Source organism: Pedobacter sp. 22226 (assembly GCF_052045455.1).
Classification (GTDB): Bacteria; Bacteroidota; Bacteroidia; order Sphingobacteriales; family Sphingobacteriaceae; genus Pedobacter; species Pedobacter jeongneungensis.
The window spans coordinates 115,343-173,013 of sequence record NZ_JBQEPB010000004.1 but is presented as its reverse complement, the minus strand read 5'-3'; the positions used below and the strand labels follow the sequence as shown (position 1 = coordinate 173,013).

Genomic DNA, 57,671 nt, shown 5'->3' with positions numbered 1-57,671 from the left:
AAAAATTAGATTATATCCATAACAATCCCATTGAATCTGGAATTGTTTCTGAAGCTGAACATTATAATTATAGTTCCGCTATTAACTATGCTGGTGGTTTAGGATTGTTGGAAGTTGTTTATTTATGAAACCGGAATTTGAAATTGTTTTTAACTATCTGATTTTTAATTATTTACAAATAAAGCAAACCAGATTAAAAATCTGGAGAACGATAGGTCCGGATTATAAATCCGGACCAACTCTAAGGAATGACGTATCTCAGATTAATGCCCCGATTTCATGCTGGTCTGCTCTATTCCTTTCAATCTTTTTGAGCAATAAATACCGAAATACAAGATAAACAGGTAACAGATTAATGGCAGTATAAATGAATGATGAACACCGATTTTATCGGCCACGGCCCCCTGGATAAGCGGCATAATTGCCCCGCCTAAAATGGCCATTACCAATAACGAAGATCCCTGACTGGTATAAGCGCCCAGTTTAGCAATCGCCAGGGTATAAATGTTTGAAAACATAATCGAATTAAAAATCCCGATTCCTAAAACACTATACATCGCCAATTCTCCTTTATTTACCATTGCTGAAATCAACAACAGTACATTTATGGCAGAAAAAATTGCCAATGTCCTGGCCGGTGCAGATTTACCAATTAAAAATCCTAAAAAGTTTAAGGCAATAAATACCAGGAAGAAACTGATCTGTGCAAAAGTTAAATCGACAATGCCATAAATTAAGGCAAAGACCAAAATTACGGTTCCCAGCATATAAATAATCTTTTTCGACTGGCTTAAGGTATGGCTAAGTGAAATTGATCCAACAAAACGGCCAATCATTGCCCCGCCCCAATAAAGCGATAAGTAATTTTTACTCACCACTTCATCCAATCCTGTTATTTCGGGCAGTCTTAAAAAGCTGATGATAAAACTTCCGACAGCCACTTCAGCTCCAACGTAACAGAATAATGCAATAATTCCTCTGGTTAAATGTGGAAATTTTAATACGCCTAAGCCTTTAACCTGCTCTTCTTCTTCAGGCTGAAAAGAAGGCAGTTTTACGTAAAAAATAAGCAAACCTACCAACAGCAATATCGCTGCAAATATTAAATAGGGAATTCGTGTAGCAGAAGCGCTGAAACTCCCATCAGCTTCTGAAAAGAATTCGAAAATTAAATGACCGCCTAAAATAGGTGCAATGGTTGTTCCAAAAGCGTTAAAGGCCTGCGTTAAATTTAAACGGCTTGAAGCGCTATCTTCCGGGCCTAACAGTGAAACATAGGCATTAGCAGTAATCTGCAGAACCGTGAATCCTAAGCCAAGTACAAATAAAGCGCCTAAAAACAATGGATAAACAGAATAGGTTGCTGCCGGAAAAAATAAAGCACAACCAATAGCGGCCAATACAATCCCAAAAAGAATTCCTTTTTTATAGCCTACTTTGTTGATTGGATCGCCTTTGATGTAAGAAATCAAAAAATAAATTAACGAGCCTACAAAATAGGCTCCGAAGAAACAAAATTGCACCAGCATCGACTCAAAAAAGCTCAATTTAAAAAGCTGCTTCAAATATGGAATCAAAATATCATTCATGCAGGTAATAAATCCCCACATGAAAAATAAAAGGGTAATGGTAACGAGAGGAACGGCGTAATTTGGTCGGGACTGGCTTTCAGCAATTTTGTTATTCATTTATATATTGATATTATTTAACCGGGTAAAGCTAGTCCAATAATTGTACTGGCTGGCTTTAACCACAGATTAGTTACTGTTTTTTTACTTTCAGTAATTAATGTTGGAACAAAAAATCCCGGTTCTCACCGGGATTTTTATTATTTAGTATTTTGTGTCTTTAAAGTTCTGAGTTCGCGCTTCAGTTCTTCAATTTGTTGCTGTTGCTCTTTTATACTGGCAACCAACAGCGGCACCAAACTTTCGTAATCAACTTTGGTAATGGTTGCACTTTTGAATGCATTTTTACCTGCCGGATAGTCTTTAGCCTGTACTGAAACGATTTCCGGGACAGCAGTTTTGGCATCAGCACCTACGAAACCATATTGCGGCTTTGCAGATAGTTTTAATTTATTGGCCCAGGCTTTATCGTAATTAAAGCTTACAGGCTGGAGTTTGGTAACCTGACTCAGTGCATTTTCTACAGGTGTTACATTATTCTGCACAACTTCCTGTGCACTTATTTTTAAAGATGCAGCGATTAATAGCACTACAAATGAAATTGCTCGTTTCATATCTTGTTTTTTATAAATTTTAAATGGATTATTGGTTTCACATTTTGTGAAACAGCGCATTTAGATTAAGATATGCTTAATGCAGAAGGAGGCGGGGTTAAAACTTCAGGAAAGTATGCCAACTGAAAGGAATGATTGAGAATGATGACTTTTTTTGAAGTTTGAAGTGGAAAGTAAACAGACTCCTGAAATGCAATCTGATACACTACATATTCAGTTTCTATTTTCTTTTCTTCCTTTTCTGTTGCATCATCATTTATGGATGAAAACTCAATATGATCAGTAGAATAGCTTAAATACGACATCACATGGCTCACTTTTAAGCAAAAAGTTAGCGCTATGCAGGCAATGATCACGTATTTAAAAGCATAAAATTTCATTGTTGCAAATATAAGCTGTATGCTTTTAAAACAATAAAATATAGGTTAAAGTTCTGTAAGAATTTCTGCCATGATTGCAGTAACCAGCTCAACATCCTCTTCTTTTGTCCGCCAGTTTACGAAAGCAGCACGAATTCCTTTCTTGCCATTATAAAAAGTTGGCGTCATAAATACTTTTCCACTTGCATTTAATTTAGTTAAGAATGGTGAAACTAAACTTTCATCCGTTAATGAAAAACAGACCGTATTTAAGCGAACAGGAGCTAATAATTCGAAATTTGGGTTCTCATTTATAAAGCCCGCGAATTTTAAAGCGTTTTCAACATTGCTTTCTACAATTTCCTGATAGCCTGCTTTCCCATAACTGGTGAGGGTAAACCATGCCGGTAAAGCTTTTAAACGTCGGGAATTTTCGGGCAGGAAGTTTAAATAACTGAAATTCTCCATAGGGTTACTCAAATAAGCCGCATTAGAATTCTGGAAAGTTTCTACCTGCAACAACTGGTGTTTATCTTTCACAAAAAATACGGCACTTTCATAAGGCACATTTAACCATTTGTGGCAATCAACCGTAATGCTGTCGGCATTTTCCCAGCCTTTAACCAGGTGGCTGTATTTAGGGGAACAAGCTGCAAAACCACCAAAGGCGGCATCAATGTGCCACCAGAAATTGTATTTATCTTTTAATGCATTGATTGCTTCAAAATTATCGAAATCGACTGTATTTACTGTTCCGGCACTAGAAATTAAAATGAATGGTTCGCCATGTAGCGCTTGTATTTTCAGTTCCAGATCGGCAACATCCAAAGCTTCGCGATTGCCTTGCATTACCTTTACCTGAATTACATTGCCACTGCCCAAACCCAGCATCGACAATGATTTAATAGCTGAGGAATGTGGCGTAGCCGATAATATATTCACCTTACCGGAAAGCCCTTCTCTCGCAAAATCTTTACCCAGCTGTTTACCAATCCATTGCCTGCCGACGGCAAGGCAAGTAAAATTTGATAAAGTAGCTCCCGTTACAAATCCACCAAAAAAATCTTTGGGGAGATTAAACAGCGAAAGCAATAACTGAATGGTTTCCAGTTCGATTGTAGCAGAAATATCTCCGCCACCATTTGCACTTTGCGTATTTTGATCGTAGATAGTTGAGAGCCAATCGCCTGCAATAGCAGCAGGTGTTGTTCCTCCGGTCACAAAACCCCAGTATCTCGGGCCAGAGGAAGCCACCATAATGGGCTCAAAACGCTGGTTAAATTGTTTTAAGGCTTCAATGGTTCCGGTACCTTGCTCGTTTAAATCACCAATAATCTCCACATCACCCGAACTGGCTGTCGACCGTTCATGAATTTGATTTAAATAATCAATTCCTTGTTGTTTAACCCCGGCGAGTATGACATCGAGGTTTTGTTCGTCAATATTTAAATTATTCATAGTGATCTTGTTTAAGGAAAAAGAAAAACGATAACCTTACGATACAAAATAGCTTTTTTGCTCGTCGAGATTTTGTAATCTCGTCGAACTGTACTGTGGATTTTAAATCCACAAAAAGATATCTGAAGACGGGATTGCAAATCCCGACTAACAATAGCCTACTAAAAAATAGCTTTTGCGATCTTTTTGGTTTGCTCAGGGCGACCCATCGTATAAAAGTGTAATACCGGAGCGCCAAAATCGATCAGTTCTTTACATTGTTTAATCATGGCTTCTGTACCAATTTCTTTTGCTTCGTTGTTATTTTTAGCGTGAGAAAGTGCATCGGTTAATTCATCAGGTAAATCAATGTGAAAAATTTTAGGCAGCACATTTAACTGCGATAAGGTACTGATCGGTTTCAATCCAGGAATAATTGGAATATTAATGTCGTTTTCCCTACATTTTTTTACGAAATCGAAATACTTCTGGTTATCGAAAAACATCTGTGTTACGATAAACTCTGCACCGGCTTCTACCTTCTTTTTCAAATATTTGAAATCGGTACTCATATTTGGTGCTTCAAAATGTTTTTCAGGATAACCGGCAACACCTATACAGAAATCACTTTTAAAGGTTTCTACGTCTTCGTGCAAAAATTTACCTTCGTTATGGTTTTTGATGTGTTCGATTAAATCTGTTGCATAACAATGTCCGCCAGGAGTTGGCACAAAATTTCCATCTGCTTTTCGGGCATCACCACGCAATGCCAAAACATTATCGATACCTAAAAACTGTAAATCGATCAGCGCATTTTCAGTTTCTTCTTTAGTAAATCCACCGCAGATTAAATGCGGAACGGCATCAACCTTATATTTATGGATAATGGCCGCACAGATAGCAATCGTACCCGGACGTTTGCGGTAAGATACTTTTTGAAGCAAACCATTGGCCTGCTCTTTATAAATATAATCTTCGCGAAGCGATGTTACATCAATAAAAGGAGGATTAAATTCCAGCAGAGGCTCTATTGCATCGTAAATCCATTGAATACTTTGCCCTTTTACAGGTGGTAATAATTCGAAAGAGAATAAGGTTTTACCCTTTGCGTTTTTTATATGGTCTGTAATCTTCATACCGTAGTTTGGTTGTCATGCTGAATGCAATAAAGCATTTATAGCATATTGCAGTTCCTGTTCTTTACGACTGCAAGCATCAATTTATATTTTCTTCGTTTAGCGATCCTTCGTTGCACGCAGGATGACAAAGCGACAGGTTAATAAGCTAAATTCGGACTTAACCATCGCTCCACTTCTTCAACCGGCATATTTTTCCTGATGGCATAATCTTCAATCTGGTCTTTGGTTATTTTTCCTAACCCAAAATACCTCGAATCAGGGTGTGCGAAATAAAATCCACTTACCGCTGCTGTAGGATACATGGCATAACTTTCAGTTAAACGCAATCCGATTTTATTCTCCGCATCCAATAACTGGAATAAAGTTCCTTTTTCGGTATGTTCCGGACAAGCCGGATAACCTGGTGCCGGACGGATTCCTGCATATTCTTCTTTAATCAGCTCCTGGTTACTCAGGTTTTCATCCTGTGCATAACCCCAGTATTCTTTACGCACCCGCTCATGCATGCGTTCTGCAAAGGCCTCTGCCAAACGATCGGCCAGCGCTTTGGCCATGATGCTGTTGTAATCGTCATAGTTGGATTCAAACTCATTTACCAGTTCATCTATCCCAATACCCGCAGTTACGGCAAAACCACCGAAATAATCCTGAATGCCGCTTTCTTTTGGTGCAATAAAATCAGATAAGGCGTAATAAGGCTGCCCGTCTACTTTTTCTGCCTGCTGGCGGAGAGTATGAATTTTGACTAGTTTGGCGTTTGGAGTTTGGAGTTTGGAGTCTCCCAACTCAGCACCCTCAACTCTCAACTCGATATCGTCTCCTACCGCATTTGCTGGCCAGAAACCAATTACGGCTCTCGCGGTCAATAATTTCTCATCGAGGATACGCTTTAACAAAGTCTGTGCATCATCAAAAAGTTTTTTGGCCTCATCGCCCACATTTTTATCATCGAAAATTTTCGGATAACTCCCCCTAAGTTCCCAAGTATGGAAAAATGGTGTCCAATCGATATAAGGTACCAGTTCTTCTAAAGGATAATTATCAAAAACCCTTGTACCGGTAAATTCCGGAACAGGCAGATTAGGCTGAAAATCGATTTTAAATTTATTTTCGCGTGCTTCTTCAATCGTTTTAAAACGTTTATCCGAGCGCTTGTTCAAATGTGCTTCGCGTGCTTTATCGTATTCTGCCCTGATGCCTGCAATATATTCGTCTCTGGTATCAGGATTCATTAAAGTGCTGCAAACGGTTACACTTCTTGAAGCATCCAGCACATGGATGGCTGGTCCGGAGTAATTTGGAGCTACCTTTACTGCAGCATGGATCCTCGAAGTTGTAGCACCACCTATGATTAATGGAATGGTAAAACCTTCGCGCTCCATTTCTTTTGCAAAGTGAACCATTTCATCCAGCGACGGGGTAATTAAACCACTTAAACCAATAATATCGGCATTAATTTCTTTGGCTTTTTTAATGATTTCCTGTGCCGGAACCATCACCCCCATATCTACAATTTCGAAGTTATTACAGGCGAGTACCACACCCACAATATTTTTTCCAATATCATGCACATCGCCTTTAACGGTAGCCATTAATACTTTACCTGCCGACGAATTCTGATCCTGATCGGGATTATCTAATTTCTCTTGCTCTATAAATGGCAATAAATAGGCTACAGCTTTTTTCATTACCCTCGCTGATTTTACCACCTGGGGCAGGAACATTTTTCCGGCACCAAATAAATCACCAACGATGTTCATTCCATCCATCAGCGGTCCTTCGATTACCTGAATCGGGCGGGCGTATTTTTGCCGGGCTTCTTCCACGTCATCATCCAGGTACTCCACAATTCCTTTCACCAAAGAATGTGATAACCTTTCTTCAACAGAGCCTTTTCTCCACTCTTCATCTTTAACAACCTCTTTACCTTTCGATTTTACGGTATCGGCATATTCTACCAAACGCTCCGTTGCATCTTCTCTTCGGTTTAACAATACATCTTCTACCCTTTCTAACAGTTCAGGCGGAATTTCCTGATAAACCTCCAACATCCCCGCATTTACAATTCCCATATCTAAACCAGCCTGAATGGCATGATAAAGAAATGCCGAGTGCATGGCCTCCCGAACGGTATTATTACCCCTGAAAGAGAACGAAATATTCGAAACCCCACCGCTTACTTTGGCATAAGGCAGGTTTTCTTTAATCCAGCGGGTGGCATTGATGAAATCGACAGCATAATTGTTATGCTCTTCGAGTCCTGTTGCTACAGTTAAGATATTCGGGTCGAAAATAATATCTTCAGGCGGAAAGCCGATTTCGTGTACCAGGATATCGTAACTTCTTTTACAGATTTCCTTTCTGCGCTCGTAATTATCGGCCTGACCTTGTTCATCAAAAGCCATTACCACAACCGCAGCACCGTATTGCATAATTTTACGGGCACTCTCACGGAATTTATCTTCCCCTTCTTTTAAAGAAATGGAGTTTACAATTCCTTTTCCTTGCAAACATTTCAGGCCATTTTCAATAACCGACCATTTGGATGAATCGACCATGATGGGCAATTTGGCGATATCAGGTTCTGAAGCAATGAGGTTTAAGAATTTGGTCATTGCCGCTTCCGAATCCAACATCCCTTCATCCATGTTTACATCGATTACCTGTGCACCACCTTCTACCTGTTGCAAAGCAACGGCCAATGCAGCTTCGTAATCGCCACCCAAAATCAGTTTAGAGAATTTTGGAGAACCTGTAATATTAGTCCTTTCGCCGATGTTTACAAAAATACTATCAGGGGTGATGGTTACCGGCTCTAATCCACTTAAACGCATGTAAGGCTCCAGTACAGGTATTTTCCTGGGTACAGCTTTTCTAGCGTTTTTGGCAATACAGCCAATATGCTCAGGTGTAGTACCACAACAGCCACCCACAATATTCACAAAACCAGAGGCAATAAAATCATCCACCAGATGAGCCGTTTCGTGTGGTTGTTCATCATACGCACCAAACTCGTTCGGTAAACCTGCATTTGGATAGGCCGAAACATAACATCCGGCTTTTGCCGCTAACTCTTCAATGTGCGGACGCATTTCCTTTGCACCCAAAGCGCAGTTAAAACCGATACTTAATGGTTTTGCGTGCATTACAGAGTTTAAGAAAGCTTCTGCCGTTTGACCGGAAAGCGTTCTGCCAGAGGCATCGGTAATGGTTCCGGAAATCATGATTTCGAGTTTACGGCCAATTACCTCTTCATATTTTTTAATGGCTACAATGGCCACTTTTGCATTTAAAGTATCGAAAATGGTTTCGATTAATAATACATCCGAGCCACCATCTACCAGGCCACGTACCTGCTCGTAATAGGCTTCTTCGAGTTCGTCAAAATAAACCGCCCTGAAACCAGGATCGTTTACATTTGGCGACATAGAAAGGGTACGGTTGGTTGGACCAATGGCACCGGCAACAAAACATTTACGATCTGGATTTGCCGCCATAAATTCATTTGCAGCTTCTTTTGCTATCCGTGCACCTTCAAAACTCATTTCGTAAGAAAGGTCTTCCATCTGGTAATCGGCCATGGAAATGCGCTGGGTACTGAAGGTATTGGTTTCGATAATATCGGCACCAGCCGCCATATACTCCAGGTGTATCGTTTTTATAATATCCGGACGCGTGATGTTCAGCAAATCATTATTGCCTTTTACATCACAGGGATGGTCCTTAAATCGCTCTCCCCTAAAATCTTCTTCGGTTAAGGTATATCGCTGAATCATGGTACCCATAGCACCATCAATCACCAAAATACGTTTCTCTAATTCTTCTCTTATGCTCATTCTAGTTGTTAGATATGAGATGTGAGACATGTGATATGAGAATTATTAAGCACAAATTATGACTCAAATCTCATATCTATCATCTCAAATCTCAAAAAAAGGCTTATCTAAAAAGTTGGTACGTGAATCGTAATCCTAAACTTATCTGGCCCCGAATTTATCCGGGATAGAATTTAGCACCTTGTATGGTTACAGGTTGCTAAGACTTCGTTGGGTCTAATCCCTCCGTCTTTCTTAATAAGCGTACAAAAATGCAACAAAGCTACATCAATTCCAAAATTTATCGCTTTGCCGCCAAATAAAATTACAAAGGCCATGCAAAACTGCACAGCCTTTAAAATATTGTTCTGTTTTTAATCTTATCTTCTGTTACCGAAAATGCGTAATAAGAATAAAAAGATGTTAAGAAAATCAAGATATAAGCGCAATGCCGCAACTATTGCCATCTTTTTTGATTCTACCTGTAGTACCTGTTCTCCACTTGCTTCGATACCCTGACCAATCTGTTTAATTTTCTGAACATCGTAAGCGGTTAAAGCCGTAAAGATTGCGATACCAATAAATGCCATAAATAAACTAAACTGCTCACTTTGGATAAACATATTAACCACACTTGCAATTACTAATCCGATTACGCCAACCATTAAAATAGGGCCGAATTTACTTAAATCGATATTGGTAGTATAACCCATAACTGCCATAATACCAAAAATACCAGCAGCACCTGCAAAGCAGCTTACTACCGAACCAGAAGTATAAGCCAATAGGATAAAACTTAAACTTACACCTGTTAATACCGAGTATAAAACAAAAACACCTATCAAAGCTGGGTAAGAAAGTTTACTTAAGCCAAAACTCATCAGTAAAACAAGTCCAAGTGGCGCAAACATAGCAATGTATCCAAAAATAGACATCCCTACTTTGCCGGTAGATGGGTTAACAGTTAAAAGATATTGCATAAACTGCTCATTTGTTCCAAAAAGATAAGCAGCTACGGTTGATAAACTCAAGGCAACGAACATCCATAAGAAAACGTTTGCAAAGAATTTTTTAGAAACAGAGTTCTCTTGTACAAAAACACTGTTTTTTTGATATTCGAAATTTTGTTGTTCCATTTTAAATTTTGTGTATTTAACTATATAAAAATAAATATTTAGTTTAATCTTTTTGTCAACAGTTCTTCAACTTTTTTAAAGAACTGAAGGGGTTTTAATGTGCGCCATGGCAGATTATCAAAAGCGCCTCCAAAGTTAATGTAATAATCGATGTTATTGTCTCTAAATTCGGCAATTACATGTTCCTGGAAATTCACCCCAACAATCCAGCCATCTTCTACTTCCTGAAACCATTCTTCGTAATAACTGTCGTCAGAAGAATGAAAATTCAATACATTTTCGCCAATCAGGATAAATTTATTGATGCCTTCATCCATCATCAGCTCTAAAATATCGCGCTTGAGTAACATAATGTCGTTGTTAATGGCATCGTTCCACTCCCCTATAAATTCTATAATGGCATAACTCCGGTCGTAATCGGCATATAACACCTTCATGTAAAGCGTATTCGAACCAAACTCGTCCCACTGCGGGTGCAGTAAAAAATTATAAATCTGCTTATCAAAATAAAGCTCCGAATATTCGGTATTGTAAAACGGCGAACGCTCGTCTTCTGCCGAAATATAATCATCTCTCCACTGGTAATAAGGCTCTATCTCGTGCATATACTTTAATTATTGAATGATTGAACAGACAAATTATTGAATGATTGAATTTTGAATGAGAGATAAATAAATTATCGAATGAATGAATTTTGAATGAGTGAATATTAAAAGCTACTCCCAAATTCCATCATTCAAAATTTTCTCATTTCGTCATTCTATCATTTTTAGTGTCCTGCTTCTACTGCTTTACGTACGCTTCCGTAACGGGTTAACAATTCGGCGGCTTCATCGTAGCCAATATTTAGTTCGTCGGCAACCATTTGTGTACCGCGATCGACTAATTTATGGTTAGTTAACTGCATATCGACCATTTTATTGCCAACTACGCGCCCCAGCTGAACCATAACGGTGGTACTCAGCATGTTTAAAACCATTTTTTGTGCCGTGCCCGATTTCATACGGGTAGATCCGGTAACAAACTCAGGTCCAACCACCACTTCAACCGGGAAATCCGATTCTGCAGCTATTGGTCCGCCGGTATTACAAACAATACAACCGGTTAAAATGCCATGTTTGCGTGCCGTGTTCAATCCACCGATCACATAAGGTGTGGTACCCGAAGCAGCCAAACCTACCAGACAATCTTTTTCGTTGATGTTAAATTCCTGAAGATCTTTCCAGGCCTGTTCGGCGTCATCTTCTGCAAATTCTACTGCTTTTCTAATGGCCGTATCACCACCAGCAATGATGCCAACAACCCAATCAAAAGGAACACCATAGGTTGGAGGGCACTCTGAGGCATCAACCACACCTAAACGACCACTGGTACCTGCTCCAATATAAAAAAGACGGCCACCTTTTTTCATCCGTCCGGCAACTGCCGTTGTTAATTTTTCGATCTGAGGCAAAGATTTCTCAACGGCATAGGCAACCGTTTTATCTTCGTTATTAATGCCCTGCAGAACTTCCAATACCGACATCTGATCAATGTGGCTGTAATTGGATTCTTGCTCGGTAACTCTGTCCATAAATTTAATTTTGATAAAATTCGGTAAATTCTTTCTAAAATCTACCCTAAAAAATCAAAAATATATCTCACAAACATCAACGAACTCCTTCTTGGCGTTAATTAATGTTAAAAATTATAAACAAAAGACACGAAAATGCAGTTAAAAAATATATCAACCCGCTAATTTTCATAAATTTGCCTAACGCTGATGAAAAAAAATACCCGTAATAACATACTGATTGCCACGAGCTATTCTGTAATTTTAATAGCGGGTATGTTTTTGGGCATAAAATTTATTAAAGACCAGGGTTTTGGCGTAAAAAAAAGCCCGCAGCTTGCTGTTAACAGCGACGAAAAATTAAATGAAATTCTGCACATCATCAACGGCAATTATGTTGATGATATCAATACCGATTCGCTTCAAAATTTACCGATAGACAGCGTTTTACATCAACTCGATCCACATAGTGTGTACCTGCCTCCAACCGATGCACAGGATATGACTGATAACCTGGAAGGCAATTTTGAAGGTGTAGGTATAGAATACTACATGCTTAACGATACCATGATGGTTACGGGCGTGGTTAAAGACGGTCCGGCTTACCAGGCAGGTATAAAATTGGGCGATAAAATCCTCAGTATCGATACCGCTACGGTAAGCGGAAGAAATTTACCAAAAGATCAGCTTACCGGCCGTTTTAAAGGTAAGGCCGGCACAGGAGTAAGTGTGGTACTTTTACACCCCAATGCGCAGCAGAGCAACCGCATTATGGTTACCCGTGGCAAAGTAAACATCAGCAGTATAGATGCCGCTTACATGATCAACAATGAAACAGGTTATGTGCGCATCAGTAAATTTGGCGCCAATACCGATAACGATTTTTCTGTTGCGGCAAACAACCTGAAAGCAAAAGGCATGAAAAAGCTGATTCTCGATTTACGTGATAATGGCGGGGGATATTTTACCGCTGCAACTGGCTTAGCTGATCAGTTTTTACCAGAAAATAAACTTATTGTATATACACAGGGTAAACATGAACCCCGCACCGATTATTTTTCTACCGGAACAGGTGCCTTTCAAAATGGTAAACTTGCAGTGCTGATCAATGAAAATACAGCTTCTGCCAGTGAAATTGTTGCAGGAGCCATTCAGGATTTAGGAAGGGGCATTATTGTTGGCCGCCGCTCATTTGGTAAGGGTTTGGTACAGGAGCAATTTGCCTTTGGCGATGGCTCTGCACTTAATTTAACCATTGCCAGGTATTACACGCCATCAGGGCGAAGCATCCAGAAATCCTACAAAAAGGGCTATGATGCTTATAAACATGAGCTGGATGAGCGCATGATGGACGGAGAACTTACCGGCGACCGTACTTCTTTTCAGGATTCTATCGAAAAAACAGAAGGGGTAAACGTTCAGCCTTCTAAAAAGATTAAACCAATAGGCGGTATTCAGCCCGATGTATTTGTGAAGTTGGATACTACCGGCTACAATAAATTTTACAGTAATCTGGTGAGTAAAAAAGTACTTTCTGATTACGTATTTAATGTACTAACCACCAAATACAGCGCTAGCTTTGTTGAACAGTACATTAACATTTTCACGATAAACGATAACGATTTTAAAGATTTTATCGGGTTTCTTCAACGCAAAAATGTCCCTATAGACCGTTTTCAATTATACAGTGCAAAAAATGTAATCTTAAATGATTTGAAAGCGCTGCTTTGCAGGTACTATTTAGGCGATGTTGGTTATTACAAGGCAGCAAACCAAACCGATAACGCGGTAAGGCAGGCATTGCTTAACCTTCAATAGCCATATTTTATACTTCGCACAGGTTAAATCATCAGCTCTAACCAGATTTAAATTTCATATAAAATATATAAATCAATATAATATTCTTATTGAAACACAATTGTTAATATTATATTTTGATTTATCTAATTTTGCCTGCAATCATATCATTTATGGATGCAAAAGAACTACAGGCAAAAGATCAGGAAGTATTAAATAATCTGTTAGAAAAAATCAAGGAACAAACCGATTTATTTTTAGGTTATCCAGTTTCGAAGGATTTTGATTATCAGGCATTAGCTGATTTTTTAAAATACCCGATGAATAACCTGGGTGATCCTTTTATAACTTCTACCTATGGTGTTGGATCGCGCGAACTGGAAAAAGAAGTTGTACAGTTTTTTGCTGAACTTTTCCGCGCTCCGGCAGATAATTGGTGGGGTTATGTTACCAATGGCGGCTCAGAAGGCAATTTGTATGGTTTATACCTGGCCAGAGAACTGCATCCAAAAGGAATGGTTTATTATTCCGAAGCCACACATTACAGCGTACAAAAAAACCTGCACCTGCTTAATATGGGCAATATTGTGATCCGCACGCAGGAAAACGGCGAAATTGATTACGAAGATCTTGAACACACCATCAGGATGAACCGCCACATGCCGGTAATTATTATGGCCAATATTGGTACCACGATGACCGAGGCCCGTGATGATGTGGCTAAAATTAAAACCATTTTAAAAAAACTGGCCATACAGCATTACTACATTCATGCCGACGCTGCATTATCAGGAACCTATAGTGCTTTGATCGAGCCCAGGCCAGCTTTCGACTTTGAAGATGGTGCAGACAGCATCGCGATTAGCGGGCACAAGTTTTTTGGTTCGCCAATGCCTTGTGGCGTGGTAGTGGCAAAAAAATCGAACCGCGACCGGATTGCCCGTTCTGTGGCTTATATAGGAAGTGTAGATACCACGATTACCGGATCGAGAAACGGGCATAGCCCACTGTTTTTATGGCATACTATTAAACGACTGGGGATTGAGGGTTTAAAAGACAGGGCCATGCACAGTCTGGCAACAGCAGCTTATACCGAAGAGAAACTTAAAGAAATGGGCATAGCCGCATGGCGGAATCCGAATGCCATTACCGTGAACTTCCCTACCCCATCTGCCCCGATTTGCAAAAAATGGCAGTTGGCAGCAGAACAAGGCAATTCTCATATCATCTGCATGCCCAATGTAAGCGAGGCTCATATCGATCTTTTTATCAACGATTTAAAAGCAGAAATGATATTACAGGACTGATCAACAAAAACTTTTAAATAACCTTGGTGTTTAATAGCAAATGCTAAATGAGCACATCTAAAACATTAAACAGATCCATATGAAAATAATAATTGTGGGCGCAACAGGAACATTAGGCAAAAAGGTGGCCGATGCTTTCGCCGAAAAACATGAAGTAATCCGTGTGGGAAATACCAAAGGAGATGTTCAGGTTGATATTAAAGATGAAGCATCTATCAAAGCCATGTTCGAAAAAATCGGTGCATTTGATGCGCTAATCAGTACGAGTGGAAAAGGCCCGTTTGTAACTGTAGGGCAAATGACCGGCGAAAAATTTAAAGCAGGATTACTGGATAAATTATTGGGCCAGGTTAATCTGGTACTTATCGGACAGCATTACATCAACAAGGGCGGTTCGTTTACATTAACATCAGGAATATTGGCCGATCATCCGATAGCTGCCGGCGCCGTACTCAGCGCAGTAAACGGCGGTTTAAATTCTTTTGTAATTGCAGCCGCTCCGGAACTTGAAAATGAGGTGCGTATAAATGCGATCAGCCCAAATGTGGTTGAAGATTCTCCGGCATATTTTGATTCATTCCCGGGGGAAATTCCGGTGACGATGGAGAAAGTGGTTAAAGCTTTTGAAAAAAGTGTACTGGGCATTGTTACCGGACAGGTAATTAAAGTTTATTAAATTTTAAAAGAATAACTTCCTTTACCAAAACAGCTGACGCATCATTATTTTTAACAAAAGCTTGATCTAAAATTTTGTTTATTTACAAGCCAGACCATTATATTAGTCTGTCTAACAATCTTAAACATGATAGAAACGGAACGCCTCATTTTAAAGCCTTTAACGCATAACCAACTTTTAAAATATATTAAAGATGATCATTCTCTTGAAAAAGAATTTGATCTTTTACCAACTAAAAAAAATATCTCTCCTTCCCTGCACGATGCTTTGGAGCAAACCATTCTGCCTAATGTTTTTGATAAAGACAAAGATTATCTCTACCATACTTTGTGGACCATTATCTCTAAGCCTGATCATAGGATGGTAGGTGATATCTGCTTTGTTGGCGAGCCTGATCCAAACGGGGAAATAGAAATCGGTTATGGTACTTATGAAGAATTTAGAGGCCAGGGATTTATGACAGAGGCTGTTGCCAGGATTATCGAATGGGCAAAAGAACAGCCCAAAGTGAAATCGGTTTTCGCGGCAACTACGAAAGATAATGTGGCTTCTTATTCTATTTTAGAAAAAAACAATTTTATTCATATCGGAGAAGTTGATGATATGCTGAGCTGGAAAATAGAATTGAAATAATGTTTGCTTACGCTGAGTAATTTGCCACGGAGGCACGGATAACCACGGAATAAATCTTGCATTTATCCGCATTTATAAAGCAAGTTGCACATTTGAAATGTATTACAACACAATTTCGAACAAACTTAAGCTGATGCCTTCATAATGTTTGGGCAATCCATCGGTTTTTTCCATCGTAGCCACACCAACATAATCAAAGCCACAACCGGTATAATAATCCAGAAGTTTTTCATTATCGGCCCAGGTATCCATTCTGATAAATTTAATGCCATTATCAGCAGCAAAAATTCTAGCCCATTTAATAATTTCCTTTACAAAAGAATAACCTCTAAATTCGGGATGGGTTACAATCCTGTGGATATAAATCGCATCATGATCGCGCTCCTTCCAAATCAACTGATCATTATAAGTAACGGCAAAAACACAGGCCACAACTCCATCTACCAGGATTTTGTATTGACGGTTTTCATCAATTTCGGTTTGTACCATTTCTCTGCTGAAGCCTTGCCAGTGCTTATTAAACACCTTTTTCTGATGGGCAATAGCCATATCATAAAATTCAAAAATCGTATCAATATCAGTTGACAGGCTATTTTGTACTTGTAGTTGCATGGGGCAAAGATAAGGGTAAATTTAATTTCGTCATTTCGGGGTAAAGGTTTGATAAGATAGCTTCCCTAAGTTATCGTCTTCTCGAGCGAAGTGCAACGAAGTCGAGAGATCTATCTCGAGTTAGATTTCTCCGTTTCGCTGTGCTCCAGTCGAAATGACGTCTTGAATGGAGTAATGTCAAAGAGGATGATGCCGTTCTGTAATTAACAACAAAAAAAAGCTGCTTCTTAAAAAGAAACAGCCCTGTTAATTATAATATTAGGTATAGGCAATCAGGCCTTACACCTTCAAACCCTCAACCTTAAATTATTTCTGTCTGAAATAAATCTGAATCGGTGCTCCGGAAAAATCGAAATTCTCTCTCAGTTTATTCTCGATGAAACGTTTATACGGATCTTTAATGTACTGTGGCAGGTTGCAGAAAAAGGCAAACATAGGCGAAGTCGCATTAATTTGAGTGATATATTTAATTTTAATAAATTTTCCTTTTAATGCCGGAGGTGGGAATTTCTCGATCAATGGCAACATTACATCATTTAACTTAGATGTAGGAATTTTCTTGCTCCGGTTTTTGTAAACGTCTAAAGCCGCTTCAATTGCCTTGAAAATACGTTGCTTGTTTAATACAGAGGTAAATACAATCGGCACATCAGTAAAAGGACGGATACGCTCATGAATCTGCTCTTCAAAAGCTTTCATGGTTTGGGTATTTTTTTCGATCAAATCCCATTTGTTAACCAAAATTACGATACCTTTTTTGTTCTTTTCAGCCAAATGGAAGATATTGATATCCTGACTTTCGATCCCTTCTACAGCGTCGATCATCAACACCACAACATCTGCCTCTTCTAAAGCTTTGATGGTACGCATTACCGAATAAAACTCCAGGTTTTCTTTAACTTTGGTTTTTTTACGCAATCCGGCAGTATCGATGAGCATAAACTCGTGACCGAACTGGTTATAATGGATTTTGATTGAATCGCGGGTGGTACCTGCATTTGCAGTAACGATATTACGTTCTTTACCAATTAAAGCGTTAACCAAAGAAGATTTACCCACATTCGGGCGACCTGCAATGGTAATTTTTGGCAACTGGTTTTCCTCTTCAGGAATATCTTCGAAATTTTTAACGATTTCATCTAATAACTCGCCTGTTCCAGAACCCGTCATCGATGACAATGGATAAACTTCACCTAAACCAAAACCATAAAAAGTATGGATTTCGTTGTATAAAGCGGTATTATCTACCTTATTTGCGGTTACATAAACCGGCTTGTTACTTCTGCGGAGTACTTGTGCTATATCATCATCCAAATCGGTAATGCCTGTAGTTACATCAACCATAAAGATCAAAACACTGGCCTCTTCGATGGCAATCATTACCTGTTCGCGAATAGCCGCTTCGTAAACATCTTCCGAATTGGCCACATAACCACCGGTATCAATTACCGTAAAATGTTTATCAATCCACTCGCCAACGCCATAGTGCCTGTCGCGGGTTACGCCGCTCATGTCATCTACAATCGCTTTGCGGCTTTCTGTTAGTCTGTTAAAAAGGGTACTCTTGCCTACGTTTGGCCTGCCTACGATGGCTATAATATTACTCATGGGTGTTCTATTGATAGTTAATGGCTTATAGTTAACGGTCGTGATGTTTATGCAAGTTGCTCAAACTATTTGGCTATCAGCCATTGACTATCAACTACTAACCGATTTATTTCGGGCTGCAAAGGTACGGTTATTTTTCGTAACCTCCATTATTATTAATTTTATACTGATCTAAAAGTCCTTTTATTACTTCTTCGTTTAACTCATTTCCCTGCAAAAAAGGAAAGCCTTCCCATTTTAAAATCCCTTTGGTGTCGATATAAGCAGAAGAACCGTCAGACTTTTTTCCCTACCTTAAAATTCGAAATTAATTATCGTAACCAAAGCTTTTCAGGTAATTCTTTTTGCTTCTCCAGTCCGGAATCACTTTTACAAACATTTCCAGGAAAACCTTGCTGTCTAAAAATTTCTCAATTTCTAAACGGGCTTCGGTTCCCACTTTTTTGAGCATGCTACCAGCCGTACCGATTAAAATGTTCTTCTGCGAATCGCGTTCTACCACAATTTCTGCGGTAATCCTGATCATTGCACCTTTACCATTTTTCATTTCCTCTTCTTTAAAGCTCTTCACAATTACTTCGGTACTGTAAGGGATTTCCTTCTGGTAATTGAGAAAAATTTTTTCGCGGATGATCTCCGAAACAAAGAAACGCTCAGAACGATCGGTTAAATCTTCTTTGTCGTAATATGGCGGATGTTCGGGCAACATTTCGAGTACACGTTCCAATAATCCGCCTACATTGTGTTTATGTAAAGCCGAAATTGCATAAATCGCAACCGGATTTAACTTTTCCTGCCAGTAAGCAATCTTCTCTTCAACCTTTTCCTGCTTCGCCTGATCAATTTTATTGATGAGTACAATGGTTGGGATATCACGGTTCAGGATTTTTTCCAGAACGTCATCCTCATCGTGTTCTTCGTTAATATCGGTTACAAATAAAAGAACATCTGCATCGGTTAAAGATCCGTTAACAAAGCTCATCATACTTTCTTGTAAACTGTACTTTGGCTTAATTATTCCCGGGGTATCAGAAAAAACAATCTGATATTCTTCTTCATTTACGATCCCTAAAATACGATGTCTTGTGGTTTGTGCTTTAGGAGTGATAATGCTAAGCCGCTCGCCTACAAGCACATTCATGAGGGTGGATTTACCTACATTTGGTTTACCTATTATACTTACAAAACCTGCTTTATGCGCCATTAAAATATTTTTTAAAAAAAATTTGCAGCACAAAGAAACGAATTATATCTTTGCATTCCAATTCGGAAACAGAGTTAAGGATTTAATTCAAAAGAAAAAACGAGTTGTATAGAGTGCGGGGTGGAGTCCCAAAGTTTCGGGAGTACGCTTGTTGAGCTCAGAACCGAAATTGAAAATGACAATATAGAGTGCGGGGTGGAGCAGTTGGTAGCTCGTCGGGCTCATAACCCGAAGGTCGCACGTTCGAGTCGTGTCCCCGCTACCAGGAAGTTGGGAGTTGAGAGTATTAAGTTGGGAGTTTCTCCAAACTGAAAACTCCAAGGTCAAAACTCAGATTAATGGCCCGTTCGTCTAGGGGTGAGGACGCCAGATTTTCATTCTGGAAACAGGGGTTCGATTCCCCTACGGGCTACGATCCCGCTTTACGATAAGTAGAGCGGGATTTTTGCTTTTTGGAGAAAATTTATCTCTCAGATCAATCAATAATATTCTTATCCCATCGTAAAATCACATTTTTAATCCTATTTTTAGCATACAACAAAACATCCCAACTAACATCTAAAAACGCAATTAATGAGCTCCGTATTCAGAACATCCTATACCCAGGATCCAGACACCGTAACCGACGAGAAACTAAAAGAAATTATCGGGCAGCGAAAGTGGCAAACTGTTGATATTAAAATTTCGGAGGAAGATCTCAAAGAAAATATATGGTTTTTAAACGACGCTGTTGTTTTAAGACAAAGCAAGGAGGGTGTTCCTTTAATGACCACCACAGCAATTTACGGCCCTATCCAAAAAGACACTAAAGTTGCGCTAACTCCAGGCGAAGGAACCGGCGTAACACCACTGCCGAAAGCGATAGTAGAAATATCTTTAATTGATGAACTGGAAGCCCTGGCACGAAATGCAAAAACACCAAAAGAAGGTAATGCGGTTACAGTTAACTCGAACTGGGTAAGCAGCATTGATGGCGGAAGATTGCCTAACCTCGATCCTTCTGCGAATGTATTCGGCCAAACAGGCTCACTGTATGTAAACGAAATAGCGGTAGTTTTACCGGTGATGGATGCAAGCCACCCCGATTACGAAGAAACACTTGCTTTTTACGGAGCCAAACTGCTTAAACCAAGAGAACCATTTTATATGGGTTTTGAAGATACTTTATTTGGGATGGAGTATGACACTTCTCTGCCGGATTATATCCGTAATTACGCCATGTCGCCAATAGGTGGCGGAGGCATGTTTGTTGAACATCACCCCTTTCCCCATATTTTTCTGCCTAAGCCAGATGAAAACGGAAAAGTATTTTGCGAAGCCAAAGTTACTTTAGGGCACAAGGTGGAGGTTATGGATCCGGAAAAAGAAAACCCCAGCATTATATTTACCACTTTCAGGGTACCTGCTGACGGATCGGCCCTGGCCATTAAACCGTCTACCATACATAATGATAGTTTTACCAACGGAAAATTAGCTGTTTTTGTTGCCAACACACCGGCAGATACGGTAGCTTTCAGACAAACCGCTCCTTTTACCAATATTGTTGTAAAGGATAATGAGCCGAAAATAGAGAAGTCAAAAGATTTTAGTTAAAAATAGCGCCTGATTTACCTGCATCCGATGGCGATGCGGGCAAACAGGACTTTAATCAACATAACTAACCAAATATATATTGAACTTCAAATTAAGCTAAAAACAAGAAATAATATTTTTTTATTTAGACTAATTATAAACAAATATAAAAAAGCAAGTTGAAATAATTCAATATTTTCTGGTAAAAACGATTAGCTTTTGTTAAAACTACACAACTTGCTCATTATCAAATCGAAATTTACGACTATAAATTATCGATGATTTTTAAATTGTTCCCGACAAATCAGGATCATAAAAATATTTTAAAAAATATCGTAAATGACTTTGCAGATGTCAAAACAATTTATACCTTTGCACTCCTTCAAACGAAGAAAATTTGAAGATACAGAGTGCGGGGTGGAGTCCCGAAGTTTCGGGAGTACGCTCGTTGAGCTCAAAAACCGAAACTGAAAATGACAATACAGAGTGCGGGGTGGAGCAGTTGGTAGCTCGTCGGGCTCATAACCCGAAGGTCGCACGTTCGAGTCGTGTCCCCGCTACCAGGAAGTTGGGAGTTGAGAGTATTAAGTTGGGAGTTTCTCCAAACTGAAAACTCCAAGGTCAAAACTCAGATTAATGGCCCGTTCGTCTAGGGGTGAGGACGCCAGATTTTCATTCTGGAAACAGGGGTTCGATTCCCCTACGGGCTACGAAAATTCAATGTTAATTGATGTCAAAAACCTGCAAATTAAATATTTGCAGGTTTTTTTTGTTTACATCTAAAAGCTAAAATACACATCAAATCGCCATAAAAAATTGTGTTATTAGTGTATATCTAAGATGGAAAATACTACGCACCAAATTCTCAATAACAAACTGAATACCGACACATTAAGCTATTAAATATCTTGATATGAGAAAGATTCTGAAAAATGGAATAGTTCCGCCCCCTAAACAGCTATCTCGATAGCCTACAAAGCAAAGTGATAATAACCCATCAGGCTTTAATCCGACAATGGCATTGAAGTTACAGCAGCTAGTTTGTATGCCCAGTTTACTGGCAAATCGCAAAAAAGCAAATTTCTAATGATGTTATTTTGTAGAACATAATTCGAGCGTAAAAGAATTAATCGGAAATGGCTTTGAAGCCTATACATTAAAAAGCTACATTACGTCTGAAAAACACTTAGCAAAGTTCATTCGAAAACACTCCGCCAAAGATTGTATAGAGAAATACCCTTTCAAAGCCAATTTCATCTACCGCACTCCATGATTTTAGGCATCTTGAGATGAATGCCGAAGGCTGATTATTTCCAATCTGATGAATGATTTTTGGCAGCATGTACTCTTCCTTTTAATGTTTTATTCGTTGTTACATATATTATCGCTACATGTTGAAAATAAAATTACGCAGGTTGGGTACTACCGAAAAACGTGTGGTTTGAATAGGTAGAAATATAGGACGAATCGGTTATTTCCGGGATATTGGCCAAAAACAGCTTTAAACGCATAAATTGGGCTACAGTTTTGGATTAACACAAGGTATTGAACACCAAATATGAATGCAAGGGGGGAAAATCAGGAAAATAAAAGTGCTTTGTTTAGCGTCTGCTTTTGGTTACATGGCCGATTAAACCCAGGGCTTTTTGCAGAGCTTCATCGCGGCTACAGTTTATATCGGGTATTACGCCATGCCAATCATGCTCATCGGCACCAATGTTTAGGTATAATTTGCTCGATACCACGAGCGGAAGTTTGGTTTCGGGCAACGTGGCAGGAACAATATCGCCAAAGCTAAGGATCATTCCACCGGTTTCTTCGCCAATTACCTTTCCACGTTTGTAATGCGAAAATGCCTGGGCAAAATCTGCAGCTGAAGAAAAAGTTTGGTTACTCACCAATAAATATACCTTTCCGCTGAAACGGTTTGGGAGTTGCAGAATTTCTTCATTTTGATTTTTTACCGTATCCAGCATTCCATTTGGCTTTAAAAGCAATGTAGAATCTTCTGCAGATAGTGTTTTGCCCGTCCTGTGGGCAAGCAAGCGGTTTTTAAGCAATTGACTGTTCTTTTCCAATACACGGTCGTACTGGCGGAAAGGCTTATTAAGCAGGTATTGCAATAGATAATCGCCAACGTCTGAATCGCCTCCAAGGTTACCCCGAAGGTCAATAATTAAGTTTGCCGTTTTTTTATTGTTGAGATCGGAGAAAGCGCTATCGGCAAAGACCTTTATTTTTTCCAGGTCCTGAAAATCATCTAATTTCATCAAAGCTGTTCCTGCAAGCGGAAATGTTAAGGTAAATGGAGCTATAGTTCTCTCTGGTTTTGCAATTGATGTTCGGTGTTTATCCGTTTGGATTATATCCTTTGGAGAAACTTTAACGGTCCCCATTTTACCTTTATCATTATAAGTTAGCTCATAAAAGCCTTTTTTAGGGTAAAGTACATCATAATAGAAATCAAAGGATTTTGATCCATAACTTGCCCTAAAATCAGCGGTTTCGCCCTTAACAAGTGCTACAATATCATCTACTATCTTTTTGGCATTTATACCGTTTATTGATATAATTTCCGCATTTTTATTAAGGCCACCATGTTTCAGTTTTACATTTTCCTGCAAACGGATATATGGCTTATTGATATTTAACGCGACTTTAAAAGGAAATGCATTGGCTTTGTCTTTCTCAAATTGCTTAAGGGGCATCTCCAGGTCAATATGGCCATCCTGAAGTTTGGCAACCAGTTTTTGGGCAACAAGATAAAAAGAGGTATAATCCATGCCCTCTGCAAGGTGCTGCTTGGCTTTTTCGACATCATTGTGAAAATTTAAGCGGGAATAACGGTAATAAGGATTGGGATGGGCAGCCTCGATATAATAAACCATACTATCCAAATCGCGTTTCAGCGCATTGGCTTTAAAATGCTGTTGACCAAAAACATTTAGCGCGGTTAACAAGAATATTGGGCATAACCTAAGTATATTCATATCATCAATCCTGTTGTGCCGGTAAAGTAACTAAATCCTGAGATTTAATTTAATAATTTCTTTTTTTCATGAGTAACCAAAAGCGACAGATTTTTTTTTGCTATTATTTAAATCTACCGAGGTTTAAGGCAGCTCAGCATTTTTGATCATTACGATGTTGTATTAGAGATAAAAACCATTCAAGAAATTATATTTGAATGAAACGAGAATTACTAGCATCATTTATTTCGAGTTTAGCAAATTACCCACCTTTTTAATTCGAAAAATAATCTGGCAAGCGAAACTCGCAGCCATTTTCACTGTAATACACGTTATAGGTGCATTTTGTACTAATAAATATAAAAAATAAATACTATGTTCGCGTTATCATATAATATGTAGCCAATTGTTATGAATTTGCATTCATAAACGGAGCCCATCATTCATCAAATTCCGTCCTTCCCTGAGGACAAAGATGGATCCTATATTGTCCTATAAGATTTAATTTGGCCTAATCGTTACAGATAACTAAACCAATAAGTAAATGAAAAAGTCTATTCAAGTCCTATTTTTTTCTTTAGGAATATTGCTTGCAACCAATTTTTATACCAATGCACAAGTTCCGGTAGACACTGCAGAAATTATCCGTATATCAAATATGGGTGATGTAACTCTCTTAAAACAACAAATATTACCTATACAGATATGGAGTGATATGATCTTGATCAAGGCTAAAGTAAATGGAATAGAAGGTTATTTTGTATGGGATAACGGCTTTGCATTTTCAGCCCTTGATAAAAATTTTGCAGCAAAAATTAAGTTAAGCCCTTTGCAGCAAAAAACGGATATTGCAGGCACAGATGGCAATAATGCTCAAATATCAATGCAGTGTGAACTTGGCCGTGTGGATATGGGGCAGGTAAGTATATCGGGCTCTCCTTTTACCATTATAGATTTTGAGGCCATGATGGGAAAGCATGTAAAACCTGTAGGCATTATCGGTTCTACTGTTATAAAAAAAATGAATTGGAAATTTGATTTCGATAAGAACACCGTAACACTTGCCTTAAAGCCTTTTGAAAGCAACGGGATAAAGCTCCCCTTTGAAATGGATGCCTACAATAATTCTAAAATATTATTTGGCCTTAACGGCTACTTAGATAAGGCTGCGATAGATTTCGGCTACAACGGCAATGAAGTCGCTATCCCAAAAGATGCACTGCCTATTTTTGGCGCTGCAAAAAAATCAATTTCTATTGGCCATTTAAGCTCTTCGGTTAGCGGGCTATCGGACAGAGATACCAGTTATATTTTTAGAGACTTTAAATATTGTATCGGAGATACGAATACCGTATTGCCCCACAAATTCGAAATTATGCTGAGCAGCAACAGAAACCATGTGCTTATTGGCAACCGCTTTTTCAGGAATTACAATTGTATCATCAACAACACCAGCGGGCAGATTATCCTTACAACAAGAAAATCACCAATTAATGTTATCCCTGAAAAGAAATACGGTGCCATATTGTCTGTAAATGACGGAAAAATTCTGGTATCTTCTTTTTCCGATAATCCTAATATTAATCGTAATGCAGACCTAAAATTAATGGACGAAATTGAATCGATAAACGGAAAAAGCTTAAAGGACTTTGCAGATCCTTCACAGATAAGGGATTATCAAATCAGTTTATTATTGAAAAATATGGAAATGAAATTAAAACGGATAGACGGCAAAATATTTGTTTTTAAACCTGAACCTGATATTTATAAATAGCAGTAAGGCGATAAAAACCTGTCTTTTCCTAATCAGGCAGGGGATATCAGCTACGCTATCAGAAGTTTATAATTGATAATAGAAGAAACAGTTTTAAGCATAGAGGGAAGGGTTGGGTTATGCTTTAATTTCAGATTCCACATGATGGGAATCCCTTTTTTGGAAAAACTAATCTTTAACCAGGTGATTCCCCCTACGGGCTACGAAAATCAATGTTAATCAATGTCAAAAACCTGCAAATTAAATATTTTCAGTTTTTTTTTGTTCACCAAAGATTTGACTTTTACTAATTTTTACTTCTTTTATTTTTAATGTTTTTTTAAATATAAATCTAAACCATTTCATTCTGAAATAAATTGATTGCATAAGAAGCTGGAAACAGTGTAAAACTGCTGGACAGTTTGAAACGGATCTGGTAAAATTATAATCCTCAAATAAGAATATAGAAAGTGTTCCTAATAGGATCATTCTAACTTTCAATTTATTTTATTAACTTTCCAATTCAATATATTTATCTAAAAATGAAAAAAAACGTTCCTTTAACACTAATTTTTGCTTTATTAGCAATTTTCTCTTCATGTAAAAAAGAAGACTCTGTACCAACAGGAGGTATAGAAGAAAAAAACACAGTCAGTAACCGAGAAAAGAACGACCTCATAATGCGAGGTACAGAACCAGTAGGTGGTGCTCCAGTCGATTTACAATTACAATCGGACGGATCATATCTTGCCTATTATGCAGGAGTTACCTTAACATTTACGGATGTTTCGAGGAGAACTCCACCTTATCAAAGCGGGGAACCTGTCGGTTCAATTAGTATCTATGCAAACGCATCATCAGGAGTTACAGTTTCATCTGACGGCGGGCCGTATTTTTCAGGATATCAATTGGTTTACGGAATGCCTCCGGGTTATCTATCTGGCTTGAGCAACTACCGTACGGCATATTCAGATTATATATTCGACAAAAAAAATTCAAGCGGAGAATTACTACAGCCAAACATCCCTATAATTAATGATTACCTGCCCTCAATCTCAGGTCAAACCAAAATCATTACAGGTAAAGTAGTCATGTGGAAAAGTTCAGAGTCAGGTTTAGCAGTTGTACCATATGACTATGTTGGTCCTAAAGCCGGAGAACCTATAGAATAGGCTCTTTAAACTTAAATGGTAAAACATTATTGCTTGAAATACAGAAACTTATTAATATGATTATCTAATTAAGATATGCATCACTAGAAGCTAATAGGCTGAGTATAGTACGCTACGGGCTACGAAAAAAGCATCAATCCAATAAGGTTGATGCTTTTTTTATGCTTTAAAATCCTTTATAAAAGTTATAGAAGATACCAATATCAAACCCGATGATCAACGATAGCTGGCGTTTTACCTGTAGTTGCATTGGTATAAAGATCTAAATCAGTGCCAGCCAAAACTTCCAGGTTTTTTACTTTATAACCAAATACCTTATTTAGCTGCTGAAGTTTCTGTTCTACATATTCATCTTTTTCAGCACTGGTTAAACCGGTTACCAGCATAAATTTTATTGAGGTATGTCCTTCTTGAGGTGCTATTTGTATTTGAAATCGTTCAACATCTGAAAAAACTTTGTTGAAATCATCCAGTTCATAGTTACACTCGTTAAACATAAACGATCTTTTTTCCCTACCTTTTAATTCAAGGTAAAGTTGGCCGTCAATTTCAATCCATTTACCAATATCACCGGTATTATATCTAAAAACAGGGAAACGCTTACGGAATAAATTGCTCACCACCAGGCCACCATAACCATCAGCATCAGGCTCGTTCGTTTCAACTACCAAACCATCAATTACCCTGAACAATGATGGCAATCGGCTATAATCGCACCAGGCCCATATCCCCGTTTCTGCCGAACCGTATAAGGAGTAGATCTGCCGGGTTCCAAAAACCTCTTCGAAAAGTTTAACATGCGATGGCGGCAAAAACTCGCCACCAAACAAAAGATTTTCGATGGACAAGCTAAACTGGTTCTTTTTTAGAAATTGTGCAAAAAGAAATAATTTTGAGGGGGTACCCAATAATAAACTGGGCTTAAAATTTTGAGCCATCTGGCAGGCATCTTCATAGGGCAAGCTGGCGCCCGCCACCAGGGTAGTTGCACTGCATCTTTCTAATAAATCGTCCATAATGGCAGCGGTGCGGTACATATCCATATAACCGAACATATTGAGTGCAATGGTTTTTGTGTTAAATACCCCGGCCTGCTTTAATGCTGCAGCAAGTACGGCTCGTTGCTCCAGGTTTTCGGCAATATCAACAGGAAAAACCAGCGGTTTTTGGGTAGATCCGCCTGAACGCACCAAATAAACACCTTGTTTTTGGTTATGCAGGTCAAAATTATTGTTTAACTGCGTAATCAATTCCTTTTTGCCCATTAATGGCGCATTTTGATAATCGTCGTAATGCTGGTAATAGGACTTGAAAAGCGCAGACTGCCTGACAATTTGATAGTATTGATTAAGAAGGGGATTCATATTCTAAGATTCATCTTTTAAGCAGCAGATAGCCAACGTATTTTGGCAAAAAGTGGCGGTGATGCCATAAAAAGCGGGCTTTCTGGGTATTGGATGGCAAATTTTGTAGGGCATGTTTATACCAGCGTTCACCAATCATGCCCATTAACAGGCGATCGTATTTATCCTTGCTCTTTAAGTACCTTAAAATTACGGGCGGTAACTCGATTTGTTTAAAATGGCTGTAGTTTTTCCGCGACAGGCCTCCGGGCACCTCGTTAACATAAAGATAGCCACCCGTTTGTAATGCTATTTTCCCGGGCACATTATTCAGAATGCCTTTTAGCACCCGATACCAAAAATCTATTCCTTCATTTAGCTGCGCCTCGGTTTGGTATTGATAAGAAGCAATCCACTTACTTTTTACGATTACGTTACTGCCAACGCCCATGATAAAATGTGGCGAGCTAACAGCCCTTAGCGGATCTTTAAGCAAATATAAATCTGAAGCAAGGGGCTCGAGATACCTCTTTAGGGGCTCTAAATCAGGATAAATTTCATTGCCGGGCATAAAAGCGATATTGAGCACCATAAAATCGAGCCGATGCTTGGTAAATGCATTTGCTGCTACCTCCAGCAGCTTAGGATGATATTCATCATCAGCATCCAAAAAGCTAACTAATTCACTATCAGAGGCTTCAAAACCGATATTGCGGGCATTACCCGGCCCTTTATTCTCAGTGAGTTCAATTATCTGGACCCTGCAATTTCCAAAGGCCAAAACATTATCGCGCAAAAAATTACGGACGACACTAAGACTGTTATCTGTGCTTAAATCGTCAACAATAATCAACTCATCCGGCAATTTAGTTTGCCGGATGAGTGAATTAAGCGTTTGGCTAACATAAGCCGCTTTGTTAAACAGCGGTATAATGATGGCGTGGGTCATATTTATGATGCTGACATCATTGCCGGGAAGATCACTCCCCTGCCCTGGTGAACATTTACCACACTTTCTGCTGAACCGCGGAATAAACCAGGGCCAAAAGACCAGTTATTATAACACAACAACATTCCGACCAGATTGATCAATGTTTTATCCGAACCACTGCCATAGGTAAACCAACGTTGAGGTACGTATTGCTGAATCATGTATTCGGGCCAATGCCGGGTGATGATATCGGCCCAAACATTAGCCTCGCAATCACTTTTTACATACATATCGATACCCCGGCCACCGCTATTGCGTTTTAACACCCAATTTAACGGCGAATGACTTACTTCAGCACGTTTTTCGGCTGTATGCAGGGCATAGGTGGGTATTAAAAACAATCGTAAAAAAAGATATTCTTCTTCAGAGAGATAATTTTTCATGATCTCTTCGCTCCACAAAACAGCAAGGATGCGTTTGTCATGAACCAAAATCAATGTACGTACATCATTAAAGTAGTCACCTTGCTTGATGATCAACTTTAATACCTCGGGATCAAAATTGCGCAGTTCTTCGCGATCCATTTCCAGTATAAACTGGCTTACGGCTTTACCATGCAGCATCAATTCACCATTTTGGCAACTTAATTGCGCCGGGTTTGCCGAAACATAATTCAGGCCCTGTTTGCTAAATTCATTTAACAGGTAAAATACCTCAGTACCTTTTTCTTTCTCATGTACAAGTACAACAGGCTCTTCATTGTTAAACCGGCCAAAAATGGTATTTACAAAGTTTTGCTGATCTGGGACGGCTTCCAGTAAGGGTAACTTACTATCTTCGGTAATCACGTTAAGGTAATAACTTAACATCCATCCGTTGATCGGGTACCTGGCCCCTATTTCACAAATTTTGATGCTCCCATCTTCTGCCTGTAAAAAATCGGGCCGATACATGCCCACTTGATAAGGTTGCGCTTTGGCGATACTTAAAATATTGTTTAAGCGCTCATCAAAGTTATAAATGGCACGAATACTTTCATCTTCGAAATAGGCATTTACAACACCGGTTAAAGCTTTGTTCAATACCTGGCACAGTTTTTCCATCCGTGCCATTTCTTTGCGTTTTACAGCAACGGGAACCGGGGAAAACGAATCGGCACCATTACATGGGATTTCGCCCAGGTGTTTCATCAGCAATTCATTCAGTATTTCCCTGCTGCAAATGATTTGTCCTTCTACAAGCTCACCAATCATAATTATGCAATTTCATCTTCCAGTACCGGTTCTAAACTGGCGCTAATGGTTTCCATTACCGCGGCTTTCTTGCTCAAATAATCGGCAACAATTTCGCTCAGGTCATAATCGGCCAGGTTTACATCCATCGCTTTTACATAGTAATTAATGGCATTTACGGCATAAAAGAAATGGTTTTTCTCTGTAGGCCCGCAGTGTACGGTAATCCATGCCAGGGTATGTTTCAGGGTATCTTTATCAAAACCATAATCATCCTCCAGCCAACGCGTAAACTTAGGCAATATAAATTCCACCTCGCCGTGGGTATAAATTTCATGTACCAATGTGGTTAAAAGACCAATCAGTAAATCTTTATTGCGCAGTGAATTCTGGTCTTTCCAGTATTTAAAAGCACGGGCACTTGGATCAAGATATTGCCTTAACAACCATCCGTCATCGCCACAGGTATTTGTAGCCATGGTATAAAACAGGTCTGAATGCAGCACTTTTCCAACAACAGCCAAATCTTCATCAACAATTCTGTTTAAGCTCGCTACCGATCGGAAAAGCTGTGCTTCGTGTGGTACAGGTACATTTTTATGGATCAGCATGGTCATACGGTTGCTCAATCCGGCTACAGTAACTGCACTATTGTTGGTTTGGCTCCAGCTATGAAAAAAGGGCTTAAGGTGATCCCTGTCGTGCGGGACTGCCGTAAGTTTAATAAAACTTTCTTCGATTGTTGTAAAGTGTTCTGCCTGTTGCGGGAAATAGGCCAGGAGCTGGTGCTTTAATGGAGATTCTTCCATCCCTTCGAGCACGGGAATGATGATTGATAGTAAATTTTTCACAATTGTTTGGTTTAAGGTTTATTAAAAATGTAAATAAATACAGATAAGAATATTCTTATTTTGTTTTAACCATATCAAAAAGCCAAAGCAGAAATTAATCCGTTATTGCCACGTCATATGATTAATAACAACAATCAGCATAACAAAATTAAATAACTGATATACAGCAGTATAAAAGTTTAAAATAAAATTAAAGGATCATAACCGGGATAACTGAGGAAAGAGCGTTTTGCATTTGAATGAGCGTTTTAAAGTTTGGAATGATGAGATGGATTTTAATTATACATAGATACGGACTTTATTTTCAATAAAAAAAATCCACAAATAATATCTTTAAAAATTACACATAAACACACTTTTAAATTACATATAAGTATTATATATTATACATATGTATTTAAAACGTAATGGATTTTTTAATGTATTACGGAATCAACGTATATTATTCATTTGAAAGTGAGGCTTTTTATTGGACTTAATTAAACATCCACTTATACTAAAATCTGAAGGAGGCATCGGCTTAGTTAAATTAGAAAAATGATTACGCTACCTGAACTGTACAGGTTTAAGCTTTTGGCCAGCTAATAGGGCAATTTCGTTTATTCTTTTTTGCCGGGTTTCTGGTTTTTTAGCGAGTACAAGCCATTGCAGTATGCCTTTTTGAACAGATTTACTTAAACTGATAAAAAAGGGTTTGGAGCCGCGATGAATTTTGAAGGCGAGCGCTAAATCTTTCGGGATTTTCAGTTCTTCTACATCATCTAAAATTGTCCACGATCCATTTTGTTTTGCTTTTTCAATACTGTTGAAACCAGCGGTTGTCATTAATCCTTCGCTGATTAAGCGCTCCACTTTTGCCTTGTTTATTTTAGACCATACACTGTTGGGTTTGCGTTTGCAAAAAAACTGCATAAAGGTTTGAGCATCTATCGATCTTGCTGTGCTATCTATCCAGCCAAAACACAGTGCCTCATCAACAGCCTGGCTCCACGAAATTGACGGCACACTGGATTTTATTTTATGGTAAACAAGCCAAACGGATTGTTTTGAAACATGGTTTTCTGCTAACCATGCTCTCCAATCCCCCTGGCTTGCGGGACAAAAAGTTTCGATCTCTTTTTCTTCCTTTTTCATTTTTAATTAAAATCCGAACTGCCTTAAATGATGATCAAAATGTTTCCATTGCATCAGCGCCCATTCTTCGGATGTTAGCGGCCCAAAAAAAGCCTGTGGATGTGTGGTGCATTTGGCAGGGCCGCCTTCAGAAAAAGCTTTGATCTGTTTGATTACTTTGGCTTTTTCGGCCTCGAAATCGGGATTGCCTTTTATGATATAACTTTTATCAGTTGCACTATTTTTAGGGAACGGCGCTTCGCTAAAAAATTTCGGTTTCAATAGTTTACCAAATAACCTGCCTACAAAACCTAATCTGTCGGAATTGTGCAAGCCCATGGCCGTTTCGAGCGAGGCGTTGCAATGTGCGAGCATCTGGTTTACGTTCATTTTGCCCCATTGTTTCTGAGCTGTTGGGGTTAGTTTTTCAATCCGGGCTAAGATGGCTGCGGTATCGGAAGGATTAAACAGATTGTTCATGGTCATTAATTTTATGTTTACAGCACAAAACTAATGCAGCGCAAAGACAGCCCTATGTCAGGGGTATAAATGCTTTAATGATTTTTATCGAAATATTCCTGTAAGGTCATTTTATGCGGAGCAAATTTCTCGGTAAGCATTTCTAGTTTTTTAATCCGATCCAGGCGGAAGAACCTAAATCCGTTCCGCAAACGGCACCAGGCTACCAATAGCCAGTTTTCCTGCGTACTTAACAGCGCAAAAGGTTCGATTAAACGGTTGCTGGTTTGGTTGGCCTCATTGGTATAATCAATCTTTACAACATAGAAATTAGTGAGGGCAAATTGCAAATCAGACAGGTTATTGCTGTTTCTTTCGTTGTTGAAATTCTGGGTAAAGCGGGTGCGGTCGGCCAAAAGATTTACGTTGTCTTTTACCTGATGTGCCAGTACCGCTTTAATTTTGTCGATGGCTTCTAAATAATCTTTAATAAACGAGGTATCCTTGTTTTTTAATACCAGTTGCTCAGCAAGAATCAGGGCATTGGCCTGGCTTTCGGTAAACATAACGGGCGGAATTTTGTAACCTTCCATTAACCTGTACCCTTTTCCTTCTTCTGTAAAAACAGGAACGCCAGCCTGTTCTAAAGCTTTAATGTCGCGGTAAATGGTTCTTACACTTACTGAAAATTTTCGCGCGAGTTCCGGTGCCGTTAAAAGACGTTTCGTTTGCAATTGAGTTAAAATTGCGGTGAGGCGCGAAAGTCTTTTGGTATCGTTATCGTTCATGGATCGGATTATCATTTAGGCTAAAGAAGTTTTTCCCTGGCGCAATTCCTTTTCTGACTTCGTGAGTCAATAATACGAAAACTAGTCCTTATTGATGCAGACAGAAAGGTTGAATAATAATATACCTACCGAGAATCGTCATCTCGAGCAGAGCGCAACGTAGCCGAGAACCACGTAAGTGCTCAGCGAAGCTAAATCTATCTAGCTAGATCTCTCTCCCGAATATTCGGGACGGTCCGGTCGAGATAACGGCCATTTGTAAAGAAATAATTTTTAACCTAACCGGATCATTTCACCTGTTTTGACTGATTCATCGCAGGCAAAGGCGATTCTTAAACTATTTATGGCATCCTCTGTAGCCTCTGTTAAGTCGATATTTTCGGTAATGGCTTTTAGAAAATAACGCTGCTCGCGGTTGCAAAGTTCCTGGTGACCGGGTTCATCGGTGAGGTCGATCCATTCGTCAGCTTTGCTAAACTCATCTTGTACATTTAAACCAGCATGGTGCACTTTGATCGATTCGGTTTTGGTATGCGCATCGATATTATCAGAGTTTCCGGCGGCACCTGCTTTTTTAGCCATGATGGATACTGAACCTTTCGGGCCAAAAACGTCTTTAATAAAAAAGGCATTATCGCTTACCATCGGGCCCCAGCCTGCCTCATACCAGCCAACAGAACCATCTTCGAAACGGATCTGCAACTGCCCGTAATTGTAATTCCATTCGGGAATATCATCGGTAAGCCTGGCGCCAATGGCACTTACCTGTACAGGTTTCGACCGCGTCATCTGGCACATGATATCGATATAATGCACCGCACAATCTACAATCGGACTTAAACTTTTCATCAGGTTGCGATGTACGGTCCATTTTGGCCCATGACTTTGTTGGTTGAGGTTCATGCGCATCACCAATGGTTTGCCCATTTCCTGAGCCAGTTCCATAAATTTCTCCCACGAAGGATGATACCGGAGAATATAGCCCACCAATAGCTTTTTATTGGCCTTTTTAGCAGCCTCAGCTACTTTTATTGCACCTTGAACCGTATCGGCCAATGGCTTTTCGATAAACACATGGCAACCGCTTTCGAAAGATTTAACCGCGTAAGCTTCGTGTGTATCAGGATAGGTAGAAATGCAAACGGCATCGGGTTTGGTAGCAGCAAGGGCTTCGTAAAAATCGCTGTACAGATCATATTGTCCGCCTAATTTTTCATTCAGTATTTCTTTGCTTTTTCCTGTGGAAACCAATCCGCATATTTCAAAGCCTGGCAAGGTATGATAAGCTGTGGCATGGGAAGCGCCCATATTGCCGCAGCCCACCACCAATACCCGTAATTTTTTATTCTCTGTCATTTTTAAAAGCTGGAAAGTTTTTTTTTAAAAAAAAGTTGTAAGGTTGAAAAGTTTTAAGGTTGAATTTTGGACTGCCCTACTAATCAATCATTTAAAATTCATTCCTTACCCCCCAAAGTCCAGCCTTTGCGGTATTCGCGTTTCACAAACTGATTTACTTCATCAAAATTAGTTACCTTCATGTTTACCTTATCCCATAACATTTTAATGTCCCTGCCCGGATAACTGATTTTGCCTGCTGCATCTTTGCGCTGCACATCGGTTCCGCGGATAGCTAAGTTGGCAATGAGCAAAGTTTCAGTAAGCGGACCAGCAATTTCAAATGGCGAGCTGAGCTGCATTTTTCCATAACCGGCAATTGCGGCTTCGGCAAACTGGGTATAATGGCCTTCTTCCTGATTGACAATCCTCGGAATGGTAATTTTGGTTTTATCCGATTCGTTGCGTGATAAAGGCAGTAACCTTGGATTTTTACCATAAGTTTCGCAGATCATTTTGCCTTTTGTGCCAATAAACAACACCCCGTTATCACCAAAACTTTCGTTTGCGCCCAGTTCTTCTGGCCGTTCGGGTTTAATCCCTCCATCCATCCAATGTACCTGTACTTCGTGCTTGGTTTTGGGTGTTTTGGCAAAAGTCATGATGACGTGACTTGATGGCGGACAACTTTCTGGTAAATAGGCACGTTTGAATTCATCTACATATACACTGCCCACGCTGCATTCTACACTGATTGGCGTATCTAATCCCAATACCCTGAATGGTGGCTCTACCAAATGGCAGCCCATATCGCCAATGGCACCTGTACCATAATCCCACCAGCCGCGCCAGTTAAAGGGAACAAGTTTATTGATGTAATCTTTATAGGGAGCGCTGCCCAGCCAAAGGTTCCAATCGAGTTCTTTCGGCACTGCCTCTTTTGCTGTTGGCCAGGAAATTCCCTGCGGCCATACCGGCCTGTTAGTCCAGCAGTAAACGGTATGTACTTTACCAATCCGGCCAGCATCGTACCATTCCTGCAGTCTCCTTACACCATCGCCAGAAGCGCCCTGATTGCCCATTTGCGTAACCACTTTATAACGGTTTGCAGCTTCAGTTAACATCCTGGCCTCGTAAATATCGTGCGTTAATGGTTTCTGCACGTACACATGTTTTCCCAGCTGCATGGCAGCCATGGCAATTTGTGCGTGGGTATGATCGGGCGTGGATACGGTTACAGCATCAATTTTTTTGCTTTCTTTATCCAATAACTCGCGGTAATCTTTATAATATTTTGCCTTCGGGAAGTTTTTCAGAGAGTTGGCAGCTCGTCTATCATCCACATCGCATAGAAAAGCGACATCTGTTTTCCCACCCCTCACAATGCTGGCAATATCGCCTTCACCTTTTCCGCCTGCACCAATGCCCGCCAGCTGCAAACGATCGCTCGGTGCCAGAAAACCCGGCCCACCCAGCACATGGCGGGGTACGATCATAAATCCGGCCGCAGCAAGGGCCGTTGTTTTTATAAAGTTCCGTCTCGAATTTCCGGTATCCGGATTTGCCTTATCTTCCATTATTATTTCAGGTTATAATGCTAATTTAATTTATTTCTTTTTAGTAGTTGTTTCTTTTTTGCTGAGGTCTTTGATCCTGATGTTGCGGAACTGAACAGGTGAGCCATGCCCAAGAAAACCGATATGACCGCTCTCCCGCGATAAACCCGGGTGTTCCTGGTGATCAGGCGTGCCGCCTTTTTTGAAAGGTTCGATATCGCCATCTAAAATTACGGTACCGTTCAGGATGACTTTAATTTTCGATCCTTTGGCAATTACTTCTTCGTAATTCCACTCTCCGGTAGGTTTCAAAAAGCCTCTTTTGGCCGGGATAGTGCCATAAACAGAGCCATGGTATTGGTACACTTTTAGGTCTTTATAAATCGGTGCATCATTATCTAAAATCTGTAATTCCATGCCTGCATAAGCCGCATCGCCCTCTAACGGTGCCCTGATGCCCAGTCCGTTATTGGCGCCCGGGGTTAACTGAAACTCGAAACGATAAATAAAATCGCTGAATTCTTCTTTCGTGAATAAGTTACCACCCGATCCTTTGCCTGGCTTTGGACGGATGGCGATGTTACCATCTTCAATCACATAATCAGTAGTATTGCCCGTCCAGCTGTGCATGTTGGTCCCGTCGAAAAGAATTTTATACCCTTCTTTTTTTTCCTGAGCGCTGAGCTCGAAAGGTTTCGGACGAGGGATTTCTTTGATGTAAATATCGCGGTAAGCCACTGGCGATCCGTGTGCCTGTAATTCGATCTGTTCTTCGGCAAAAATTGGCAGGCTTCTGTCCCAGTAATTTTCTAAAATTACGTTATCGGTCACCAATTGTCCGTTCAGGTAAACGGTAACGCGATCGCCTTTCATTAAAATCCTGAAGGTATTCCATTCATCTAATTTATTATCGGCTACTTTTAAGGGTTTGCTTTCGTTGGTTTGGTTGTTGTATAAACCACCCGAACCTACCTGTGCCCCCACTTTTGTACGGGCAAGATCCCAGATTTGCACCTGTGGTGTACCGCGCAGATAAATACCGGCGTCGCCTTCCCCTTTTTTATCGTCGATGATTTTCCAGTCTACCAGCATTTCAAAATCACCGTATTTTTTAACCGTTGCCAGGTTATTTCCATGGCTTTGGAACTGTAACTCTCCATTTAACACTTTCCAGCTTTCCTGTGCTTCTTCGTCAGCTTTTACCTGTGCATCAGCCAGGGTTTTGGCATCCATTTTTGATCTTTTAATCGGATCGGCAACCAAACCTTTCCAGCCAGATAAATCTCTACCGTTAAACACTTTTACGAAGCCTTCGCCGGGTTTCATTTCTGAAATGTACTTGCGCATGCCTTCTTTTTGATAACCGGCATCGCCACCGGTAATTACTGCAATGGTTTTGTTCAATAAATCTTTTACAATATCGCCATTATAGGTTCCGGCCATGGTGATATTCATTACCGCATTTGCCGCTGCCTGTTGTAAAGCCGCATTATCTAAATACTGACCCGCGAAAACAATTGCATTGAAGCATTTGGCCTGTTCGGTATCTTTAATAATCTGCTGTTGTTGTGCCGGGGTTTTAGCCACAGCCATTGCAGCACGCAACAATAACAAACGCTGCTCTGCCGGGTAGCTGTTTTTTCTTACCAGCCCAAGATACCCGGAAATGGCTTGGTTTAAAAAATCCGGGTTGGTTGTGGTGCGTGCAATGCTGATCAGTGCATCGGTTGAGCTTGCATCTGCCCATGATGAAAGGGCCTCTATTGCGGCTTTCTTTATTGCATCATCGCCAGCAGCATAAGCATCAGAAACGGCTTTAAGCGATTTTGGTCCGCCCAGGCTCCCCAAAACCTTATAATACAATATTTTTTTACCGGCATCGGTATTGTTCATTTGCTGTAAGATGGCATCCGTTTGCGCGTCTTTATCTGTAATTCCTTTTACCGATGCAATGATGGCATCCTGAATGGCAATCAGTTCGTTTTGATCAGTTGTTTTGTTTAAAAGATCGAACAGTTGTGCCTTATTTTCTGATGTAGAAATACTTTTTAGAGAAAGAAATGCCGCTTTCCTTACTTCCGGGTTTTTACTGTTTAATGAATCATAAATAACTGCGGTCTGATTTGTTGCTGCACGGGCTGCCAAAATATTGATTAAGGCTACCTGTACGTCAGGCTTGGCTTTTGGAATATAAGCCGCCACTTTTGTAGCAACGGTTTCTCCCTTAATTCTCAAAATTCCATTTGAAATAGCAGTAATATCCGAAGTATCGCCCTTGGCCATTAATTTTAGCAAGTCATCTAACACCGCCTCCTCACCAAGTTTTACGGCCGCGTTAATGGCTGCCAGTTTTACCTGTTGATCATCACTTTTAATCAGTTTTAATACTTCAGGCAGTACGGATTTTGCTTTACTATTGGCCAGCATATCTAAAATAGCCACCTGTGTTGGTGCATCAACCTTTTTCAATTGATTAACCCAGGCAGCACCATTGCCATCATTTACACCAGCAGCTGCAAATTTAACCGCAGCCGCACGGTACTCAAATTGCTGATCGTCCATAGCCGATAACAGAACCTGCTGATCAGTTTGGGTTCCGGCAAGTAATTTTAAAGCTGCAATACGCTCATTTACCTGATCAGCCGCTGTTGCTTTTTGTAAGATTGTTTTGGCTATGCTTTCCACCCCAGTTTTATCATTCGTTGCATTTTTTTGCGCATAAACCAATAATGCGGCTACAGCGTTGGTTTGGTCATATTTATAACCTGCCTGTTCAGCGGCTTTTAATAAAATTTCCTTAGATGAAGCATCGCCGATGTTGGCAAGGGCATATAAACTTACCTTAGTTAACTCTTTATCGGTACCTGTTGCCAGCGGTGCAATAACAGTAGCCGCGGCTTTGGTGTTGCTGTGCCCCAAGGCTTCTACAATGGCAATTTTCGCTTTGCCATTTGCTTTACCCAATCCGCTAATTAATGCTTTTACAGCGGCTGGTGTTCCTATTTTAGCTAGTGCCCTTGATGCCTCATCGGCCAGTTGTTCATCGGTAAGGTAACTTTCTAAACAGCTTACGGCAGCATCATTCCCCACCAGATCGAACTGACTAATTACAAAAGCTTTATTTTGTTGATCAGTTAATTTAGGCAAAGCTTTGCAATAAGCTTTAATAGCCATATCTCTTGCCGACTGCTGATCTTTTTTAGTTGCAAAAGCGGTAAAACCACCTACGGCATATTCAATTAAAGCGTTATTTCCTTTTCCTGAGGAGGTTAAACCGCTGATTAAAGTTGCGTATCCATCTTCACCCAGATCGGCAACTTCTTTCATATTGCGCGTTAACTGAGCAGCATCACGGGCAGGTAGCTGCGCCAATAAATCAGCAATGCGTGTGGTTGTAGTCCTTTCGTCTTTTTTATCCTGGGCAAAAACAGTTGAAGTAAATAATGCATTCGAAAGCATTACAATAGCCAACAGCGCCAATATTATTTTTTTATCCATGATGATTTTTATGAAGGGAGGTTTTAAATGGAAAATGGTGCACGCATTACGGGATTAATCAACCTGTTTGCTGCCTCATCATCAATAAACTCTTGCTTAACCGGATCGAATTTTAACGACCTGCCTAACCTTAGAGCAGCTAAACCGATATTCACGATGTTACATGAACGGTGCCCGTTTTCTTCATTCAGGGCAAATTTCTTCCTCGTTCTTACGGATTCTGAAAACTCAACAATTTCAGGATCAGGATCGGGGAACTGGGCGAGTTTACGTTCCAGATCTGGAATATCGGATTTAAAACCGGGATACAACTTGCCCTTTGGCCCTTCTATATAAGGTACGTTGGCATCTTTACCTTCTCCATCCAATATAATCTGGCAGCCGTCGGCATAAGTATAGGTAATCCGGCGCCAAATGCCAACGGCATCGGTATGTTGCTGTGGCGCATCCACTTCAACTGAAACCGGGTTGGTATCGTCTTTCCCCAAGAAATATTGAATCGGATCGATATAATGCTGCCCCATATCGCTTAATCCGCCACCATCATAATCCCAATAACCCCTGAAAGTCTGGTGTACGCGGTGCGCGTTATAAGGTTTATAAGGCGCAGGGCCTAACCATGCATTATAATCCAGTTCTGGCGGCACAGGCTGAGGCTCTAAATGATCTTTACCCACCCAATAAAATTTCCAGTCGTAACCGGTATGTTTGCTTACAGTTACTTTTAGCGGCCAGCCAAGCATACCGCTATCAACCAGTTTTTTAATCGGTTTTACGGTAGTGCCCATCCCGTAAAAAGTATCCTTAAACCTGAACCAGGTATTTAACCTGAACATCCTTCCGTTTTGCTTTACGGCCTCTACCACCCTTTTTCCTTCGCCAATGGTGTGTGTCATAGGCTTTTCGCACCAGATATCTTTGCCTGCATTTGCAGCATCTACGGCCATAATACCGTGCCAGTGTGGCGGGGTGGCAATGTGCACAATATCTACTTCGGGTAACCGGATCAGTTCCCGGTAATCGCTAAACGTTTTTACCCCTTTATCTAACATGGCTGCGGCCTGTTTAAGGTGATTCTGGTCTACATCGCAAATGGCTACTACCTGTGTGCCTTCATATTCGAAATGTCCTCTTCCCATTCCGCCAACGCCAATTACAGCTTTGGTTAGTTTATCGCTTGGGGCGAGATAGCCCTGTCCGCCCATTACATAACGTGGAACAATAGTAAATGTAACAAGGCCAATTGCTGTTTTTTTAATAAAATCGCGCCTGGAGTTAGGCTGTTTTTGTGGTTCTTTAGTTTTCATTTTGGTTAGGATGTTTAAAAACAAGCTTTTACAGGTGGTTAATCCGTGCGGTTCAAAGCATATCTGTAGTTTAATATTAGTAAGAAATAACTGTATTGGCAAAACATCAATGATTTCTTTACGCATTAGAAAAACTTTAATAAATTTTTAACAGAAGTTATCTATATTTATCAAAACAGTATATCTAACCAAATGAATCTTAATCTATTAAATCACTTATCAAATACTAACGATAAGCAGGCTATTCACAAGCACAAGCTCATAAAACATCTTTTTAATTTAGGTAATGCTTCGGTTTCTACCATTTGCGAAATGATGGATATGAGTACCCCCAGCATACTGAAATTGTTAACAGCGCTGATAGATGAGGATTGGATAGAAAAGAAAGGCTATGGCCAATCTATTGGTGGACGAAAACCCGACCTTTATCGTTTAAAAGACAAAAAAATCCTCATTTTATGTATTGATATTGAGTTATTCCATACTAAAATTGCCGTTATAGATAACAATTATAACTTTATATCGGAAGTTGAAACCTTTCTGCTCCCCATTTCGAAAAGCCGGACTGATTTTTTCTCTATTTTAAATACAGCGCTACAGGATTTCTTAAAGTCTTCGGGGATTAACAACAAGCAGTTAATTGGCTGTAGTGTAGGCATGCCCGGTTTAATTGACGCCAAAAAAGGGGAAAATTACAGCTACTTTTTAAATGATGGAGAGAATATTTCTTTAACTGCTGCTTTTGAAGAAATGCTGGATTTACCTGTGGTGATCCAGAACGATGTAAATGGTTCATCTATGGCCGAATTTACCCACGGAATGGCCAGGGGCAAGCAAAATGTACTGGTACTGTTAATGGACTGGGGCGTTGGCCTGGGCATTATTATGGATGGTAAACTGCGGCAGGGCAACTGTGGTTTTTCGGGAGAATTAGGACATATTCCTTTTGTTGAAAATGGGGTATTGTGCTACTGTGGCAAACATGGCTGCCTGGAGACCGTTGCCTCAGGAAATGCCCTATCAGAAATGGCTAAAGAAGGTATTTTATCGGGCAAAAATTCTATGCTTAACCAGCTTACCAAAGAAGAATTAGAAAGGATAGAACCCGCCGTAATTATTAAGGCCGCAAACAAGGGTGATCAGTATGCCATCCAGCTATTATCTAATGTGGGCACCTATATGGGTAAAGGGATATCGATGTTAATTCAACTGTTTAATCCTGAACTGATTGTTTTAAGTGGTAAAATTGCCGAAGCAAAGCAATATATAACTTTACCGATGCAACAGGCCATTAATATGTACTGTATGACGCAGATCAGGGAAAAAACAACCATCGCGTCTTCTGAACTTGGCGAAAATTCGAGGTTATTGGGTTATACGGCATCTGGCATTGATCAATTTCTGGAAGCCTATACCAGCAGAACCAAAAAGCTAAAAAATAAAGTATAAAATGGCTCAAAACACCCTAATATTGTCTGCTGTGAGTCCATTATTTTCATCAGGCCTGCTTAGCTTTGTTAGCAAATTTAAAATCAAAACCAATGGAAACTTATCAAAAAGCCGGGCACGAGCAGGTAAATGGCATTAACATGTATTATGAGGATTATGGTGAAGGCGAAATCCCGCTTGTACTGATACATGGTGGCGGCTCTACCATTCAATCTTCATTCGGGAAACTGATTCCGTTTTTAATAAAATACGGCAAGGTTATCGCAGTTGAACTTCAGGCTCATGGACGGACAAGCGACCGCGACCAACCCGAATCTTTTACGCAGGATGCAAAAGATGTTACAACTTTATTAAGTCAGCTCAAAATAGCAAAGGCCAATTTTTTAGGCTTTAGCAACGGGGGCACTACCACGTTGCATATTGCGGTCCATTATCCTGATGTGGTAAATAAAATCATCGTGGTTTCGGGCAACTATCAACGGGAAGGTTTAATTGAAGGTTTTTACAATGGTTTCGGAGATGCCACTATCGACCACATGCCTGCCGGACTTAAAACCGCGTTCTTAGCTGTAAATCCGGATCAAAAAGCGCTGCAGAATATGTTCGAAAAAGACAAACAACGGATGCTTGATTTTACGGATCTCAGCGATGATGATCTTCGTGGAATTAAATGTAAAGCCTTGTTAATGGTAGCCGACCGGGATGTGATCAGGCCTGAACATGTGGTAAAAATGTCGGGATTGATTGCAGATTCGCAACTTGTGATTTTGCCCGGGGTACACGGGACGATGATTGGCGAGAGCATTGCCCCGGATGTAACTGATAAAACCATCGAAATTACCACACATTTGATAGAAACTTTTTTGAATCAGTAAGCATTTAGGGTCGATCAGTATAAAATTTACCTCCCTCTGATTTAGCTTTTAATATCTTTGCGACATGGAACACGTACTGGATAATCCGATTTATTATGCCTTATCATCCGGCCATGCTCACCATGCAAAAGGTGTAGAAACGGTAAAATATTACACCGAAGACATTACGGCTTTTGCAGGCTTAAAAGATAATTCGCAGGAGAATTTAGATACACTTTATCAGATCAGTGAGCCGGATAGCCTGTTTGTTTTTTTCGCAAAAACACCCGTAGAAATTCCTCAACAGTGGAAATTATTGACGCATATTAATATGTTCCAGTTCATTTTTCGGGGCACAAAAGTTTTTGATACAGATGGAGCCGAACTCACAGATCTTGATCTTGAACATGTTGCCGAAATGATTGAACTTGTAGAATTAACTAAACCAGGCCCTTTCCTTTCCAAAACTATAGAATTGAGCAATTATACCGGCATCTTTGTGGATGGGAAACTGGCCTCTATGGCTGGTCACCGCTTTTTCCCCAGTCCCTACCGCGAGGTAAGCGCGGTTTGTACCCACCCCGATCATTTGGGAAAAGGCTATTCCTTTAAAATCTTACAGGAACAGATCAGGCGGATTTTACTTCGTAACGAAATTCCTTTTCTGCATGTACGCAACGACAATGAAGCCGCGATCAAACTTTACAAGAAACTGGGTTTCGAAATCAGAACGGATATGATTGCCTACGTAATCAAAAAAGAGGCTTCTCAGGCATAAGAGAGAATGTTTCTAAATAGAAATCAGTAAAAAAATTGCGGTTTTAATGGCTTAGTTTTGCGGCATAACAAACAAAACATGTCTAAAACAAAACTTACCATTAACAATAACGGCTCTGTTAAAATTGAGGGCGATTTCGAAATTGTAGATAGAAACGGAAACGTTTATGGCTTACAGGGCAGAGAAGTCCTTTCAATCTGCCGTTGCGGATTATCAAAAAATAAGCCTTTTTGCGATGGCGCACACAATGGCCATTTCGAGCATGAAGCCATTGCATTCGATCTTCCTCCTAAAAAAGTTTAAAATCGATTATCATCTCGACTGAAGCGCAGTGAAATGGAGATATCTATCAAAGTAGATTTAACTTCGTTGAACCCGGGTCTCGAACATGTTGTACTTCGCTCGAAATCATGGTAATTCAATTGAATTATAACTTAAGAAAGAACATGTTAAAACAACTATTACTGTTAGCATTTGCGTTAATCTTAGTTTCTGCCTGTGCACAAAAAGATATCAAGGAGTATGTCGCAGAAAATCGAATTGATATTAAAACCGTTTCGCCAGATTCAACTGATTTTTCTGATTTATATACTTTTGGTAAAGTAATTGGTGATTCTAGGATTGTGATGTTGGGTGAACAAGATCATGGTGATGCTCCAACTTTTTTAGCAAAGACAAGATTGATTAAGTATCTTCATGAACAGAAAGGGTTTAATGTTCTGGCTTTTGAAAGTGATTTTTTTGCTTTAAATGAAGGGTGGGATAAATTAGAAAAGCAAAAAGGAAAAATCGACTCTTTTATTTTAGGAAATATTTTTGGTGTTTGGACGAAATGTAAAGAATGTGATAACCTTTTCTACCATTACATTGCAAAAACTTATCAAGACAAAAAGCCACTTGTGATAACTGGTTTCGATAGTCAAATTCATGGAATTTATAGTTTAGAGACCTTAAAAATTTTTATCGACAATTATCTAAAAACAAAAAGGATTAATTATGCGCACACTGAAAAATATAAAAAAGATTTTCTTTCCTTTTTCGATTCAATAAAATATAATGATGATATTAAAAAACAAATAAACTTTAACGAAGCACTAAAACAGATTGACTTAGAGCTTACGACAAAAGATACTGCGTTTTTTGAAAGGATGTTACTTGAAAGTTTAAAGGCAAATACAGAAAGCGAGATTTCATTCTTGAGCAAAAACAACGATTTCTTGAACATTCGGGATAAACAAATGGCTGAAAATTTAAAATGGCTATTGAAATATAAATTTCCAAATGAGAAAATCATAGTTTGGGCGGCTAATTCTCATATTCTTAAACACCCTGAATTAATTGAAAATTCAACTTGGAATAAGTGGAATAACTGGAATATTATGAAAACAATGGGAGATTTTTTTATCGTGGATAGTTTGCTTAACGAACAGACTTATATTTTAGGGTTTGATTCTAGAACCGGGAATGCAGGTAGGATTACTAACGACAAAAAAAATGTTGTACAAACACCATTTAATGATAGTTTTGAAACATGGATTCCTAAAAATATACCATATGCCTTTATAGACTTCAAGCAATTTCGTAATGAAAATCCTATTAAAAAAGAATATTTTTTCATGAAAGGAGTAGAACACAGCGCCAATTCTGCTTTATGGACAGATGTTTACGATGGTATTTTTTACATTCGAGATATGTATCCGTGTGGTTCTAGTAGAGAAAAATGAAACGCTTATTAGTCGCGATATTTTTATTATAAAAGAACTCGAAGATTTGTAAAAAATTGGAAACTTATTTTCCTCAGCTTAGTGTAATGTTATAAAAATAGCCAACAAATATTTGACAACCAATATTTTGTAACTTAATAAACCAAATGAACATAGGAAATCCTCAGCCCTTAAGTTCATATTATAGGTATTCTTGAAAAACAACAGCGAATTGGCTGGCAATACACAGACAATAACTACTTATAATGCAGTTGGTTACATACACTCATAACAAATCTTCGCAATATGATAGGAATATGTACCAAAAATATATCTCAGTAAAAGTCAATCGAAAATAAACTATTCATTCTTTTTCGGAAGTGAGCAGTCCGGTTCCTTGTGGCAGCCTGCAGTCCCGCTTTCCCCTCCTGCCGTTTTTAATTCTACGAAAAAGAAAATATTCCTATAAAACGGCATCCATACAATCGGGCTTAAGTTTGTAAGGTCTGTTCTGCACCCACCGTACCAAAATAAACCTGATTGGATGAAAGCTGACGCAGTTTATTTGCATTAGGCACCTACATTAAAGCTGTAAGGAAAGCAGGGCTGATGTAACCGATAAGCAGTGGTTCTGCTTTCCTAAAAAATAACTTTTATCTTTTTTGGAAGTGAGCAGTCCGGTTCTTTGTGGCAGCCTGCAGTCCCGCTTTCCCCTCCTGCCGTTTTTAATTCTACGAAAAAGAAAATATTCCGATAAAAACGGCATCCGTACAATCGGGCTTAAGTTTGTAAGGTTTTTCCAAAACTACTTATCTCCTGATCACTACTTGCTTGTAAAAATCTGAACAAACGTTTGTCTTTTTAGCTGTACAGCCCAACTTTTGCACATTTTCAGGATATTGATTAAAATTTAAGGTCAAACTTATCCTCAAAAATTGCTTTAACAATAGAAATAGCCGTTTTTCAAACTTTCCATTCCGATTTTCAAAAAAAATCATCAAACGTTTGCGCTGAGTTTGTTTCTCTACTCCCTCTCAATTGTGATTATCTTGATTTAACAATAAATAAATCTAACACAATCACTTATGGTATCATAATCTACATAAACGCATTTTTCGTACCCGTTAATTTGTTAATTCGCATATCCCGGAAATCTAAAATCCCTTTATACCTAATCAACCTTAAAAAACCTAACCTTAAAAAAACTATGAAAAAAATTACCCTTTATGCCTGCATATTACTTGCAGGATTAGGCACAGCCTGTCGGAAAAACCAGATCGCAGAAAACCAGGAAATTTCACCGGCATTAAAGAACAAATCCTCACTGGTAAACCCTAATCTGATTACACAAACACACAACCTAAACCTGATCTATTTTGTACCTAACGACCTGGATACACTTGCCGGTTTTAGAAAAAGATTAGGCGATTTAATGCTTTGGGGCCAGAATTGGTACAAAGGTGAAATGCAGCGGAACGGTTATGGCGCTAAAACCTTTGGTTTATTGCCTGATACCAGTAACGGTTTAGTAAAAATTATCCTCATCCGGGGAAATTTACCAAAAAGCAGTTATCCTTATTCAGGCGGAAGCGGTGCAGTAGCCAGCGAGATCAACGCTTACTTTGCAGCCCACCCTACAGAAAAAACCAGCGACCATACTTTGGTTATTATTCCAAGATATAGTTTCCAGTCTGATGGTACACCAAGCGGCGGTCCGTTTTATGGAACAGGCAGATGGTGTTATGCACTCGATTATGAAGGTATGGACATTAAAAACCTGGGAAAAACGGATACAGAGGGTAACCGTTTTAGCGTATGGTTTGGTGGCATGATGCACGAACTGGGCCACGGTTTAAATTTACCGCACAATTGCCAGAAAGTATCAGAAAATTCGACACTGGGCATGGCTTTAATGTGGGCAGGTAACGGAACGCTGGGTAAATCGCCTACCTTTTTAACCGCTACCGATGCCGCAATTTTAAATGTGAACCAGATTTTCAATAATGATAATAAAACCTATTATGGTGCGGTTACTGCATCTATTGATAAAATACATGCCAGTTATTCATCAACCAAAGGTGCAATTGTTGTTTCGGGAAAATATTCTGCCAATGTAAAAGTAAACAGCATTGTGTATTACAACGATCCGAATGTAAATAATGAAGGTACCGGGGTAAATCATGATTATAATGCAACTACCTGGGAGTCAAAATCAATCGGCCTGGATAGCTTTTATGTTGAAATGCCAATTTCTGACCTGCAATACAAATCGGACGGTATTCCTTACGAATTAAAGGTAAAACTGGTTCACGAAAATGGAACCGTAACCGAAACTGTTTATAATTACACTTTCGCCGGCGGGGTACCTGTTTTAACTTTTAGTACGCAGAACGAACTGAGTAAAACCGGATGGTCTATTGCCTCATTCAGCTCGGAAGAAACCAGCGGCGAAGGCACGGTAAACGGAAGGGCAAGTAAATTAATTGATGGCAGTGCTGCCACTTACTGGCATTCGAGGTGGAGCAGTTCTGCAACCAGCTATCCGCATACCATTGTAGTGGATCTTGGATCACTAAAAACAGCAAATGGATTAAGTTTAACCCAGCGCAGCGGCTTATCAAGGGCAGTTAAAAACTTTCAGGTATTAACCAGTACCGATGGCACCAATTTTACTTCGGTAAATAATTATGTGGCCGCAAATACAAACGGCGCACAATATTTTAGTTTTGGCACGCCAAAATCGCTAAGGTATTTTAAAATTATTGCCAATTCTGCATATGACGGACTTCAGTTTGCCGCCCTTGCCGAGCTGGGATTATATTAAAATATAAATTTGGATTTTAGATCTTAAAAAGAATCCTGCTTAAGCGGGATTCTTTTTTAAACACCTACCCGCGATGGCGCCTTACCAAAAGCTTTTTTAAAAGCAAAAGAAAAATGCGAAAGATCTTTAAAACCCACTTCGAGGTACACATCCGACGATTTCCAGCCTTTCTCTGTAATCAGGTAATAGGCATCGTTTAACCGTTTTTTCTGTAACCAGCGGTTAGGAGAAAGGTTAAAAATTTTCTTAAAATCTCTTTTAAAGGTAGCTAAGCTCCTTCCGGTTAAATAAGCAAAGCGGTTAATATCTACATTGAATTTATAATTGGCATTCATATAGGCTTCCAGGTCAATTTTCCCTGGTTCAGAGAAATCAAAAAGCACATCTTTTAATACCGGGTTGGTTTGCAGTAAAATCATTACCGCCTCTTTAACTTTTAAATCGACCAAAGCCTGATTAGATCCGTTATTTCCGTCGAGATAGGGCCATAGCGAATCAATATAATTTTTTAACAAACTGTTATTTTCAAGCGCTAAACCTTTAAGATCGTGGTTGGGCTTTTCCATCTGCAGGTTATATTCGCTGCTAATGCTTTGCAGAATTTCCTGACCGATGTTGATGCTGATCGATTTAAATTCTCCACCTGCAGGCGGATATTTGGTATATCTGGCCAACTGGTTACGCCTGAAAAACCGGAAATCGCCATCCGAAAAGGTAAATTTCTCTCCACCGATAAAAATCTCTGACGTACCTGCAATTACCAGTCCTAAAGAATGGTTTGGAATAAATTGTTCGCCCTCACTGCTTTTTTGGGCATAACAGGAAAACATAATATCCGGACGTTTGAGTTGATTTGGCATGTTGATCAAATTTAAGGTTTTTAAGCAGATTGACGTATTTTTTAACCACAGATGGACACAGATTAGTTTCTACTAGCGCTATTCATAATCCCCACGGATGCGCGGGAAACACAGATCTTAATATTACTATGTGTTACCCCACTTGCCTGGCTTACTATTTTTTACCACAGGTACACACAGATAAACACAGATCTTAGTCATGCAATACGTCATCTGTGTTCATCCTTTTTATCTGTGGTTAATATATTTATTATTGCCACGGAGGCACAGAAAACACAGAGAAATTTATCTACATACAAATCTGCGTCTCCGTGGCGACATAATAGTCGCAATCTTAACTGTAGCAAAGATCCTTCGACTTCGCTCAGGATGACAAAACGAGTGAAAAAATTAGTCTATAAATAATCAGTGTCAATCTGCCCCTCCGTGGCGATATAATAGTCTCAATCTAACTGGAGCAAAGATCCTTCGACTTCGCTCAGGATGACAAAACGAGTGAAAGAACAAGTCTATAAATAATCAGTGTCAATCTGCGCCTCCGTGGCTAAAACTTACTTCTTTATAAAAGATTTACCCAGATCAGTGGCTAAAAAGTTCTCCGCTTCCTCATCATCCGTTGATAAACTCACTTCCATCCATTTTTCCATTTCGACAGTTCTTGCAGCATCAGCTTGTTTGAGCAAAGCAAAAGCCTCGCTTCCCAACACCAAATGCACAGGTGGCTCAGGGCTTTCTACCAGATCAAGCATTACTTTTGCAGCCTTTTCCGGATCGCCCATTGGTACAAAATTGCCGTTTTTAAAGAAATCAGAGCGCTTTTCAACCGAATTTTCATATCCTTCTATGGCAGGCGCGTATGTCATCGAATCACCAGCCCAATCGGTACGGAAACCGCCTGGTTCTACACTGGTTACATAAATACCTAAATCTATTACTTCTTTAGCCAGGGCTTCGGTAAAACCACCTAAACCAAATTTTGCGGCCTGGTAAATGCTCAACCCTGCATTACCCACACGGCCACCTACCGAACTGATCTGCAAAATCCTGCCCGAACGTTGCTTGCGCATAAAAGGCAATACCGCGCGGGTTATCTCGATGGGTGCATATAAATTAGTTTCCAGCTGACTGCGTACCTGTTCCGCTGTAAAAGATTCTGCCGCTCCAATAATCCCAAAACCGGCGTTATTTACCAATACATCTATTTTACCAAAATGTTCTATCGCTGCTTCTACTGCTAAATGTACCTGATCGTAATCGGTAACATCTAAAGTGACCGGCAGAACCTGACCGGGATATTTTTCTACAAAATCATTTAAAGCTTCGGTATTTCTTGCTGTTGCCGCAACCAAATCGCCTTTTGCCAGTACCTGTGCTGTCAGGCTCCGTCCCAGTCCGCGGGAGCTGCCTGTTATAAACCAAACTTTTTTCATTTTTTCTATCATTTTATAAATCAAAGATAGGTTGAACAGCATGGGAAAGCTTTGCTAAAAGGCTCAATTTACTTTGTTGAAAAGCTCATTAATTTTTATCGGAACTTTTTTAGGTGATGTAATGTTAAATTATGGTAATCAGTTTAATATATTATGGCAAAGGCAAAGAAAAAAGACAACAAGAAAAAGGGTAAAAAGAAGGGCAAGAAAAACAAGCTCGGCGTTAAAAATTCGCTAGTGAACAACATCAATGCCCGAAAGAAAAAAGGCAAATCGAGATCAAAAAAGAAATCGAAAATCAGTAAAAAAGCTTATAAAAAGATGCAGAAGGGCTGGAAAAAGTAATGTATTTGTAAATCCTGTGTCGATTTTTTAAAAAATATAATTTCTTAAATAAAGAGGCGTATATTTGTAAGGTAAACTTATAAGTTTTACTTACAAAAATGAGTGCAAAAAATAGTCATGATATCGCCACGCAGCTCCGTCCGGTTTTAACCAGACTGGTTAGAAAAATGCGCAAGCTTTCTCCAATTGATACCCCATTATCGCAAACCGAAAGGGCTGTATTGGTTTCTTTAGAAAATCAAAGCCTTTTGGCTGCAGAGCTGGCTGTGATTGAAAAAATAACCCCGCAATCGATGGGACAGGTAATTACCCATTTAAATTCCCTCGGATTGATTGATAAAACCCCCTCTGATACCGATAAGCGCAAAATATATCTTTCCATTTCAGCATTAGGAAAAGAAATGATCCGGCAGGTACGTAACGAGCGTGATGAATGGTTAAGCAAAGCTATTGCAGAGGTATGCAATGCGCAGGAACAGGAAATTTTAAAGGCAGCAATTGGTCCGCTGACCAAACTGGTAGAATATTAAGCTATGAAAATCAGCACCTTCAATGCCTTTAAAAGCCGTAATTATCGTTTGTATTTCGGCGGACAGTCTATTTCGCTGATTGGAACCTGGATGCAGAAAACTGCGGTAAGCTGGGTAATCTATTCAGAAACACATTCCAAATTTATGCTGGGTTTAACGCTTTTTGCCAGCCTGTTCCCTTCGTTTATCTTTTCGTTTTTGGGTGGAGTGGCTTCCGATCGTTATAACCGTTACAAGCTATTGTTAATCACTCAAGTGGCCTCGATGATCCAGGCCGTATTGTTAACCTTGTTGATTTTCTTCAGGCACTACTCGGTATGGGAAATTATTGCTTTAAGTGCTTTACTCGGACTGATCAATGCCTTTGATGTTCCTGCAAGGCAATCGCTGGTTTACGAAATGGTTGATGATAAAGCGGACTTGCCCAATGCACTAGCTTTAAACTCATCGATGGTTAATTTATCGAGGTTAATCGGCCCGGGTTTAGCCGGACTGGCATTAGAAAAATTTGGTGATGACATTTGTTTCGGATTAAATGCAGTGAGTTTTATTGCGGTTATCGGTTCATTATTGATGATGAAACTGCCGAAATATATTTCCAAACCCAGCACTAAAAATGTAATGGAAGAGCTGAAAGAAGGTTTTGCCTACATCAAAAAAACGCCTTCCATCAGTATCATTTTGATTATGCTGGCGCTGATTAGTTTAACGGTTTTACCTTTTAGTACACTCATTCCGGTTTATGCAAAAGATATTTTTAAAGGTACGGCATCAACTTTCGGGGTAATTGACAGTGTGATTGGTTTGGGTGCCTTCTCTGGCGCTATCTTTCTCGCATCGTTAAAACCCGGACGAAACCTCCGGAAAATCCTAGCCATTAACACTTTGATTTTCGGTTTAGGCCTGATTTTATTTTCACACACCACCTACTATCCCATCGCATTGGTTTTCGCTACTATTTCGGGCTTCGGCATGATGTCGCAGATTACCATTAGCAATACCCTGATTCAAACTACCGTCGATCCATCAATGCGTGGCCGGGTAATCAGTTTTTATGCTATGGCCTTTTTCGGCATGCAACCGTTGGGCGGATTGCTTGTAGGTGGTATTTCCCAATGGATTGGCACCCCTGATACCGTTTTACTGGAAGGTGCAATTGCCCTCATCATCGGTGCATTTTTATACCGGAAACTCCGGAAAGAAGAAATCAAAAACACCACCATCAAACCAGAAATTAACCAGCTCGAATTAGAAAAAATTTAATTTAAATCAATACAAAAATGATTACTTCAATAGATCAAAAAACAGCCTTAGTTTTAATCGATTTACAGAAAGGAATTTTACAATTTCCTGTCGCAAAACCCGTTAACGAAATTCTGGCAAAGGCTGCAGCGTTAGTTTCGGCATTTCGCAGGGCCAGTCTGCCGGTTGTAGTAGTAAATGTTGATCCAACTAAATCGCTGCTGAATAATTTACGTACCGATGCCAATGCAAAATTTACCAGCTTTCCTGACGAGTGGTTCGAAATTGCACCAGAAATCGAAACCCATGAAGATGATATCTTCATTACTAAAAATGCATGGAATGCTTTTACAAATCCAAAGCTGGATACTGAACTGAAAAAACGGGGCATTACCGGAATTGTACTGGCAGGTATTTCTACCAGTGTGGGTGTTGAAGGAACGGCCAGGGCAGCAAGTGAATATGGGTATAACATTACTTTCGCTGAGGATGCCATAGCAGATACTAACGCAGATGCGCATGAACATAGTATAAAGCGTATTTTCCCGAGGTTGGGCGAAGTTGGTGATACGGATAAGATTATTGAAGTATTGGCGGCATCTGTATAGAGTTTACGCTCTCAAAAAATACATACTAGTCTTAGCGTCTCGCTAAGACTGTTCCAAAAGTTGGCATTGCGGAGGCTTTTCTGCTGTCTGCATGTTTCTTTTTTTACGGTAAAGCAACTTTACAACGATCTCAACCTCCTATTCGCATTAAGATTGCTTCGTGCCTCGCAATGACGACAATTTTCTTTTACTGTTTTAGCGTCTCGCGAAGGCCATCAGTTTATTATTACACTTTCTTAATCGCCACGGATGCAGGGAAAAACACAGATTTTACGGCTCCATCATTCGGAGCTCCAGCGATTGAAATCTATCAGGGCAGATCTCTCCATTCCACTACGTTGCAGTCGAGATGACGTTAAGGCTTAGGCAATACATGATTTTCCTTCGCCCAGGCCTGCCATTTTGCAGATAATTCTTTTACCTTATCAGGATGTTGAGCGGCCACATCATTCAATTCGGTTTTGTCATTTTTGATATTGTAAAGGTGCCAGGTAGAATCGTCAGATACATTGACCATTTTCCAATCGCCAGAACGGACAAAACTTGCATTAAAATGTTCATTAAATAAAGTTTCGTGCCCCTTTGATCCCTTTCCTTTTAATGCAGGCACCAAACTTAGTCCTTGCATTGGTTTGATAGTATTGCCCTTATAATTGTTTGGGTATTTCGCATTGGCCAGTTTTACAAAAGTGGTCATGAAGTCCATTACATGCCCAACCTGATCGGTATAACTTCCTTTTTTCGCGGCGACTCCTTTTGGCCAGAAAGCAATCATTGGCGTATGTACACCACCTTCGTACGATTGTGCTTTTGCCAGTTGATATGGGGTATTGGCTACATTTGCCCAGATTGGTCCGATGGAGGTATAACTCGTTTGCGGACCCGGCATTACCTTTTTGTAAATGGGATAAGCAATTTTTTCTCCCGCTCTTGTTTCACTTGGCCGGTCGAAACCTGGTCCGTAACGCATGGCATCTTCCGGACTCGCGCCATTATCACTCAAAAAGATAATCAGCGTATTATCCAGCTGATTGGTTTCTTTTAAAGTTTTAATGATACGGCCAATGCCCTGGTCCATCCGATCGATCATAGCCGCATGCACAGCCATCGCCATTTCATCAAAAGCTTTAGTTGGGTTATCCTCCCATTTCAGGGTCGATTTCCGCGGAGATAAAGGAGCCGTTTTAGGATCAATCAGGCCCATGGCAACCATTCTTTTATATCTCGCTTCGCGGATAGCATCCCAGCCCGCTTTATAAGTATCTTTATATTTAGCGATATCTTCGGGCTTTGCCTGCAACGGCCAGTGAGGTGCATTTTCGGCTACGTATAGAAAAAAGGGTTTGTCGCCTTTACTAAATTCGCGGATGTAAGTAGCAGCAGTATCATTAATCGCATCAGTATGGTAATAATCTTTGGGTACTTCTTTAATAGGCGTTGTACCACTTACCAGGCTAAAAGGATCAAAAAAATCGACTACTCCCCAAAGTGTGCCGAAGAATTTTTCAAAGCCCCTGCTGGTTGGGTATTGATCTATTGGAGAAAACAACGGAAATGATGTTTTATGGTTCAGCCAGTCTAACTGAGCTTGCGGTGTAGGCTGCTCAATGGTATTGGAAACGTGCCATTTGCCCGACATTGCCGTTCTGTAACCCGCATCTTTTAACACCTCTGCCAATGTTACTGTATTTTTGGTGATGGCGCCACGATATCCTTCCACACCTCTGTCAGTAGTCATTTCGCCAATACCTGCATTATGGTTATAAAGTCCGGTTAATAAAGCCGCCCTTGTTGGGCAACAACGCGAAGTATTGTAAAAATTTTTGAAGCGTACACCCTGACTGGCGAGATAATCGATATTTGGCGTTTTAATTTCTCCTCCATAGCAGCCGATATCAGAAAAACCAAGATCATCGGCCAGAATTACAATAATATTGGGTCGTTTATCTACAACTTTCTTAGGTTTTGGTTTGTAGGTAAAAGCGGTTAAAACACCGATCGACCCGATTAAAAGCAGGGCAGAATATTTGGTAAATGTGCGCATCATCCCCCAAATTAAGCTAAAAATATGAAAGTGTAAATTTCATCAATTAATTTGTTGCAAATACAGCTAAATCGATTTATAGATACTTTGAATCCTATGCGCTGAAGATCTGGGAAACTAACACGAACTAGAGAAAACAAATGAAGAATCTGAGGTGATAAATACCCGATTCCTTTTCGAATATTGCGGATATCTAATAAATATGTCGTTTTACTATCAAAAAGATATTAGTATCCAAAAGGATAGCAGTATCCTTTACGAAAGCATATATCTTTGCATGATGGGACCAGCAAAAGAACACCGCAGTAAAGAAGCCTGTACAGCAAGTTTAAACGCGGTAAAAGATGCACTTTATGTATTAAACGGCAAATGGAAACTTCCTTTAATTATCTCTCTACAGGAAGGACCGAAGCGGTTTAACGAAATCCAGAAATCGGTTGGAGAAATTACACCAAAAATTTTATCAAAAGAGCTGAAGGATTTAGAGTTGAATGAGTTTGTAGTGCGCAAGGTTTTTTCTACCACTCCGGTTACGGTAACTTACGAGCTAACACCTTACAGCGAATCGCTGGATAAGGTAATTAATGAGTTGAGGGAATGGGGATTAAAGCACCGCGAAAGATTGGTGAAAAACAGAAAAACTGAGCCCGTTTTAGAGGCGATGAGCGCTTAAGTGCTTCTGTAAATTGCCAAAAAAAGCAAAAACCTGATAATGATAAAATTCGGCTATCTTTGTGCAAAATAAAATCGATGGCGGTATTACATAAAAAAGAAGAAAAAATTCAGGCAGTGCTGGGTAGGTTGCCTAAAAAATATACGGATGAACAATTTGTAGAAATGTTTATCAGACTTTACTCTAAAGATTGGGGTAAAATTAAATCTGCTTATATTAAACAATCGCAGGATAAAGAGCCTGGAACAATTATCAATATGCCTAAACCTGAGGTATATTTAAGGCAGATTTTGGCCAATTACCTGCAACAAGACCATGCCCCTAAAGCAGAAGAAGTTAAAGAAGCGGTTGTTGAAGCCCCCGTTGTTGAGGCTAAAAAAGCCAAGGCACCAGTGAAGAAAAAAGAAGCCGTAGCGGAAGAAGTTCCTGCTGAGGCTAAAAAAGTTAAAGCTCCTGCAAAAAAGAAAACTGAAGTAGCTGAAGAACCTGTTGCTGAAATAAAGAAAGCAAAAGCACCTGCAAAGAAAAAAGCAGAAGTGACAGAAGAAACTCCTGCGGTTGAAAAGAAGGCAAAAACTTCGACAAAAAAGGCTGTAGAAAAAAAATAAAAAAATATTTTACACCGAATATAATAAATCGCCTTTTTGGTTGTTTATATATATGAGAGCGTTAATTTAGATGACGGGGATAGGTCGGTATGATCGATCCCCGTTTTTTTTATGCCTGCCATTTTGAAGCGGTCTTCATCTCGACCGGAACGCACTGGAGCGGAGAGATCTATCCCGATAATACACCCAAGCCAGATTTCGCTCGAAATGACGCTACGGAGGAAGCCCTGCTCGAAATGACAAAATGGTCTGTGAGGACACAGACCATGGAGTAGGAGTAGAGTAGTAAGAAGTAATCAAAAAGACCCTTCGACTCCGCTCAGGTTG

Annotated in this window: 47 protein-coding genes, 4 tRNA genes and 1 riboswitch (1 of these 52 cut by a window edge); of the genes, 24 read left to right on the top strand and 27 right to left on the bottom strand. The window is 39.7% G+C overall.

Annotated features, from left to right (window positions below):
- Positions 1–128: the 3' end of an REP-associated tyrosine transposase gene (locus ACTJKC_RS10295; RefSeq protein ID WP_440791651.1), read on the top strand. It extends 415 nt beyond the left edge of the window; only the last 128 of its 543 coding nucleotides appear in the window; the start codon falls outside the window, past its left edge; the stop codon is at positions 126–128.
- Between the two features lie 135 nt (positions 129–263).
- Here ACTJKC_RS10295 and ACTJKC_RS10290 read toward each other — a convergent pair whose 3' ends face one another.
- From ACTJKC_RS10290 to murQ, 9 genes are all read right to left on the bottom strand, one after another.
- Positions 264–1,688 (bottom strand): sugar MFS transporter, encoded by a 1,425-nt coding sequence (locus ACTJKC_RS10290; protein ID WP_440791649.1) that lies wholly within the window; start codon positions 1,686–1,688, stop codon positions 264–266.
- Between the two features lie 140 nt (positions 1,689–1,828).
- Complete coding sequence (locus ACTJKC_RS10285) at positions 1,829–2,242, bottom strand: tail fiber domain-containing protein (RefSeq protein WP_440791647.1); 414 nt, start codon at positions 2,240–2,242, stop codon at positions 1,829–1,831.
- A gap of 65 nt (positions 2,243–2,307) precedes the next feature.
- Positions 2,308–2,622: a hypothetical protein gene (locus ACTJKC_RS10280; RefSeq protein ID WP_440791645.1), complete on the bottom strand. Its 315-nt coding sequence runs from the start codon at positions 2,620–2,622 to the stop codon at positions 2,308–2,310.
- 45 nt (positions 2,623–2,667) lie between these two features.
- Positions 2,668–4,059, bottom strand: coding sequence for a pyridoxal phosphate-dependent decarboxylase family protein (locus tag ACTJKC_RS10275; protein WP_440791643.1), 1,392 nt, complete (start codon positions 4,057–4,059; stop codon positions 2,668–2,670).
- Positions 4,060–4,220: 161 nt separating this feature from the next.
- Entirely contained in the window at positions 4,221–5,174 is a 954-nt protein-coding gene (gene metF, locus ACTJKC_RS10270; protein WP_121284300.1) for a methylenetetrahydrofolate reductase [NAD(P)H], read from the bottom strand.
- A gap of 140 nt (positions 5,175–5,314) precedes the next feature.
- Positions 5,315–9,013 carry a methionine synthase gene (gene metH, locus ACTJKC_RS10265; protein ID WP_440791640.1) on the bottom strand — a complete coding sequence of 1,233 codons (3,699 nt, stop codon included), beginning with the start codon at positions 9,011–9,013 and terminating at the stop codon, positions 5,315–5,317.
- A 138-nt stretch (positions 9,014–9,151) separates the two neighbouring features.
- Positions 9,152–9,257, bottom strand: a riboswitch (SAM riboswitch).
- 115 nt (positions 9,258–9,372) lie between these two features.
- On the bottom strand, positions 9,373–10,128 hold the full coding sequence (locus tag ACTJKC_RS10260; protein ID WP_440791638.1) for a Bax inhibitor-1/YccA family protein: 756 nt from the start codon (positions 10,126–10,128) through the stop codon (positions 9,373–9,375).
- A gap of 38 nt (positions 10,129–10,166) precedes the next feature.
- The gene (locus tag ACTJKC_RS10255) at positions 10,167–10,733 is read right to left on the bottom strand and encodes a hypothetical protein (RefSeq protein WP_440791637.1); all 567 of its coding nucleotides are present in this window, start codon (positions 10,731–10,733) and stop codon (positions 10,167–10,169) included.
- Positions 10,734–10,897: 164 nt separating this feature from the next.
- Complete coding sequence (gene murQ, locus ACTJKC_RS10250; protein WP_440791635.1) at positions 10,898–11,701, bottom strand: N-acetylmuramic acid 6-phosphate etherase; 804 nt, start codon at positions 11,699–11,701, stop codon at positions 10,898–10,900.
- A 189-nt stretch (positions 11,702–11,890) separates the two neighbouring features.
- On the opposite strand from murQ, the gene ACTJKC_RS10245 reads away from it, so the two are divergent.
- The 4 genes from ACTJKC_RS10245 to ACTJKC_RS10230 all read left to right on the top strand — a co-directional run bounded on the left by ACTJKC_RS10245 (position 11,891) and on the right by ACTJKC_RS10230 (position 16,093).
- Positions 11,891–13,498, top strand: a complete 1,608-nt coding sequence (locus ACTJKC_RS10245; protein ID WP_440791633.1) for a S41 family peptidase — start codon at positions 11,891–11,893, stop codon at positions 13,496–13,498.
- A 152-nt stretch (positions 13,499–13,650) separates the two neighbouring features.
- Positions 13,651–14,784, top strand: coding sequence for a histidine decarboxylase (locus ACTJKC_RS10240; RefSeq protein ID WP_440791631.1), 1,134 nt, complete (start codon positions 13,651–13,653; stop codon positions 14,782–14,784).
- Between the two features lie 79 nt (positions 14,785–14,863).
- The gene (locus ACTJKC_RS10235) at positions 14,864–15,460 is read left to right on the top strand and encodes a short chain dehydrogenase (RefSeq protein WP_344852165.1); all 597 of its coding nucleotides are present in this window, start codon (positions 14,864–14,866) and stop codon (positions 15,458–15,460) included.
- Between the two features lie 126 nt (positions 15,461–15,586).
- The gene (locus tag ACTJKC_RS10230; RefSeq protein ID WP_344852166.1) at positions 15,587–16,093 is read left to right on the top strand and encodes a GNAT family N-acetyltransferase; all 507 of its coding nucleotides are present in this window, start codon (positions 15,587–15,589) and stop codon (positions 16,091–16,093) included.
- 102 nt (positions 16,094–16,195) lie between these two features.
- Here the strand turns inward: ACTJKC_RS10230 and ACTJKC_RS10225 are convergent, their stop codons facing one another.
- The 3 genes from ACTJKC_RS10225 to era form a co-directional block, all read right to left on the bottom strand.
- Positions 16,196–16,705: a GNAT family N-acetyltransferase gene (locus ACTJKC_RS10225; protein WP_440791629.1), complete on the bottom strand. Its 510-nt coding sequence runs from the start codon at positions 16,703–16,705 to the stop codon at positions 16,196–16,198.
- 306 nt (positions 16,706–17,011) lie between these two features.
- Positions 17,012–18,313 carry a ribosome biogenesis GTPase Der gene (gene der, locus ACTJKC_RS10220; RefSeq protein WP_344852168.1) on the bottom strand — a complete coding sequence of 434 codons (1,302 nt, stop codon included), beginning with the start codon at positions 18,311–18,313 and terminating at the stop codon, positions 17,012–17,014.
- A 307-nt stretch (positions 18,314–18,620) separates the two neighbouring features.
- Complete coding sequence (era, locus tag ACTJKC_RS10215) at positions 18,621–19,517, bottom strand: GTPase Era (RefSeq protein ID WP_440791626.1); 897 nt, start codon at positions 19,515–19,517, stop codon at positions 18,621–18,623.
- A gap of 189 nt (positions 19,518–19,706) precedes the next feature.
- On the opposite strand from era, the gene ACTJKC_RS10210 reads away from it, so the two are divergent.
- From ACTJKC_RS10210 to ACTJKC_RS10190, 5 genes are all read left to right on the top strand, one after another.
- A tRNA-Met gene (locus ACTJKC_RS10210) sits at positions 19,707–19,782 on the top strand.
- A gap of 75 nt (positions 19,783–19,857) precedes the next feature.
- A tRNA-Glu gene (locus ACTJKC_RS10205) sits at positions 19,858–19,929 on the top strand.
- A gap of 161 nt (positions 19,930–20,090) precedes the next feature.
- On the top strand, positions 20,091–21,110 hold the full coding sequence (locus ACTJKC_RS10200; protein ID WP_440791624.1) for a hypothetical protein: 1,020 nt from the start codon (positions 20,091–20,093) through the stop codon (positions 21,108–21,110).
- 466 nt (positions 21,111–21,576) lie between these two features.
- A tRNA-Met gene (locus ACTJKC_RS10195) sits at positions 21,577–21,652 on the top strand.
- Positions 21,653–21,727: 75 nt separating this feature from the next.
- Positions 21,728–21,799: transfer RNA gene (locus ACTJKC_RS10190), tRNA-Glu, on the top strand.
- Positions 21,800–22,690: 891 nt separating this feature from the next.
- Here ACTJKC_RS10190 and ACTJKC_RS10185 read toward each other — a convergent pair.
- On the bottom strand, positions 22,691–24,079 hold the full coding sequence (locus ACTJKC_RS10185) for a S41 family peptidase (RefSeq protein WP_440791622.1): 1,389 nt from the start codon (positions 24,077–24,079) through the stop codon (positions 22,691–22,693).
- 523 nt (positions 24,080–24,602) lie between these two features.
- Between ACTJKC_RS10185 and ACTJKC_RS10180 the strand changes: the two genes are divergently transcribed.
- Both ACTJKC_RS10180 and ACTJKC_RS10175 read left to right on the top strand, forming a co-directional pair.
- Positions 24,603–25,832 (top strand): aspartyl protease family protein, encoded by a 1,230-nt coding sequence (locus ACTJKC_RS10180; protein WP_440791620.1) that lies wholly within the window; start codon positions 24,603–24,605, stop codon positions 25,830–25,832.
- A 521-nt stretch (positions 25,833–26,353) separates the two neighbouring features.
- Complete coding sequence (locus ACTJKC_RS10175) at positions 26,354–26,983, top strand: hypothetical protein (protein ID WP_440791618.1); 630 nt, start codon at positions 26,354–26,356, stop codon at positions 26,981–26,983.
- Positions 26,984–27,186: 203 nt separating this feature from the next.
- Here the strand turns inward: ACTJKC_RS10175 and ACTJKC_RS10170 are convergent, their stop codons facing one another.
- The 11 genes from ACTJKC_RS10170 to ACTJKC_RS10120 form a co-directional block, all read right to left on the bottom strand.
- Entirely contained in the window at positions 27,187–28,347 is a 1,161-nt protein-coding gene (locus ACTJKC_RS10170; protein ID WP_440791616.1) for an AMP-binding protein, read from the bottom strand.
- A 10-nt stretch (positions 28,348–28,357) separates the two neighbouring features.
- On the bottom strand, positions 28,358–29,275 hold the full coding sequence (locus ACTJKC_RS10165; RefSeq protein ID WP_440791614.1) for a glycosyltransferase family 2 protein: 918 nt from the start codon (positions 29,273–29,275) through the stop codon (positions 28,358–28,360).
- A gap of 2 nt (positions 29,276–29,277) precedes the next feature.
- Entirely contained in the window at positions 29,278–30,510 is a 1,233-nt protein-coding gene (locus ACTJKC_RS10160) for a hypothetical protein (RefSeq protein WP_440791612.1), read from the bottom strand.
- Positions 30,511–30,512: 2 nt separating this feature from the next.
- A complete protein-coding gene (locus ACTJKC_RS10155; protein ID WP_440791610.1) occupies positions 30,513–31,340 on the bottom strand; it encodes a hypothetical protein in 828 nt (275 codons plus the stop codon).
- A gap of 546 nt (positions 31,341–31,886) precedes the next feature.
- Positions 31,887–32,474, bottom strand: a complete 588-nt coding sequence (locus tag ACTJKC_RS10150) for a YdeI/OmpD-associated family protein (protein ID WP_440791609.1) — start codon at positions 32,472–32,474, stop codon at positions 31,887–31,889.
- 6 nt (positions 32,475–32,480) lie between these two features.
- On the bottom strand, positions 32,481–32,933 hold the full coding sequence (locus tag ACTJKC_RS10145) for a DUF1569 domain-containing protein (protein ID WP_440791607.1): 453 nt from the start codon (positions 32,931–32,933) through the stop codon (positions 32,481–32,483).
- A gap of 74 nt (positions 32,934–33,007) precedes the next feature.
- A complete protein-coding gene (locus ACTJKC_RS10140; RefSeq protein WP_440791605.1) occupies positions 33,008–33,700 on the bottom strand; it encodes a helix-turn-helix transcriptional regulator in 693 nt (230 codons plus the stop codon).
- 273 nt (positions 33,701–33,973) lie between these two features.
- Positions 33,974–35,056: a Gfo/Idh/MocA family protein gene (locus ACTJKC_RS10135; RefSeq protein WP_440791603.1), complete on the bottom strand. Its 1,083-nt coding sequence runs from the start codon at positions 35,054–35,056 to the stop codon at positions 33,974–33,976.
- 98 nt (positions 35,057–35,154) lie between these two features.
- The gene (locus tag ACTJKC_RS10130) at positions 35,155–36,612 is read right to left on the bottom strand and encodes a Gfo/Idh/MocA family protein (protein ID WP_440791601.1); all 1,458 of its coding nucleotides are present in this window, start codon (positions 36,610–36,612) and stop codon (positions 35,155–35,157) included.
- Positions 36,613–36,642: 30 nt separating this feature from the next.
- Positions 36,643–40,089, bottom strand: coding sequence for a family 16 glycoside hydrolase (locus tag ACTJKC_RS10125; protein ID WP_440791599.1), 3,447 nt, complete (start codon positions 40,087–40,089; stop codon positions 36,643–36,645).
- Between the two features lie 23 nt (positions 40,090–40,112).
- Complete coding sequence (locus ACTJKC_RS10120) at positions 40,113–41,396, bottom strand: Gfo/Idh/MocA family oxidoreductase (protein WP_440791597.1); 1,284 nt, start codon at positions 41,394–41,396, stop codon at positions 40,113–40,115.
- A gap of 192 nt (positions 41,397–41,588) precedes the next feature.
- Here ACTJKC_RS10120 and ACTJKC_RS10115 point away from each other — a divergent pair, with 192 nt between their 5' ends.
- The 6 genes from ACTJKC_RS10115 to ACTJKC_RS10090 all read left to right on the top strand — a co-directional run bounded on the left by ACTJKC_RS10115 (position 41,589) and on the right by ACTJKC_RS10090 (position 49,004).
- The gene (locus ACTJKC_RS10115; protein WP_440791595.1) at positions 41,589–42,845 is read left to right on the top strand and encodes an ROK family protein; all 1,257 of its coding nucleotides are present in this window, start codon (positions 41,589–41,591) and stop codon (positions 42,843–42,845) included.
- A gap of 92 nt (positions 42,846–42,937) precedes the next feature.
- On the top strand, positions 42,938–43,720 hold the full coding sequence (locus tag ACTJKC_RS10110; protein WP_440791593.1) for an alpha/beta fold hydrolase: 783 nt from the start codon (positions 42,938–42,940) through the stop codon (positions 43,718–43,720).
- A 64-nt stretch (positions 43,721–43,784) separates the two neighbouring features.
- Positions 43,785–44,477 (top strand): GNAT family N-acetyltransferase, encoded by a 693-nt coding sequence (locus tag ACTJKC_RS10105; protein WP_440791591.1) that lies wholly within the window; start codon positions 43,785–43,787, stop codon positions 44,475–44,477.
- A gap of 78 nt (positions 44,478–44,555) precedes the next feature.
- Complete coding sequence (locus ACTJKC_RS10100; protein WP_010600649.1) at positions 44,556–44,780, top strand: CDGSH iron-sulfur domain-containing protein; 225 nt, start codon at positions 44,556–44,558, stop codon at positions 44,778–44,780.
- A 143-nt stretch (positions 44,781–44,923) separates the two neighbouring features.
- A complete protein-coding gene (locus ACTJKC_RS10095) occupies positions 44,924–46,201 on the top strand; it encodes an erythromycin esterase family protein (RefSeq protein WP_440791588.1) in 1,278 nt (425 codons plus the stop codon).
- Between the two features lie 1,186 nt (positions 46,202–47,387).
- Positions 47,388–49,004 (top strand): discoidin domain-containing protein, encoded by a 1,617-nt coding sequence (locus ACTJKC_RS10090; protein WP_440791586.1) that lies wholly within the window; start codon positions 47,388–47,390, stop codon positions 49,002–49,004.
- Between the two features lie 56 nt (positions 49,005–49,060).
- Here the strand turns inward: ACTJKC_RS10090 and ACTJKC_RS10085 are convergent, their stop codons facing one another.
- Positions 49,061–49,864 carry a helix-turn-helix domain-containing protein gene (locus ACTJKC_RS10085; RefSeq protein WP_440791584.1) on the bottom strand — a complete coding sequence of 268 codons (804 nt, stop codon included), beginning with the start codon at positions 49,862–49,864 and terminating at the stop codon, positions 49,061–49,063.
- 551 nt (positions 49,865–50,415) lie between these two features.
- Complete coding sequence (locus ACTJKC_RS10080) at positions 50,416–51,294, bottom strand: oxidoreductase (RefSeq protein WP_440791582.1); 879 nt, start codon at positions 51,292–51,294, stop codon at positions 50,416–50,418.
- A gap of 153 nt (positions 51,295–51,447) precedes the next feature.
- Here ACTJKC_RS10080 and ACTJKC_RS10075 point away from each other — a divergent pair, with 153 nt between their 5' ends.
- From ACTJKC_RS10075 to ACTJKC_RS10060, 4 genes are all read left to right on the top strand, one after another.
- Positions 51,448–51,639 (top strand): hypothetical protein, encoded by a 192-nt coding sequence (locus ACTJKC_RS10075; protein WP_440791580.1) that lies wholly within the window; start codon positions 51,448–51,450, stop codon positions 51,637–51,639.
- 98 nt (positions 51,640–51,737) lie between these two features.
- Positions 51,738–52,169, top strand: a complete 432-nt coding sequence (locus ACTJKC_RS10070) for a MarR family winged helix-turn-helix transcriptional regulator (protein ID WP_440791578.1) — start codon at positions 51,738–51,740, stop codon at positions 52,167–52,169.
- A 3-nt stretch (positions 52,170–52,172) separates the two neighbouring features.
- Positions 52,173–53,432 (top strand): MFS transporter, encoded by a 1,260-nt coding sequence (locus ACTJKC_RS10065; protein WP_440791576.1) that lies wholly within the window; start codon positions 52,173–52,175, stop codon positions 53,430–53,432.
- Positions 53,433–53,449: 17 nt separating this feature from the next.
- Positions 53,450–54,019, top strand: coding sequence for an isochorismatase family protein (locus ACTJKC_RS10060; RefSeq protein WP_440791574.1), 570 nt, complete (start codon positions 53,450–53,452; stop codon positions 54,017–54,019).
- A 355-nt stretch (positions 54,020–54,374) separates the two neighbouring features.
- On the opposite strand, the gene ACTJKC_RS10055 is transcribed toward ACTJKC_RS10060, so the two are convergent.
- A complete protein-coding gene (locus ACTJKC_RS10055; RefSeq protein ID WP_440791572.1) occupies positions 54,375–56,066 on the bottom strand; it encodes an arylsulfatase in 1,692 nt (563 codons plus the stop codon).
- Positions 56,067–56,265: 199 nt separating this feature from the next.
- Here ACTJKC_RS10055 and ACTJKC_RS10050 point away from each other — a divergent pair, with 199 nt between their 5' ends.
- Both ACTJKC_RS10050 and ACTJKC_RS10045 read left to right on the top strand, forming a co-directional pair.
- Entirely contained in the window at positions 56,266–56,736 is a 471-nt protein-coding gene (locus ACTJKC_RS10050) for a winged helix-turn-helix transcriptional regulator (RefSeq protein WP_344852191.1), read from the top strand.
- Between the two features lie 77 nt (positions 56,737–56,813).
- The gene (locus ACTJKC_RS10045; RefSeq protein ID WP_440791569.1) at positions 56,814–57,344 is read left to right on the top strand and encodes a hypothetical protein; all 531 of its coding nucleotides are present in this window, start codon (positions 56,814–56,816) and stop codon (positions 57,342–57,344) included.
- Positions 57,345–57,671 lie beyond the last annotated feature (327 nt).

Coding starts and splice junctions, on each gene's coding strand:
- ACTJKC_RS10225 (WP_440791629.1), bottom strand. CDS start 16,705: ATGCAACTACAAGTACAAAATAGCCTGTCAACTGATATTGATACGATT.
- ACTJKC_RS10185 (WP_440791622.1), bottom strand. CDS start 24,079: ATGAATATACTTAGGTTATGCCCAATATTCTTGTTAACCGCGCTAAAT.
- ACTJKC_RS10245 (WP_440791633.1), top strand. CDS start 11,891: ATGAAAAAAAATACCCGTAATAACATACTGATTGCCACGAGCTATTCT.
- ACTJKC_RS10290 (WP_440791649.1), bottom strand. CDS start 1,688: ATGAATAACAAAATTGCTGAAAGCCAGTCCCGACCAAATTACGCCGTT.
- ACTJKC_RS10130 (WP_440791601.1), bottom strand. CDS start 36,612: ATGGAAGATAAGGCAAATCCGGATACCGGAAATTCGAGACGGAACTTT.
- ACTJKC_RS10085 (WP_440791584.1), bottom strand. CDS start 49,864: ATGCCAAATCAACTCAAACGTCCGGATATTATGTTTTCCTGTTATGCC.
- ACTJKC_RS10175 (WP_440791618.1), top strand. CDS start 26,354: ATGAAAAAAAACGTTCCTTTAACACTAATTTTTGCTTTATTAGCAATT.
- ACTJKC_RS10285 (WP_440791647.1), bottom strand. CDS start 2,242: ATGAAACGAGCAATTTCATTTGTAGTGCTATTAATCGCTGCATCTTTA.
- ACTJKC_RS10105 (WP_440791591.1), top strand. CDS start 43,785: ATGGAACACGTACTGGATAATCCGATTTATTATGCCTTATCATCCGGC.
- ACTJKC_RS10145 (WP_440791607.1), bottom strand. CDS start 32,933: ATGAACAATCTGTTTAATCCTTCCGATACCGCAGCCATCTTAGCCCGG.
- der (WP_344852168.1), bottom strand. CDS start 18,313: ATGAGTAATATTATAGCCATCGTAGGCAGGCCAAACGTAGGCAAGAGT.
- metH (WP_440791640.1), bottom strand. CDS start 9,013: ATGAGCATAAGAGAAGAATTAGAGAAACGTATTTTGGTGATTGATGGT.
- ACTJKC_RS10080 (WP_440791582.1), bottom strand. CDS start 51,294: ATGAAAAAAGTTTGGTTTATAACAGGCAGCTCCCGCGGACTGGGACGG.
- ACTJKC_RS10170 (WP_440791616.1), bottom strand. CDS start 28,347: ATGAATCCCCTTCTTAATCAATACTATCAAATTGTCAGGCAGTCTGCG.
- ACTJKC_RS10050 (WP_344852191.1), top strand. CDS start 56,266: ATGTCGTTTTACTATCAAAAAGATATTAGTATCCAAAAGGATAGCAGT.
- ACTJKC_RS10065 (WP_440791576.1), top strand. CDS start 52,173: ATGAAAATCAGCACCTTCAATGCCTTTAAAAGCCGTAATTATCGTTTG.
- ACTJKC_RS10255 (WP_440791637.1), bottom strand. CDS start 10,733: ATGCACGAGATAGAGCCTTATTACCAGTGGAGAGATGATTATATTTCG.
- ACTJKC_RS10160 (WP_440791612.1), bottom strand. CDS start 30,510: ATGATTGGTGAGCTTGTAGAAGGACAAATCATTTGCAGCAGGGAAATA.
- ACTJKC_RS10055 (WP_440791572.1), bottom strand. CDS start 56,066: ATGATGCGCACATTTACCAAATATTCTGCCCTGCTTTTAATCGGGTCG.
- ACTJKC_RS10260 (WP_440791638.1), bottom strand. CDS start 10,128: ATGGAACAACAAAATTTCGAATATCAAAAAAACAGTGTTTTTGTACAA.
- ACTJKC_RS10120 (WP_440791597.1), bottom strand. CDS start 41,396: ATGAAAACTAAAGAACCACAAAAACAGCCTAACTCCAGGCGCGATTTT.
- ACTJKC_RS10095 (WP_440791588.1), top strand. CDS start 44,924: ATGTTAAAACAACTATTACTGTTAGCATTTGCGTTAATCTTAGTTTCT.
- ACTJKC_RS10150 (WP_440791609.1), bottom strand. CDS start 32,474: ATGAAAAAGGAAGAAAAAGAGATCGAAACTTTTTGTCCCGCAAGCCAG.
- ACTJKC_RS10115 (WP_440791595.1), top strand. CDS start 41,589: ATGAATCTTAATCTATTAAATCACTTATCAAATACTAACGATAAGCAG.
- murQ (WP_440791635.1), bottom strand. CDS start 11,701: ATGGACAGAGTTACCGAGCAAGAATCCAATTACAGCCACATTGATCAG.
- ACTJKC_RS10100 (WP_010600649.1), top strand. CDS start 44,556: ATGTCTAAAACAAAACTTACCATTAACAATAACGGCTCTGTTAAAATT.
- ACTJKC_RS10090 (WP_440791586.1), top strand. CDS start 47,388: ATGAAAAAAATTACCCTTTATGCCTGCATATTACTTGCAGGATTAGGC.
- ACTJKC_RS10280 (WP_440791645.1), bottom strand. CDS start 2,622: ATGAAATTTTATGCTTTTAAATACGTGATCATTGCCTGCATAGCGCTA.
- ACTJKC_RS10235 (WP_344852165.1), top strand. CDS start 14,864: ATGAAAATAATAATTGTGGGCGCAACAGGAACATTAGGCAAAAAGGTG.
- ACTJKC_RS10070 (WP_440791578.1), top strand. CDS start 51,738: ATGAGTGCAAAAAATAGTCATGATATCGCCACGCAGCTCCGTCCGGTT.
- ACTJKC_RS10135 (WP_440791603.1), bottom strand. CDS start 35,056: ATGACAGAGAATAAAAAATTACGGGTATTGGTGGTGGGCTGCGGCAAT.
- ACTJKC_RS10180 (WP_440791620.1), top strand. CDS start 24,603: ATGAAAAAGTCTATTCAAGTCCTATTTTTTTCTTTAGGAATATTGCTT.
- ACTJKC_RS10060 (WP_440791574.1), top strand. CDS start 53,450: ATGATTACTTCAATAGATCAAAAAACAGCCTTAGTTTTAATCGATTTA.
- ACTJKC_RS10165 (WP_440791614.1), bottom strand. CDS start 29,275: ATGACCCACGCCATCATTATACCGCTGTTTAACAAAGCGGCTTATGTT.
- ACTJKC_RS10240 (WP_440791631.1), top strand. CDS start 13,651: ATGGATGCAAAAGAACTACAGGCAAAAGATCAGGAAGTATTAAATAAT.
- ACTJKC_RS10140 (WP_440791605.1), bottom strand. CDS start 33,700: ATGAACGATAACGATACCAAAAGACTTTCGCGCCTCACCGCAATTTTA.
- ACTJKC_RS10275 (WP_440791643.1), bottom strand. CDS start 4,059: ATGAATAATTTAAATATTGACGAACAAAACCTCGATGTCATACTCGCC.
- ACTJKC_RS10075 (WP_440791580.1), top strand. CDS start 51,448: ATGGCAAAGGCAAAGAAAAAAGACAACAAGAAAAAGGGTAAAAAGAAG.
- ACTJKC_RS10125 (WP_440791599.1), bottom strand. CDS start 40,089: ATGGATAAAAAAATAATATTGGCGCTGTTGGCTATTGTAATGCTTTCG.
- era (WP_440791626.1), bottom strand. CDS start 19,517: ATGGCGCATAAAGCAGGTTTTGTAAGTATAATAGGTAAACCAAATGTA.
- ACTJKC_RS10200 (WP_440791624.1), top strand. CDS start 20,091: ATGAGCTCCGTATTCAGAACATCCTATACCCAGGATCCAGACACCGTA.
- ACTJKC_RS10110 (WP_440791593.1), top strand. CDS start 42,938: ATGGAAACTTATCAAAAAGCCGGGCACGAGCAGGTAAATGGCATTAAC.
- ACTJKC_RS10230 (WP_344852166.1), top strand. CDS start 15,587: ATGATAGAAACGGAACGCCTCATTTTAAAGCCTTTAACGCATAACCAA.
- ACTJKC_RS10045 (WP_440791569.1), top strand. CDS start 56,814: ATGGCGGTATTACATAAAAAAGAAGAAAAAATTCAGGCAGTGCTGGGT.
- metF (WP_121284300.1), bottom strand. CDS start 5,174: ATGAAGATTACAGACCATATAAAAAACGCAAAGGGTAAAACCTTATTC.